Annotated in this window: 55 protein-coding genes and 1 tRNA gene (1 of these 56 running past the window's edge); 26 read left to right on the top strand and 30 right to left on the bottom strand. The window is 27.3% G+C overall.

Going from position 1 to position 57,671, the window contains the following annotated elements:
- Together BINT_RS00280 and BINT_RS00275 are read left to right on the top strand one after the other, a co-directional pair.
- A protein-coding gene (locus BINT_RS00280) for an adenylosuccinate synthase (RefSeq protein ID WP_014486545.1) crosses the window boundary here: on the top strand, positions 1–969 show its 3' portion. It extends 315 nt beyond the left edge of the window; 969 of the gene's 1,284 nt are visible here — the last part of the coding sequence; the start codon falls outside the window, past its left edge; the stop codon is at positions 967–969.
- A 581-nt stretch (positions 970–1,550) separates the two neighbouring features.
- Entirely contained in the window at positions 1,551–2,207 is a 657-nt protein-coding gene (locus BINT_RS00275) for a DNA-formamidopyrimidine glycosylase family protein (RefSeq protein ID WP_041177120.1), read from the top strand.
- An 85-nt stretch (positions 2,208–2,292) separates the two neighbouring features.
- Here BINT_RS00275 and BINT_RS00270 read toward each other — a convergent pair whose 3' ends face one another.
- Positions 2,293–3,120, bottom strand: coding sequence for an EFR1 family ferrodoxin (locus tag BINT_RS00270; protein WP_014486543.1), 828 nt, complete (start codon positions 3,118–3,120; stop codon positions 2,293–2,295).
- Between the two features lie 202 nt (positions 3,121–3,322).
- Between BINT_RS00270 and BINT_RS00265 the strand changes: the two genes are divergently transcribed.
- Positions 3,323–3,396 (top strand) — tRNA-Ile (locus tag BINT_RS00265).
- Between the two features lie 157 nt (positions 3,397–3,553).
- Here the strand turns inward: BINT_RS00265 and BINT_RS00260 are convergent.
- Both BINT_RS00260 and BINT_RS00255 read right to left on the bottom strand, forming a co-directional pair.
- Complete coding sequence (locus BINT_RS00260; RefSeq protein ID WP_014486542.1) at positions 3,554–3,871, bottom strand: hypothetical protein; 318 nt, start codon at positions 3,869–3,871, stop codon at positions 3,554–3,556.
- Between the two features lie 158 nt (positions 3,872–4,029).
- Entirely contained in the window at positions 4,030–5,643 is a 1,614-nt protein-coding gene (locus BINT_RS00255) for a peptide ABC transporter substrate-binding protein (protein WP_041177119.1), read from the bottom strand.
- 298 nt (positions 5,644–5,941) lie between these two features.
- Here BINT_RS00255 and BINT_RS00250 point away from each other — a divergent pair, with 298 nt between their 5' ends.
- The 3 genes from BINT_RS00250 to BINT_RS00240 are packed head-to-tail and all read left to right on the top strand — an operon-like array spanning position 5,942 to position 7,285.
- Positions 5,942–6,151: a hypothetical protein gene (locus BINT_RS00250; protein ID WP_041177118.1), complete on the top strand. Its 210-nt coding sequence runs from the start codon at positions 5,942–5,944 to the stop codon at positions 6,149–6,151.
- Positions 6,152–6,184: 33 nt separating this feature from the next.
- Positions 6,185–6,742: a hypothetical protein gene (locus BINT_RS00245; protein ID WP_014486539.1), complete on the top strand. Its 558-nt coding sequence runs from the start codon at positions 6,185–6,187 to the stop codon at positions 6,740–6,742.
- Between the two features lie 24 nt (positions 6,743–6,766).
- Positions 6,767–7,285, top strand: coding sequence for a hypothetical protein (locus tag BINT_RS00240; protein WP_014486538.1), 519 nt, complete (start codon positions 6,767–6,769; stop codon positions 7,283–7,285).
- Positions 7,286–7,606: 321 nt separating this feature from the next.
- Here BINT_RS00240 and BINT_RS00235 read toward each other — a convergent pair whose 3' ends face one another.
- The gene (locus tag BINT_RS00235; protein WP_014486537.1) at positions 7,607–9,586 is read right to left on the bottom strand and encodes an ATP-dependent helicase; all 1,980 of its coding nucleotides are present in this window, start codon (positions 9,584–9,586) and stop codon (positions 7,607–7,609) included.
- 150 nt (positions 9,587–9,736) lie between these two features.
- On the opposite strand from BINT_RS00235, the gene BINT_RS00230 reads away from it, so the two are divergent.
- The 9 genes from BINT_RS00230 (at position 9,737) to BINT_RS00190 (ending at position 18,656) form a co-directional block, all read left to right on the top strand.
- Positions 9,737–11,119, top strand: coding sequence for an MATE family efflux transporter (locus tag BINT_RS00230; protein WP_014486536.1), 1,383 nt, complete (start codon positions 9,737–9,739; stop codon positions 11,117–11,119).
- A 77-nt stretch (positions 11,120–11,196) separates the two neighbouring features.
- Positions 11,197–12,567 (top strand): MATE family efflux transporter, encoded by a 1,371-nt coding sequence (locus BINT_RS00225; RefSeq protein WP_014486535.1) that lies wholly within the window; start codon positions 11,197–11,199, stop codon positions 12,565–12,567.
- A gap of 694 nt (positions 12,568–13,261) precedes the next feature.
- The gene (locus BINT_RS00220; protein WP_014486534.1) at positions 13,262–14,065 is read left to right on the top strand and encodes a PTS mannose/fructose/sorbose/N-acetylgalactosamine transporter subunit IIC; all 804 of its coding nucleotides are present in this window, start codon (positions 13,262–13,264) and stop codon (positions 14,063–14,065) included.
- A gap of 31 nt (positions 14,066–14,096) precedes the next feature.
- Positions 14,097–14,924: a PTS system mannose/fructose/sorbose family transporter subunit IID gene (locus BINT_RS00215; RefSeq protein WP_014486533.1), complete on the top strand. Its 828-nt coding sequence runs from the start codon at positions 14,097–14,099 to the stop codon at positions 14,922–14,924.
- Positions 14,925–14,955: 31 nt separating this feature from the next.
- On the top strand, positions 14,956–15,432 hold the full coding sequence (locus BINT_RS00210) for a PTS system mannose/fructose/N-acetylgalactosamine-transporter subunit IIB (protein ID WP_014486532.1): 477 nt from the start codon (positions 14,956–14,958) through the stop codon (positions 15,430–15,432).
- Positions 15,433–15,447: 15 nt separating this feature from the next.
- Positions 15,448–16,305, top strand: coding sequence for a MurR/RpiR family transcriptional regulator (locus BINT_RS00205; protein WP_014486531.1), 858 nt, complete (start codon positions 15,448–15,450; stop codon positions 16,303–16,305).
- A 19-nt stretch (positions 16,306–16,324) separates the two neighbouring features.
- Entirely contained in the window at positions 16,325–17,233 is a 909-nt protein-coding gene (gene murQ, locus BINT_RS00200) for an N-acetylmuramic acid 6-phosphate etherase (protein WP_014486530.1), read from the top strand.
- Between the two features lie 31 nt (positions 17,234–17,264).
- The gene (locus tag BINT_RS00195; RefSeq protein WP_014486529.1) at positions 17,265–18,227 is read left to right on the top strand and encodes a serine hydrolase domain-containing protein; all 963 of its coding nucleotides are present in this window, start codon (positions 17,265–17,267) and stop codon (positions 18,225–18,227) included.
- Positions 18,228–18,656: a PTS sugar transporter subunit IIA gene (locus BINT_RS00190; RefSeq protein WP_014486528.1), complete on the top strand. Its 429-nt coding sequence runs from the start codon at positions 18,228–18,230 to the stop codon at positions 18,654–18,656. It begins immediately after the preceding gene.
- 83 nt (positions 18,657–18,739) lie between these two features.
- On the opposite strand, the gene BINT_RS00185 is transcribed toward BINT_RS00190, so the two are convergent.
- From BINT_RS00185 to BINT_RS00135, 11 genes are all read right to left on the bottom strand, one after another.
- The gene (locus tag BINT_RS00185; RefSeq protein WP_014486527.1) at positions 18,740–19,555 is read right to left on the bottom strand and encodes a MetQ/NlpA family ABC transporter substrate-binding protein; all 816 of its coding nucleotides are present in this window, start codon (positions 19,553–19,555) and stop codon (positions 18,740–18,742) included.
- A gap of 78 nt (positions 19,556–19,633) precedes the next feature.
- Complete coding sequence (locus BINT_RS00180; protein WP_014486526.1) at positions 19,634–20,422, bottom strand: MetQ/NlpA family ABC transporter substrate-binding protein; 789 nt, start codon at positions 20,420–20,422, stop codon at positions 19,634–19,636.
- A 24-nt stretch (positions 20,423–20,446) separates the two neighbouring features.
- Positions 20,447–21,247 (bottom strand): MetQ/NlpA family ABC transporter substrate-binding protein, encoded by an 801-nt coding sequence (locus BINT_RS00175; protein WP_014486525.1) that lies wholly within the window; start codon positions 21,245–21,247, stop codon positions 20,447–20,449.
- A gap of 15 nt (positions 21,248–21,262) precedes the next feature.
- On the bottom strand, positions 21,263–22,060 hold the full coding sequence (locus BINT_RS00170) for a MetQ/NlpA family ABC transporter substrate-binding protein (protein ID WP_014486524.1): 798 nt from the start codon (positions 22,058–22,060) through the stop codon (positions 21,263–21,265).
- A 116-nt stretch (positions 22,061–22,176) separates the two neighbouring features.
- A complete protein-coding gene (locus BINT_RS00165; protein ID WP_014486523.1) occupies positions 22,177–23,133 on the bottom strand; it encodes an L-lactate dehydrogenase in 957 nt (318 codons plus the stop codon).
- Between the two features lie 31 nt (positions 23,134–23,164).
- The gene (locus tag BINT_RS00160) at positions 23,165–23,845 is read right to left on the bottom strand and encodes a methionine ABC transporter permease (protein WP_041177117.1); all 681 of its coding nucleotides are present in this window, start codon (positions 23,843–23,845) and stop codon (positions 23,165–23,167) included.
- Complete coding sequence (locus BINT_RS00155; RefSeq protein WP_014486521.1) at positions 23,826–24,878, bottom strand: methionine ABC transporter ATP-binding protein; 1,053 nt, start codon at positions 24,876–24,878, stop codon at positions 23,826–23,828. The genes BINT_RS00160 and BINT_RS00155 overlap by 20 nt, the downstream gene beginning before the upstream one ends.
- Before the next feature lie 323 nt (positions 24,879–25,201).
- Positions 25,202–25,864, bottom strand: coding sequence for a DUF4405 domain-containing protein (locus BINT_RS00150; protein ID WP_041177116.1), 663 nt, complete (start codon positions 25,862–25,864; stop codon positions 25,202–25,204).
- A 309-nt stretch (positions 25,865–26,173) separates the two neighbouring features.
- Positions 26,174–28,450: a heavy metal translocating P-type ATPase gene (locus BINT_RS00145; RefSeq protein ID WP_014486519.1), complete on the bottom strand. Its 2,277-nt coding sequence runs from the start codon at positions 28,448–28,450 to the stop codon at positions 26,174–26,176.
- Between the two features lie 189 nt (positions 28,451–28,639).
- Entirely contained in the window at positions 28,640–29,275 is a 636-nt protein-coding gene (locus BINT_RS00140; RefSeq protein ID WP_014486518.1) for a hypothetical protein, read from the bottom strand.
- A 295-nt stretch (positions 29,276–29,570) separates the two neighbouring features.
- On the bottom strand, positions 29,571–30,509 hold the full coding sequence (locus tag BINT_RS00135) for a UDP-glucuronic acid decarboxylase family protein (protein WP_014486517.1): 939 nt from the start codon (positions 30,507–30,509) through the stop codon (positions 29,571–29,573).
- A 551-nt stretch (positions 30,510–31,060) separates the two neighbouring features.
- Here BINT_RS00135 and BINT_RS00130 point away from each other — a divergent pair.
- A complete protein-coding gene (locus BINT_RS00130; protein ID WP_014486516.1) occupies positions 31,061–31,300 on the top strand; it encodes a hypothetical protein in 240 nt (79 codons plus the stop codon).
- Positions 31,301–31,433: 133 nt separating this feature from the next.
- On the opposite strand, the gene BINT_RS00125 is transcribed toward BINT_RS00130, so the two are convergent.
- The 3 genes from BINT_RS00125 to BINT_RS00115 all read right to left on the bottom strand — a co-directional run bounded on the left by BINT_RS00125 (position 31,434) and on the right by BINT_RS00115 (position 34,657).
- Complete coding sequence (locus tag BINT_RS00125) at positions 31,434–32,768, bottom strand: NfeD family protein (RefSeq protein ID WP_041177115.1); 1,335 nt, start codon at positions 32,766–32,768, stop codon at positions 31,434–31,436.
- A gap of 549 nt (positions 32,769–33,317) precedes the next feature.
- Positions 33,318–33,755 carry an EamA family transporter gene (locus BINT_RS00120; RefSeq protein WP_014486514.1) on the bottom strand — a complete coding sequence of 146 codons (438 nt, stop codon included), beginning with the start codon at positions 33,753–33,755 and terminating at the stop codon, positions 33,318–33,320.
- Positions 33,756–33,811: 56 nt separating this feature from the next.
- Complete coding sequence (locus tag BINT_RS00115; RefSeq protein WP_014486513.1) at positions 33,812–34,657, bottom strand: bifunctional 5,10-methylenetetrahydrofolate dehydrogenase/5,10-methenyltetrahydrofolate cyclohydrolase; 846 nt, start codon at positions 34,655–34,657, stop codon at positions 33,812–33,814.
- Positions 34,658–34,763: 106 nt separating this feature from the next.
- Between BINT_RS00115 and BINT_RS00110 the strand changes: the two genes are divergently transcribed.
- Together BINT_RS00110 and BINT_RS00105 are read left to right on the top strand one after the other, a co-directional pair.
- Positions 34,764–35,975: a tetratricopeptide repeat protein gene (locus tag BINT_RS00110; protein WP_014486512.1), complete on the top strand. Its 1,212-nt coding sequence runs from the start codon at positions 34,764–34,766 to the stop codon at positions 35,973–35,975.
- A 63-nt stretch (positions 35,976–36,038) separates the two neighbouring features.
- Complete coding sequence (locus BINT_RS00105) at positions 36,039–37,451, top strand: alanine/glycine:cation symporter family protein (protein WP_014486511.1); 1,413 nt, start codon at positions 36,039–36,041, stop codon at positions 37,449–37,451.
- A gap of 262 nt (positions 37,452–37,713) precedes the next feature.
- Here BINT_RS00105 and BINT_RS00100 read toward each other — a convergent pair whose 3' ends face one another.
- The 5 genes from BINT_RS00100 to BINT_RS00080 all read right to left on the bottom strand — a co-directional run bounded on the left by BINT_RS00100 (position 37,714) and on the right by BINT_RS00080 (position 42,205).
- Entirely contained in the window at positions 37,714–38,010 is a 297-nt protein-coding gene (locus BINT_RS00100; protein WP_041177114.1) for a hypothetical protein, read from the bottom strand.
- Entirely contained in the window at positions 37,991–38,464 is a 474-nt protein-coding gene (locus BINT_RS00095; protein ID WP_014486509.1) for a hypothetical protein, read from the bottom strand. The genes BINT_RS00100 and BINT_RS00095 overlap by 20 nt, the downstream gene beginning before the upstream one ends.
- Before the next feature lie 13 nt (positions 38,465–38,477).
- A complete protein-coding gene (locus BINT_RS00090) occupies positions 38,478–38,891 on the bottom strand; it encodes a hypothetical protein (RefSeq protein ID WP_014486508.1) in 414 nt (137 codons plus the stop codon).
- Between the two features lie 217 nt (positions 38,892–39,108).
- Positions 39,109–40,278: an iron-containing alcohol dehydrogenase gene (locus BINT_RS00085; protein WP_014486507.1), complete on the bottom strand. Its 1,170-nt coding sequence runs from the start codon at positions 40,276–40,278 to the stop codon at positions 39,109–39,111.
- Positions 40,279–41,278: 1,000 nt separating this feature from the next.
- Positions 41,279–42,205: a hypothetical protein gene (locus tag BINT_RS00080; protein ID WP_014486506.1), complete on the bottom strand. Its 927-nt coding sequence runs from the start codon at positions 42,203–42,205 to the stop codon at positions 41,279–41,281.
- An 876-nt stretch (positions 42,206–43,081) separates the two neighbouring features.
- Here BINT_RS00080 and rsmI point away from each other — a divergent pair.
- Together rsmI and BINT_RS00070 are read left to right on the top strand one after the other, a co-directional pair.
- Positions 43,082–43,867: a 16S rRNA (cytidine(1402)-2'-O)-methyltransferase gene (gene rsmI / locus BINT_RS00075; protein WP_041177113.1), complete on the top strand. Its 786-nt coding sequence runs from the start codon at positions 43,082–43,084 to the stop codon at positions 43,865–43,867.
- On the top strand, positions 43,857–44,150 hold the full coding sequence (locus BINT_RS00070; RefSeq protein WP_014486503.1) for a flagellar biosynthesis anti-sigma factor FlgM: 294 nt from the start codon (positions 43,857–43,859) through the stop codon (positions 44,148–44,150). The genes rsmI and BINT_RS00070 overlap by 11 nt, the downstream gene beginning before the upstream one ends.
- Before the next feature lie 113 nt (positions 44,151–44,263).
- Here BINT_RS00070 and BINT_RS00065 read toward each other — a convergent pair whose 3' ends face one another.
- Positions 44,264–45,223: a helix-turn-helix domain-containing protein gene (locus tag BINT_RS00065; protein WP_014486502.1), complete on the bottom strand. Its 960-nt coding sequence runs from the start codon at positions 45,221–45,223 to the stop codon at positions 44,264–44,266.
- Positions 45,220–45,993 carry an ATP-binding protein gene (locus tag BINT_RS00060; RefSeq protein WP_014486501.1) on the bottom strand — a complete coding sequence of 258 codons (774 nt, stop codon included), beginning with the start codon at positions 45,991–45,993 and terminating at the stop codon, positions 45,220–45,222. The genes BINT_RS00065 and BINT_RS00060 overlap by 4 nt, the downstream gene beginning before the upstream one ends.
- A 1,035-nt stretch (positions 45,994–47,028) precedes the next feature.
- Here BINT_RS00060 and BINT_RS00055 point away from each other — a divergent pair.
- The 3 genes from BINT_RS00055 (at position 47,029) to BINT_RS00045 (ending at position 50,131) form a co-directional block, all read left to right on the top strand.
- Positions 47,029–48,618 carry an arginine--tRNA ligase gene (locus BINT_RS00055; RefSeq protein WP_014486500.1) on the top strand — a complete coding sequence of 530 codons (1,590 nt, stop codon included), beginning with the start codon at positions 47,029–47,031 and terminating at the stop codon, positions 48,616–48,618.
- A 550-nt stretch (positions 48,619–49,168) separates the two neighbouring features.
- On the top strand, positions 49,169–49,699 hold the full coding sequence (locus BINT_RS00050; RefSeq protein WP_014486499.1) for a hypothetical protein: 531 nt from the start codon (positions 49,169–49,171) through the stop codon (positions 49,697–49,699).
- Between the two features lie 12 nt (positions 49,700–49,711).
- Positions 49,712–50,131, top strand: a complete 420-nt coding sequence (locus BINT_RS00045) for a hypothetical protein (protein WP_014486498.1) — start codon at positions 49,712–49,714, stop codon at positions 50,129–50,131.
- On the opposite strand, the gene BINT_RS00040 is transcribed toward BINT_RS00045, so the two are convergent.
- Together BINT_RS00040 and BINT_RS00035 are read right to left on the bottom strand one after the other, a co-directional pair.
- Positions 50,132–51,013 (bottom strand): VIT1/CCC1 transporter family protein, encoded by an 882-nt coding sequence (locus BINT_RS00040; protein WP_041177112.1) that lies wholly within the window; start codon positions 51,011–51,013, stop codon positions 50,132–50,134. It lies immediately after the preceding gene.
- Between the two features lie 70 nt (positions 51,014–51,083).
- Positions 51,084–51,959, bottom strand: coding sequence for a DMT family transporter (locus tag BINT_RS00035; RefSeq protein WP_014486496.1), 876 nt, complete (start codon positions 51,957–51,959; stop codon positions 51,084–51,086).
- A gap of 498 nt (positions 51,960–52,457) precedes the next feature.
- Between BINT_RS00035 and BINT_RS00030 the strand changes: the two genes are divergently transcribed.
- The 3 genes from BINT_RS00030 (at position 52,458) to BINT_RS00020 (ending at position 54,797) form a co-directional block, all read left to right on the top strand.
- Positions 52,458–53,480 (top strand): GGDEF domain-containing response regulator, encoded by a 1,023-nt coding sequence (locus BINT_RS00030; RefSeq protein ID WP_014486495.1) that lies wholly within the window; start codon positions 52,458–52,460, stop codon positions 53,478–53,480.
- A gap of 16 nt (positions 53,481–53,496) precedes the next feature.
- Entirely contained in the window at positions 53,497–54,093 is a 597-nt protein-coding gene (locus tag BINT_RS00025) for an L-threonylcarbamoyladenylate synthase (protein ID WP_014486494.1), read from the top strand.
- Between the two features lie 149 nt (positions 54,094–54,242).
- Positions 54,243–54,797 carry a DUF4145 domain-containing protein gene (locus BINT_RS00020; RefSeq protein WP_041177111.1) on the top strand — a complete coding sequence of 185 codons (555 nt, stop codon included), beginning with the start codon at positions 54,243–54,245 and terminating at the stop codon, positions 54,795–54,797.
- 280 nt (positions 54,798–55,077) lie between these two features.
- On the opposite strand, the gene BINT_RS00015 is transcribed toward BINT_RS00020, so the two are convergent.
- The 3 genes from BINT_RS00015 to BINT_RS00005 form a co-directional block, all read right to left on the bottom strand.
- Positions 55,078–56,232 (bottom strand): HEAT repeat domain-containing protein, encoded by a 1,155-nt coding sequence (locus tag BINT_RS00015; RefSeq protein WP_014486492.1) that lies wholly within the window; start codon positions 56,230–56,232, stop codon positions 55,078–55,080.
- A gap of 91 nt (positions 56,233–56,323) precedes the next feature.
- Entirely contained in the window at positions 56,324–56,977 is a 654-nt protein-coding gene (locus BINT_RS00010; protein ID WP_014486491.1) for an OmpA family protein, read from the bottom strand.
- 20 nt (positions 56,978–56,997) lie between these two features.
- Positions 56,998–57,609 carry an OmpA family protein gene (locus BINT_RS00005; protein WP_014486490.1) on the bottom strand — a complete coding sequence of 204 codons (612 nt, stop codon included), beginning with the start codon at positions 57,607–57,609 and terminating at the stop codon, positions 56,998–57,000.
- Positions 57,610–57,671 lie beyond the last annotated feature (62 nt).

Here is a 57,671-nt window from a genome sequence, read left to right as displayed (position 1 = left end):
ATGCCTTATCATAAAATTTTAGATGAGCTTCAGGAAGAGGACCTCGGAGAAAATAAACTCGGCACTACTAAAAACGGTATAGGTCCTTGCTATATGGATAAATCAAGCCGTTTGGGTATAAGAATAGTTGATTTGATGAATAAAGAAACATTCGCTAAAAAATTAAAGTTTAATGTTGAGCTAAAAAATAAATTACTCAAAAAACTTTATAATCATGAAGGCGTTAATTATGATGACTTACTAAAAGAGTATTTAGAATATGCCGATAGATTAAGACCTTTTGTTGCTGACACCACTACTATATTAAATAAAGCTATAAAAGAAAAGAAAAATATATTATTTGAAGGTGCTCAGGCTACTATGCTAGACTTAGACCATGGTACTTATCCTTTTGTAACTTCATCTTATCCTGCTGCTGGCGGAGCTTGTACAGGTTCCGGAGTAGGCCCTAGAAAAATTGATAATGTTATTGGTGTAGTGAAGGCTTATTCTACAAGAGTTGGAGAAGGTCCTTTCCCTTCAGAGCTTTTTGATGATGTGGGACAGCTTATAAGAGATAGAGGCGGAGAATATGGTACTGTTACAGGAAGAGCTAGAAGATGCGGTTGGCTTGATGCTTGTGTTGTTAAATATGCTTCCTATGTTAATGGACTTGATTCTATTGCTATAACTAGACTTGATATATTAGATGAATTGGATAAATTAAAAATATGTGTTGCCTATAAATATAATGGTGAAATATTGGAAGGATATCCTGCAGATTTAGAAGTGCTTTCAAAGGCTGAACCTGTATACGAAGAGTTCGAAGGCTGGAAAACTAGCACAAGAGATATAAGAGAATATGACAAACTTCCGGAAAATGCTAAAAAATATCTCAAGAGATTAAGCGAAGTTATTGAAACAGATATATCTATTGTTTCAGTAGGTGCTGGAAGAGATGAAACTATAATAGTTAAGAAGATTTTTTAATTTATAATATAAAAATTGCTAAGCCTGTGTTTGTATTAATCAAATGCAGGCTTTTTAATTTATTCTAATTCCCCCACCCTTTTTCTTCAATATTTTACTATGAAATTTTAATTTATTTTATCTTTAATGCGTTCTTAGAAATTACAGCACCCGCCCAGTACTAGTCCCAAACGGTATTGACTTTCTTTATTCAAAGTACAATGTACTTTCGGTATATTGCATTTTAATATACAAATAATCTAGGTTCAGCAATAAATTTAAAAAAATCTTGGGTGGGATTCAAAAGAATCTAATTTAAATAATATAGAAATAAAAAATAAAAATTTCATATTTTAATAATAAATCTAAAGGGTGGGCAAATGTAATCAAAGTTTTAAAACCTTATTTACATACCCCCGTCCTTCTTGACTCAATATTTTACTATAAAATTTTAAATTTATTTTATTTTTCTGCATTATTAGAAATTACAACACTCGCCTAAATTCATAATATACCCCTATAGTTATATTATAAAATTTGATTTTTTTTCTTTCATGCTAAAATATAAAGTAAACATAATACTATTAGGAAGATTAGAAGTTATGAAAGAACTGCCAAATTTAATTACATTAATAAACTCAATAAAAGGTGAAATTTGCTATTCTTATATAAATAAAATAGTAGCCATAGATAAACAATACAAAGAAATGGAAGATATAGAAGGTCAGAAAATAATAGATGTTCTAAGATACGGCGGATACATGCATTTTCAGTTTTCTCAAGACGCTATGCTTGTAGACTTAGGCCCTAATGGATCATTCGTATTAACAGAAGATGATGATTATGAAAACAGCATATTAAAATTGGAAACCGATCATGGCAATTTCTTTGTTGTAGATGATAGTAAAGATAAAAATGAAATAACTAAAATAATACCTATTTGGAAAGATTCTACAACAATGCCTCAAATAGGATATGACCCTCTTACTAAACAATTCAATTATAATTTATTCTGTCAATTATTAGCAGATAATGATACTACAGTAGAAAAGCTCATAAAAAACCCTTTAATATTGAGCGGAATAGGTAATGTATATGGCGATATGATATTAAAGAAAGCATCTATCACTAAAAAAACTAAAACATCAGATGTAACTAAAGTAAAAGCAAGAGAAATATTTGATGCCATAAAACAAGTATTGAGAGAGGCCTCCGGAAACACAGAAGAAGATGACGGAGATTCATCAGAAGAAGAATAATTTTTTAAGTTTTAAGTTATATAAGATAAATAAAAAGCCCTGAAATTATTTCAGGGCTTATTTTTTTATTATGATTATAAATTAATTAATAGAATAATTCAGGCTCTGCTCTTCTTTTAAACTCATCTTCTAAGTCATGCTGATGGTATAAGAAACCTTCATCATCATAATATCTGCAATGCTCAGGACATTTTTTTATACAAGCACCGCATTTGATACATTTACCAACATATTGTGTAATATCATTAAAATCAATAGAAGCCAAAGGACATACATGAGCACAAGTTTTACAGTTAGTGCATTTTGAAGTATCTACTTTAGGCTTAACTTTTAATATATCTATAGCATGCTCATTTTTATCTTTAGGCATATAATAAGGACGAATAGGATCATTTCCTCTCACTTTAATAGGCTCTTTAGGAATGTCAGTCATATTTTGAATTTTTTCAACAACTTTGTCAACAAATTCTGCCGCAATAGCCATATCTTTGTCATCAGGTCTTCCAGCACCAAGCACATAAGAAAAAGCATGCTCACCAATAAAGCCTGCACCAGCTATAGTATAGAAACCATTTTCCTGCATAGTATTTCTAAGTTCTATTAAAGAGTCATCGAAATTTCTGTTTCCATATAATACAACCGGTATAGCTAAAGCACCATTAGCTTTAATGTTATTCTTGTAGTATGGAAGCATAACATTAGGTATTCTTCCAGCATAAGTAGGAGTTCCGCATATTACCAAATCATTTTCCTTGAACTCCAATACACCTTCCCTTTTCTTTGGTAAGGTAAAATTATACTTTTCAAATTCAACATTGAGTTTCTTTGCTATATTTTCGCCTATATAAGAAACTATTTTTTGAGTAGTACCAGTGGCACTATAATATATTGAATAAACTTTGTCAACCTTCATAATAAACATACTCCCTTCATGTATTTTTGCTATATATTAACTTATTATGTAAATTTATTTCTATAAGTCAATAGTAAATATACAAAAAAGCATTTAATATACTATTTATATAAAAAATAAAAAAATTATCGTTTAAGTATTGACTTTTTTTATAATTATTTTATAATACTCAAATCGAAAGAAGATTTTTCTTAAGAACTAGGGGCCAGTAGCTCAGTCGGTTAGAGCAGATGACTCATAATCATCGGGTCCGGGGTTCAAGTCCCTGCTGGCCCAATACCCTAATTAAATATCATTTACTATAGTTTGTACCTCGGTTGTTCAGTTGTTAAATAAAGCAAATAAGATTATTTATTTATAATAAAACTTTTTTCTATACAAATATATAAAAAATCAGTTCTTTTAATCTTATTTTAAAGAACTGATTTTTATTTTATACTCTATTTAAAACAACATTTCTAGTTACTATTAAACTTCCGCTAATTTTTTCAGGAAGCTCTATTTCTATAGAATTATTAGAATCAAATTTTATATGAAAAATATCCTCTCCAAATTTCATGTCATAATCATCTTTATCATAATCCGAACCAAGAGATATACTATGGCTTATCTTACCTACTATAGGTGCTATTGTAGTTACTTTTATATCTCCTTTTTCATCTACTAAAGCCTCTATGTCAATATCAAAACTAAGAAAATTTTTTATTGTTGCTTTACCTCTATAAAGTCCGTTTCTATCCTTTAATAACATAACAAAACTCCAAATACTTTTATACTAATATAATAACATTTTTTAGAAAAAAGACAAATTTATAAAAATGTCTAATATTGAAAATTACATAAATAAAGCGGATTTTTCTAAAATTTAAGAAAATCCGCCTTCAATATTGTAAAAATCAATTAATTTTATTATTTAGCCAATTTAGCATAGTAGAATTTATGAGCTCCAAGAGGATCATAAATAACATCAGATAACTTCTTACTAACCATAATAGGATCAGTATAGAAATAAAGAGGTATTAATCCCATATCTTCCATAAGTATATCTTCTGCCTCATGCATAGCTTTCATTCTTATATCCTGATCTATTGTAGACATAGCAAGTTTTAATTTATCATCATAGGCTTTATTAGAGTAACCGCCATTATTTTGTATGCTATAGCTTAAAAATACACCTAAAAAACTCATAGGATCATTATAATCAGCTATCCAACCATGACGAGCTATAACATAATTTTTCTCTTGTCTTGTAGTTTGGAAAGTAGCCCATTCTTCCTGTGCTATAGTAGAATCTATACCAAGTCCCTCTTTCCACATCTGCTGAACTGCTTCAAATATTTGTATATGCTCTCCTGAATTTGATTTGAACTCTATAACAGGGAAATTTTCTCCATTAGGATAACCAGCATCTGCTAATAGTTGTTTTGCCTCTTCCAAATTCTTTTGATAATCTTCAGGTTTTATACTGTAATAATCACCACCTACCTTTCTGAAATCTCCATCAGCTCCTTCAACATCATTTACTCCGCTAGGAACCCAAGCACTTGCAGGAAGCTGTCCGGCTCTTGTTACTTGTTCTACTAAATAATTTCTATCTATAGCCAAAGTTAAAGCCTTGCGAACTCTAGCATCTTTTAATATATCATTAGTAATATTCAAACAATAATAATATGTACCCAAATAAGGAGAAATATGCATTAAACCTTCGCTTTTTAAATTTTCAATATCCTGAAGCGGAGGATTATTAGCAAAATGTAAAGAACCTTCTTTTATTCCAGCAACTGCAGCAGTACCGTTTTGCATAAGTATAAATACTAGCTTTTCAGGTACTATATTATTAACATTCCAATAATTAGTATTTTTTTCAACTACAATTCTGTCATCTGTTCTTCTTTCTGTCATTATAAAAGGTCCATTTCCTATATATGTTTCTGGAGAAAGTGTCCAATTATCTCCATTTTCTTCTATCATATCTTTTCTAACAGGATAAAAAGTATAAAAAGCTACTAACTCTAAAAAATAAGCTGTAGGAGCATTCAATTTTACTTCCAAAGTTTTTTCATCTATAGCTTTAATACCCAATTCAGAAACCGGCTTCTTACCAGAATTAATATCCATAGCATTTAATACAGGTTCAAATTGATAGGCATATTCGCTTGCAGTAACAGGATCAACTACTCTCTGCCAAGCATAAACAAAATCATCTGCTGTAATCTTTTTACCGTCAGACCATTTAGCATTATCTCTTATATGAAATGTATAAGTTAAACCGTCTTCGCTTATATCCCAACTTTCAGCAACACCCGGTACTATTTTATTATCCTTATCTCTAGTAGCTAGCCCCTCAAAAACATGCTGAATATATATATTAGCATCTACAGTAGAATTTAAAGCAGGGTCTATAGTTTTAGGTTCAGGTCCTACATTAATATATATAGCTCCTTCCTCATTTTTCTTTCCTCCGCATGCTATAAATAATAACATCATGCTTATGGATAAAATCATAATTACAATCTTTTTCATAGCTGTTATCCTATATATTTTTTATTTAAAACTATTATATTTTATATTAACTATTAATCAATGATTTTTTTTACATTTGTACATATTTATATAAAATAATTAATATACAAATAAATTCTATTCTTTATATATAAAAAATTATTTTAAATGGTATTTAAATGTATTATTTGTATCATACATTAATTTACATTTAATTTACAATACTATATTTTTTGTAAAATTTATTTAAATTTACCTTTACAAAACTTATTTAATGTGCTATACTTTAATTATAAGGGATTAATAAGGAGGTAATAATATGAAAAAGTTAAGTTTAATGGCTTTAGTATCTGCCTTTATTATGACTGCCAATTTATACTCTTTTGATTTAATAGAAGATACTTTTGACTTTATTTTTGATGATTTGGCAAAAATAATTGGTATCGTAGTAATAATAGCAGCATGTGTATATATATTCAAAAAGTATGTAAAAAAGATAATAATTCTGATGACAGATAATAAAAGATAATAAAAAAGAAAAATTAATGGGAGAAAGTAAGTAATGAAAAAATTAGGATTAAAGGCTTTTATTTTCAATTTGATTATGGCTGCAAATCTATACTGTTTTGATTTAATAGATGATGTAGATGATTTTATTGAAGATATAATAAAGCTAATACTCATGGTTGTTGTAATACTGGCTGTGATATACTTTATAAAAAAAGTTTTGAAAGATGACAATACTTCAGGAAAGATAAGAAAGAGTAACAGAGATGATGATTACAGAAAGCCAAGCAGAAGAAGAAAAATGAGAAGAAGAGATGATTATTATTATGATGATGACTATGAAGATGATTATGATAATAGGATGAGAAGTAATAGAGATTATGACTATTATGAAGACGATTATAGAAATGAAAGAAATAATAGAAGAGAAAGAATCAAAGAAGAAGATATGCGATATGAATATGATATGAGAGATTATGACAGAAGAGAGAGAAGACTTCCAAATAATGTAAAAAGTAATATAGACAGCAGGGAAAATGATCCGAGATACGAAAAAGTTTATGAATTAAAACCTGAGTATAAATTAAAAGATGATAAAAAAAGAATAAGATAATTTATTTTTGATAAAGGAGGAATTATGAAAAATAATATAATGTCAGTAGTAAAATCAAAAAAGTTTATAATTATTTCTGCTTCGATTGTGGCAGCTGCATTACTCATAGCGGCTATAAGATTTTTAGGTTTGCAGTATTATATGTTTTATTTGATGCATGATTTTGATGAAGTTTTAGAGGCATTATTAAAAATAGCAGTATTTGCTGTAATGATAATGTTTGCTATTGTTTTATTCAAAAAAATAGATGCTAAAGATAATAAAGAATCAAAATCAAATGAAAGTGAATCTGATAATAAAAAAGATGTTATAGTTGTTAAAGAAAAAAACAGTAAATCTTCTAAAAGGCTATTTATAGTTATGGTTGTAATTGCTGTATTGGCATTGATAGCATTATTCATATTTTCTTCAAGATTCTTCGGAATGCATTATATGTTATATAATTTAGATGATATCATAGAAGGTATTTTCCAATTAGTAGTTGTTGTTGCTGTTATAGGTTTTGGAGCTGTATTTGCTAAAAAAGTCTTAGAAAAATTATAATTTAATATTATATATAATTATTAAAAAGTAAAAGCGGCAGAGTGATATACTTTACCGCTTTTTTATTTATTTTTTAAGTTTAATTTCTTATCAACTCCCCACCCTCAAGACTTATAGTTTTTATATAGAATACAAACTTTTTAATTCTTTATTATATCATTAGAATTTTTAGAAACCCACCCAAGTGGATTTTAAATTTAAAGATCGTACACCGCACGTATAGCAAAACTAAATATATAAATTAACTATAAATTATAATTTAAACTATATATAAAGTTCCGTTCACCGTGCGTTAATTTAAATTTTTAAATCATTAAAAAATCAATAATCAAAAGCATCTTCGTCTATATCCATATAGCTGCCGGAATAATAATTGGCCTTTTCTTTTATGAGCATTAATTTTTTAGGTATCTCCATTAAGAATGAAGAAGGAATCTGCTCCATTATACCAGTGCTTACCCTTCGTTTTTTTGAGTATGTAAGATAAAGTTTACGCCTTGCCCTTGTGATGCCTACATAACAAAGTCTTCTCTCTTCATCAATGCCTTTCTCTTCTTCAAGCGAAAAATAATGAGGAAAAACTCCCTGCTCCATTCCAGTCATAAATACAACATCAAATTCCAAACCCTTAGCATTATGAATAGTCATCAATGTTACATAATCTTCCTTATCATCATTGGTAGTTAAATCTCTGTATAAAGTATTTTCTTCTAAAAATGTTATAAGTGTGGCATTAGGCTCCATTGATTTATAATCGTAAAAACCTCTGAAAAGCTCTTTAATATTCTCTTCTGCAGTTATCACCCTCTCATTTCCATCACCTTTAAATATTGAAAAATAATCTATATCTTTTAAAAACTCAAAGAATAATAATTCTATATGAATACCTTCTTCGTTTATAATATCTTCTTTTATTTTCACAGCATATTCTTCTATAATACTTTTATATGCTTTTATATTTGAAATAACTTTTTTTGTAAGTGATGATTCATCAATATAATCAATAGCATTGTAAAGAGTTAATTTTCTGGTATTTGCAAAAGTTTCGAAATTACTGAAGCTCTTCTCACCTATTCCTCTAGGCGGAACATTTATAGTACGCCTTACACTGAAGTTATCACCGAAACCAGTCATAAGCCTTAAAAAAGAAATTGCATCCTTTATTTCAATACGTTCAAAGAATCCTACACCGCCCACTATTTTATAATTTATAGAATGAAGCCTTAACTCCTTTTCATAAGCTCTAGACTGACTATTTGTCCTAAATAATACCACAATATCCCTTGCCTCAAATCCGTTATCAAATAAAGATTCTATTTCATTAACTACACTTCTAGCCTCTTCTAAATCACTGTAGCAAATCCAATTTTCTATTTTAAACTCATTAGGCTTATTTGAAAACACATTCTTTTCATGACGATTAGCATTATTTTTTATTACACTCAAAGCAGCTTCTACAATATCTTTAGGACATCTGTAATTCTCTTCAAGACGAATTATCTTCGTATTAGGATAATCTTTTTCAAAATCAAGTATATTCAAAACATCTGCACCTCTGAATGCATATATACTCTGATCATCATCGCCTACAACTGTTAAATCATTATCTGCCTCCTGAGTTAATAATTTTATCAATTTATACTGCTGAGGATTAGTGTCCTGAAACTCATCTACCAAAATATATTTAAATCTGTTTCTATAATAATTTAAAACTTTATTTTCTTGTTCAAATAATTTTATAGTATTTAAAATTAAATCATCAAAGTCCATTACATTTTCATTAAGCTCATACTCTGTATATTTTTTATAAACATTTTCAAAAATATCTCTGTCGAAAACTATACCATCATCTATTCCATTTTTCACATTGGATATAAATCTAGTTATAATTTTCTGTCCTATACTCTTTGGAACTTCCTCTTCTTTCATTATTCTTTTAATAACTGATGATTTATCGCCTTCATCTAAAATAAGAAAATTAGATTTATAGCCTAGGAAATGTGCATTCTCTTTTAATATCCTTAAACATGCAGAGTGAAAAGTTCTAATAAATAATCTGCTTGGCTTAATATCCGGAAGTAAATCGCATACTCTCTCTTTCATCTCATGTGCCGCTTTATTTGTAAAAGTTACAGCCATTATATTTTCAGGAGCTATTTCAAGCTCATTTATAAGATAAGCTATTTTTCTAGTAATAACTAAAGTCTTACCACTTCCTGCTCCTGCTAAAAGAAGTAAAGGAGTTCCTGTATGCAGTATTCCTTCTCTTTGAACTTCGCTCACATTCTCAAGTATATTCATATTATGCACCTTAAAATCAAAATAGATTTCCTATTATATTGTATATTATTTAATATTCAAGTTATTATTATAGTAATCTTTTCTTATTGAAAAAACGATAAAAAAATAATATACTTAATAGAATTATTTTTTATATAACGGATTTTATTTATGAATAATGATGTAGTTTCTAATCCTTTATACTATGAAAAACCATATAAACTTCTATTTAAATACGCTACTCCAAGTATCATATCAATGCTTGTAGGTTCTTTATACAATATAGTAGATCAAATATTTATAGGTCAGGGAATAGGTATTAATGGCAATGCTGCTACAAATGTTGCTTTTCCTCTTACAATAATTTGTATGTCTATAGCATTGTTTCATGGATTCGGCAGTGCTTCAATGTACAGCATATTGTTAGGACAGGGAAATAATAAAAGAGCTGCTACATTTATAGGAAATGCCGTAGTATCTGCACTTGTATTAGGTTTTATATTTACTGTGATAGTAAAACTTTTTAATAAAAATTTCATGACAATGTTTGGCTCTACAAAAGAGGTTTTGCCTTATGCAATTGAATATACAAATATAACAGCATTTGGATTTATACCATTTATATTTTCTACGATGATGAGCCATATAATAAGAGCAGACGGAAGCCCTAAATATTCTATGATGTCAGTTCTTAGCGGTGCCATTGTGAATACTATATTAGATCCTATTTTTATATTTAAATTTGATATGGGTATGTCAGGTGCAGCACTTGCAACAATAATAGGACAGTTCATTTCATTTGCTATAGTTTTCAGATATTTATTCAGATTCAAGCATATAACTTTTGAAAGAGATAATTTTAAAGTTGATCCTAAAAACATATTGAAAATATTTTCTTTAGGTTCATCATCAGGTTTTAATCAATTAGCAATGATGGCCGTTCAAATCACTATGAATAATGTACTTAGCTATTATGGTACTAATTCCATATACGGAGGAAATATTCCTTTGGCTGTAGCAGGCATCATATCAAAAGTCAATATGCTTGTAATGGCTTTTATAATAGGTACATCTCAAGGAAGCCAGCCTATAATAGGTTTTAATTATGGAGCTCAAAATTATGACAGAGTTATAAAGACATATAAACTTACTATAACAATAACAACTATAATGGCATTTACAGCTTTTCTTTTATTTCAATTATTCCCAAGACAGATTGTAGGAATATTTGGGGACGGAAGCGAATTGTATTTTCATTTTGCTGAAGAATACATGAGAATATATATGGCATTAATGGTGATAAATGGTATTCAGCCTGTAACTGGTACATTCTTCACTTCTTTAGGAAAAGCATTCAAAGGGGCATTTATATCTATGACAAGACAAATCATATTTTTACTTCCTCTTATAATAATACTTCCTAGAATATTAGGCATAGACGGAGTAATGTATGCCGGACCTGTTGCTGACGGAGCGGCTTTGATAGTTACTGTTATATTGGTAAGCAAAGAAATAAAAAAATTAAAAATACTTGAAAAGAATAAAAGTAATTGAAAAAAGTTGCAAATGTAAGAAAAATAAATATACTTTATAAATAATGAATTTATTTAATATGTTTATTGGATTTATGTATGTCAGTTTCATCAAACCCTTTGTATTATGAAAAGATACATAGGCTTCTATTTAAATATGGAACTCCAAGTATTATATCAATGCTTGTGGGCTCTCTTTATAATATAGTAGATCAAATATTTATAGGACAGGGTGTGGGAATTAATGGGAATGCCGCAACTAATGTGGCCTTCCCTCTCACTATAATATGCATATTTATATCATTGTTTCTAGGTGTTGGAGGAGCTTCGCTTTACAGCATACTATTAGGAAAAGGCGAAAATAAACATGCATCTATTATCATAGGAAACAGCATTACTTTATCTTTTGTATTTGGTATTATATTATCAATAGTTGTAAAGATATTTAATACAAAATTAATGATAGCATTCGGATCAACAAAAGAAGTTTTAGATTATGCAGTAATATACACCGATATAACTTCTTTTGGATTTACAGCTTATATATTTTCTATGGTTATGAGTTATACTATAAGGGCAGACGGTAGTCCCAAATATTCTATGGCTTCAGTTTTAAGCGGTGCTATTGTTAATACTATTTTAGATCCTTTATTTATATTCGTATTTAAAATGGGTATTGCCGGTGCTGCACTTGCCACAGTTATAGGACAGTATGTATCTTTCTTTATAGCTTTCGCATACATATTTAAATTCAAAAATATTCAATTTGAAAAACAAAGCTTTATACCTGAATTCAAATCAATATTAAAAATATTTGCATTAGGTGCTTCTGCAGGATTCAGCAACTTATCTATGATGATTCTTCAAATTGTTATGAATAATGTACTTAGCTACTATGGAAGCAACTCTATATATGGAGGTAATATACCTTTAGCAGTTTCCGGAATAGTAGCAAAAGTTAATATGCTAGTAATGTCTTTTGTAATAGGAGCTTCTCAAGGAAGTCAGCCTATAATAGGTTTTAATTATGGGGCAAAAAATTACGGAAGAGTTATTGAAACATATAAATATACTATCATAATAACAAGCATCATAACATTCATTGCATTTTTATTATTTCAATTCTTCCCTAGACAAATTGTTTCTATATTCGGGGACGGAAGCGAGCTTTATTTTCAATTCTCTGAAAAGTACATGCGAATATTTATGATGCTTATGATAATCAATGCTGCTCAGCCTGTAACTGGAACATTCTTTAGTTCTTTAGGTAAAGCATTTAAGGGGGCATTTCTTGCTGTAACTAGGCAGACTTTATTTCTTCTTCCTCTTATAATAATACTTCCTAGAATATTCGGTATAGATGGCGTAATGTATGCCGGTCCTATTGCTGACGGAGCTGCTTTAATAGTTACTATTATAATGGTAACTATAGAAATAAAGCATTTAAAAAGTATGCAGAGTAATATATAATTTATTTTTTACTTTGAATTTTAAATACCGCACGGAGAGCAAAGTCAAAAATATATATTCATTTTTTAATTATAATTTAATTATATTATTTAAGTTTTTCTAACCGTGCGTTGAGTAGACTTTAAATTTAAAAAATGCTTGGGCGGGTGCTTTATTTCTAATGAGGCTTTAAATATAATTGATGTTTATATTTAAAGTATAGCAATAAATTTTAAAGGGCGGGGTATGTAAATTAAGTTTTAAAATTTAATTACATTTGCCCACCCTATAGGCTTTTTAATTTATCTTGCAATTTTAATTTTTCTTTTTTCTATTGTTTAATTTAGAAATTATAGCACCCACCCAAACGGTTATTAGGTTAAAAATATATTTAACGCATGGTGAACAAAATTAAGAATATAATAAAATTTGAATTATAAATTAATCTATATTTTAGTTTTATTTATTGTGCGTTCAATACCAATTAACAATATAATTCTATATATAATTTCATACTATAAAATTTACTTTATTATATTAAAATTCATCTGATTTTTCATAAAAAATTATGATAATTTCTAGTTTTTTTGAATAAATAACTTGCAATAGATATTTTTTTATATATACTATTAAAATGTAATGAAATTACATTTTAATTTGATAAAATGTTAATAAATGTAATATAATTACAAGAATATTTATAGGAGTATGTTTTATGCAAGAATTATCTGCTATAGTAATTCTAATACTATGTATATATACTGTCATAGGCGTATTAGATCAAATTTCTATACAAATAGGCGTATATACACCATTATTTGCTGCTGCTTTCACAGGTTTTTTATTGGGGGATTTAAAGTCTGGTCTATTTATAGGTGCTACTTTGCAATTAGCCACATTAGGTGTAGCAACTTATGGAGGAGCCACTGTTCCTGATTATTTATCCGGAGCTATAATAGGCACTTCTTATGCTATAATTTCGCAAAAAGGTGCTGAATATGGAATAGCTATAGCGGTTCCTATAGGACTTTTATTGACTCAGTTGGATATTTTAGGAAGAATGACTAACTTAATATTTCAACATAAAGCAGATAGATACGCTGATGAAGGCAATTACAGAGGCGTTGAGATGTGTAATGTATTGGGTATTTTACCATGGGTATTATCAAGAGTAATACCTGTATTTATAGGATTATTTTTCGGAGAAACAGTAATACAAACTATAAATAATTTCATACCGGGCTGGTTTATGAACGGATTAAAGGCTGCCGGAGCTTTACTTCCTGCAATGGGTATTGCGATACTTATGAGATATTTGCCTCTTAAAAAATATTTCTATTATTTCATAATAGGTTTTGTAGCAATAGCATTCAGCGGAGGAAACATGAGTGTATTGGCTGTGGCTTTATTAGGATTTGCTTTTGCTGCTCTTAATTATCACAGAACAATGGAAAAAGGAGCTATAAAAGAAACTGCTGGAGCGGCTTCTGATGATGATGAAATAGAAATAGACGGATAAGAATTTATATTAATTATATAGGAGTTAATAAATGGAAAATAATAAATTAACTAAAAGTGATATTAATAAAGTATATGTTAGAAATTTATTCGGATTTCAATGGGGTTGGAATTATGAGAAAATGCAAGGATTAGGATATGCTTGGGTAATAATGCCTGCCTTAAAAAGAATATATAAAAATAATCCTGAAGGAATGAAAAAAGCTTTAAAAATGCAATTAGGTTATTTCAATACTACTCCTGCAATGTCTCACCTTATCATAGGTGCTGATATGGCTTTGGAAGAGAGTTTAGGAGAAAAATCTGAAGAGGCTGTATCTAGTTTAAAAACAGGATTAATGGGGCCTTTCGCGGGTGTTGGAGATACTTTATTCCTTGCTATATACAGAGCAATAGTATTCTCCATTGCTTCTTATATAGCTTTAGACGGTAATGCTATAGGATTAATAGTTCCTGTATTTGCATGTTTAGCTGTACTTTTTTTAAGATATAAATTTACTTATATAGGTTATAATCAAAGTAAAAAATTAGCTGTAGGTTTTGCCAATTCTATAGCACCTATAACAGAAGGAGCTGCAATTTTAGGATTAACAGTTGTAGGCGGATTAATAGCATCTGTTATAACTTATAAACTTAATCTTACATTCACTTTAGGTGAAGTTTCTTTGGATATACAGTCAATGCTTGATAAGATAATGCCTTCTTTAATACCGCTTCTTGTAGTATTATTCTCTTATTGGCTTTTGGGTAAGAAGAAATTTAATTCTACTCATTTGATTGTTGTAATAATAGCAATAGGAATGGTATTGGGTAATTCTCAAGGAATGCTTGATTTTGTTATTGGTTTATTCAGTAAATAATTTTTTTAATATATAAAAAGGAGAAATAATTATGAGTATAGTAAATGCTAGAGTAGATGAAAGATTGATACATGGACAAGTTGCTATGGTATGGACAAATACTGTAGGAGCTACAAGAATAGCTGTAGTTAATGATCAGGCTGTAAAAGATGAAACTATAATAGCCGCTTTAAAAATATCAAAACCTGCCGGAGTTAAATTATCAATATTATCAAAAGCAAAAGCTGCAGAAAAATTTAAAGAAGGAGTATATGACGAAGATAAAATATTCCTAATAACAAAAAATATAGAGGATATGAATGAAATAATAAAAAACGGCGTACCTATAAAAACTGTTAATATTGGTAATGTAGCCAAAAAAGAAGGCTCTGTACAAATAAAAAAATCTGTAAATCTCACAGAAGATGATATAGCTTTAATAAAAAGTATGATAGCTGATGGTATAAATGTAACTGCTCAAATGCTTCCAAATGAATCCGATCAATCTATAGAAGCATATTTAAAATAAGAGTGGTAAAATAAAATGAATGCATATTTAATAATAAGAGATAAATACGAAGATTTTAGTAAAGCATACAAGAAAATATCTAATTATATTTTGTCAAATCCTAAAGAAGTTATTAAATTAACAGCTTTGGATATTTCAAAAAACTGCGGGGTTTCATCTGCTTCTGTGGTGAGATTTGCTAAAGATCTTGGATTCAAGGGATTAGATGAACTTAAAATATCTATAGCAAGTAAAAATGGTGATGATGATAATAAATACAATATCAATACTATAATATCAGCTGATGATAATGTAGAAGAATTATGCGATAAAATTATGCTCTTAATAAAATCATCTAATGAAGATTTTTTCTATCAATTAGATAAAAATGCATTGGAGAAAGCTTTTAAACTTATAAGAAATGCAAGAAATATATATATGCTTGGTATAGGAGCTTCATCTCTATCGGCTTATGATTTATTTCATAAACTTAAAAGAGCAAATTTCAATGCTTTCTTCTATGAAGATGCACATTTGAATGCTGAGTTTTTTAATTATCTTACAGAAGAAGATGTAGTTATAGCCTTTTCATATAGCGGCAGAACTAATGAAGTTATTTATCCTGTGAAAATAGCTTCTGCAAAAAAAGCATCTATAATAGCCGTAACAAGGAAGAAGACAAATAATCTTTCTAAAATGGCTGATGTTTTGATCACTGTTCCTAACAATGAAGAGCTTACTAGAATGGGTGCTATTACTTCAAAATATTCATCTCTTATTGTGAGCGATCTTTTATACTTTGGTGCTATACAGAAAGACTTTGAAAATATAAAAGATAATCTCATAAATACAAGCATTCTAACTAGAGAATTAAAATTAGATGATGAAGAATAAGTATATGGAGTTATAAAATATGGAAAATTTGGATAATCTTGTAACAGAATCTGTAAATGAAAATTCTAAAAATATAGATGCTTTAAGTACTATAGAAATGGTTAAAATAATAAATTCTGAAGATGTTAAAGTTGCTGAAGCAGTAGGAAAAGAAAGTGAAAATATTGCAAAAGCTATAGATGAAATAGCAAAAAGATATATAAAAGGTGGGAGATTAATATATATAGGTGCTGGTTCATCTGGAAGAATGGGTACTTTAGATGCTGTAGAGCTTACTCCTACATACAATGTTTCACCTGAAAGAGCTTTCGGACTCATAGCAGGCGGAAAGGAAGCTATGTACAGAGCCGTTGAAGGAGCTGAAGATTCCAGAGAATTAGGAAAAGAAGATTTAGTAAATTGCAAACTTACTAATTTAGATTGCGTTGTGGGAATAGCAGCAAGCGGAAGAACTCCTTATGTATTAGGTGGATTGGATTATGCCAAAGAAGTAGGAGCATTAACTGTGATGATATCATCAAACAGAAATGAAAATGTTGAGAAATCTGCAGATATAGTTATTACTCCTATAGTGGGTGCTGAAGTAATATCCGGTTCTACTAGAATGAAATCAGGAACTGCCGCTAAAATGGTTGTAAATAGTATTTCAACTGGTGTAATGATAAAATCAGGAATGGTTTATGGAAACTACATGGTTAATGTGCTTCCTACAAATAAAAAGTTGGAAACTAGAGCTATAAGAATGATATCTTCAATAACAGGTCTTGATATAGAAAAGTCTTCTAAATTATTTGAAGAATCAGGAAAATCTGTTGCCGTTTCAATAATAATGAATAAGGCTTCTATAGATAAAGATAAAGCTCAGAAACTTTTAAAAGAATCTAATAACATGGTGAGAATAGCTATAGAAAAAGCTAAAAATGCTTAAAAATATTTTTAGTTTATAAAAGGAAATTACTGTGAATAAATTTGACACTATATCATCTATGTTAAATGAGGCTTTAGAAAAAAATATAATATATAATGTCTCATATAGTTTTATAAAAAATGATGATATTAAAAATAATTATATAGGTATATACGGAACTAATAATTCTAATAAAGTTGATCATAATTGCATTTATGATTTGGCTTCTCTTACAAAAGTTATAGGTACTGCCTCAATGATGCTTAAATTATTAGATTTGGGCAAAATAAATTTAGATGATAAAGCTGTCAAATTCTGCAGTAATTTCAAAGATAATAATACCACTATAGAAGAATTGCTGCTTCATAATTCCGGACTTAAAGCAGATTTAGATGATAAAACCAATATAGATAGAAATAAAATATTTGAAAACACTATTATAAATAAAGAAAACTATCATAAAACAATATACTCTGATATAGGCTTTATTATATTAGGCTTTATAATAGAAAATATTACAAATCTCAATTTGGATAAAGCATTTAAAGATTATATTTTTAATTCAGCCAATATGAATAATACTTCATACTACCCTTCTAATAAAGACTACTGCATTCCAACTGAAATTACAGATAAAAGAGGAATAATTTGCTCAGAAGCTCATGACTCTAAAGCTCATGCTTTGGGAGAGATAGGAAGTGCTGGATTATTTTCTACACTTGAAGATTTAAATATTTTTGCCCGCTCTATATTAAATGATGATGAAAAAGTCTTATCTCATAAATCAATAAAAAAACTAATAGACATTAATATCGGAGAAAGAACTTTAGGCTGGGATAAGAGATACGGAAAATATACTTTATATCATACCGGTTTTACAGGAACTTCTATATTGATAAATTTAAACTCTAAAGAAGCTATGATAATTCTCACAAACAGAATTCACCCAAACAGAAATAATAATGCATATTTAGAATTAAGAGAAGAATTAAATAAAATATTTATGGAGGAATAAATGAAACCTAGTTTAATACTTATGAGTCATGGAAATTTTGCACATGAAATAATGGAATCCGCTAAAATGATATTAGGAGAAGTTGCAGGATATCATACTGTATGTATGGCTGCTGAAGACGGATTTGAAGGAACTTCTAGAAAATTACAAAGCTGTCTTAATGAAATTGAAGATGCAAAAGATATTATAATATTGGCTGATTTATATGGCGGAACTCCTTTTAATATAGGAAATATATTTTCAAAAAAAGAAAAAAATAAATTCAATATAAGATTAATAGCTGGAATGAATTTCGCTATGATATTAGAATATTTTTCATCTGATAAAGAAGATATTAATGAATTAGTTAATGATATAATCAGCACAGGTAAAGATGCTATATTAGAGCCTTCATTAAGTGAAGAAGATGATGATATAGATTTAGATTGATTAACTTAGTATAAGATAAAAAAGCATGAGATTTTTTTATTATCTCATGCTTTTATTTTTATAATTCAAATATTATTCAATTATTATTTCCAAGTAGGAAGATAAGAACCTAAGAAATTCTCATTATAAACTTTTTCTACTATTTCAGATTGATAAGTTGCTACAACTTTTTTGTATAATTCATTATCTTTATCTTTAGTTCTTGCAGCTATTAAATTAACAAAAGATTTTCCGCTGTAAATAGAAGGGTCATCTTTGAATATATAATCAGAACCAGGATTCAAACCGAAGTCTATAGCATAGTTTCCATTGATAACAGCACAAGCAACATCAGGTAAAACACCATAAATAGCACCAGCATCCATTTCTACTATTTCAACATTTAAAGGATTTTCTATTATATCGCTTACGCTAGGAGTATCTCCTGCCTCAGGTTTTACTTTAATGATTCCAGCAGCCTGAAGAACTTTTAAAGCTCTTCCACCATTAGAAGGGTCATTAGGTATAGCTATTTTATCGCCGTTTTTTAATTGTTTTACATCTGTAATATTAGTAGAATAAATATTCATAGCAGATATATAAGTATCAGCGATAGCAGTTAAATCATATCCTTTATTTGATACTTCATCATTAAAGTATGCATAGTGTTGGAAAGCGTTCAAATCAATCTCTCCATCATTTAAAGCCTGATTAGGTATAGTATAATCAGAGAAAGATACTAACTCTACTTTTATTCCTTCCTCAGCTAATTTTTCTACTATAGGATTCCAAATTTGATAATCAGACTCTCCTGCAAAACCAACTTTAACTATTTTTTGATCACCAGAAGAAGTATTTCCGCATGATAATATCATCAATGATAATATAGCTGATGATATCAATAATAAAATTTTTCTCATTGTCGCTCCTTTATAAAATTTTAATTAAATTAGTTTATCTAGATTATATTATTTTTTGAATAATTTCAATAAAAACTATTAATAATTGATGATAATTCCCTTTAATTTTCCTGATTCAACAACCTCTTTTATTCTTTTTTTATAAGCTTCTGCTATTTTTTTATAAACACCATTATCCTCATCTTCCAATCTTGCCACTATAAGATTAATATACATATCTGATTCATATTTACTAGGATCATCATAATATAAAATATTTGAATCTTTAAAATCAAAATTAAGATTGAGATTAACAAAAGCCCCATCAACAAAAGACATAACAGAATAAACATCATCAGCCTCTACAGCTACAAACTCTAATTGTAAATAATTTTCTCTTACATCATTTGTAGTAAAATTGTAATTAACATTATTCTTCTTAGTTAATCTTAATAATCCTATAGATTCCAATATTTTTAATGATCTTGATAAATTTACTTCATCTTTTGGTACTGCTATCTTTGAATGTAATTTTAACTGAGATAAATTAGTTAAATTTTCTGAATACATATTCATAGCCGCTATAAAAGTTTTATCTATAATACTCAAATAATAATCATTTTTATTTGTAGCATTAACAAAATAAGCGTAATGCTGAAAATGATTCAAATCTATATGACCACTATTTAAAGCTTTGTTTATTATAGAATAGTCTGAAAACTGTATCAATTCTAATAAAATATTCTGCTCTTTCATTTCATTAGACACATATTCCCATATACTCATATCAAGTTCGCCTATATATCCTATTTTTACCACTTCCTCTTTTTTACAATTACAAGAAATAATAAATAGTAATAAAAATAAAATAAATAATAATTTTTTCATTATATGAATCCCTATATATAATTATTAGTCAATCGCAATAAGACCATCTAATATATTTTTATCTATATTTTTCTTCATCTTCTGTCTATAGCTTTCTGTTATAAACTTATAAAGATTAGAATTTCTATCTTTTTCTCGGCATACAATCAAATTAGCATAGGACATCAAACCAGCATGCGAATATTTTGATATATCATCATAAAATATAATCTTATAATTTATATAGTCTGAAATAAATCCATAATTTATAACTGCCGCATCAACCTTATCCATATTAAAGTAAATTATACTTGCATCCATAGGTATAAACTGAATATTCAAATTATTTTCTATAATATTAGTTATACTATAAAAATTATTATCAAACCTTTCAAGCTTTATAATATTAGCCACTTCTAATACTTGCAATGCCCTTGATAAATTTACTTCATCATCTGGAATAGCTATTTTAGCATTTGACGATATCTGATTTATATTCGTAATAAATTTTGAATATATATTCATAGGTGCAACAAAAGTTTTGCCTAGAATATGAAGATCATAATTATACTTATTAGTTTCATTCACAAAGTAAATATAGTTTTGAAAAGAATTCAAATCTATCTCTCCATCATCTAATGCCTTATTTAAAAGCTCATAATCCTGAAAATACACAAGTTCTAACTTAGTATTTTCGATTCTAAGCTCCTCGTCTATCTGCCTCCATATATCATAATCAAATTCTCCTATATGCCCTACAGTTACAACTTCAGGCTCAGGAGTTTCACAAGAAATAATATTGATTAATAAAAAAATTTTAATAAATATTTCATAGTTTCCCCCCAACTAAAAACTATAAAATTACCAAACTGCTATATATACTCCTTTAAAATTTTTATCATATATATCCTTAACTTCATCAGATTGGTATGCTTTTATTATTTTTTTATATATTTCATTATCTTTTTCTTCTGTTCTAACTGCTATAATATTTATATAATTTTTATCAGTATAATTACTTGGATTATCCTTAAATATAGAATCTCTATAAGGATCAAGTCCAAAGTTTAAAGCAAAATTACTATTAATAACTGCACATGCTATATTTGGAAGCAAACCATATATAGTTCCAGCATCAACTTCAATTATATCTAAATTTAATTTATTTTCTTTTATATCATTAATAGTAGGATTTTGTTTATATATATTTTTTAATTTTATCAACCCAGCAGCTGCTAATACTTTTAAAGCTCTGCCTCTATTAGAATCATCATTAGGTATAGCAACTTTATCATTCTCTTTAATCTGATTAATATTTGTTATATTATCAGAATATATATTCATAGCTGCTAAACATGTATCTGCTATAGCAGTTAATTCATATCCTTTATCTTCCAACTCCTTATTAAAAAATGCATAATGCTGAAAATTATTTAAATCTATCTCCCCATCATTAAGAGCCTTATTAGGAGAAGAATAATTAATGTATGATACCAATTCTATTTCTATATTATCATTAGAAACTTTTTTCATCACCTCTTGCCAAATAATTTTATCCGATTCTCCTATATATCCCACTCTCACTATATGAACATTTTTATCTGCATTAGAGCATGAAACAGAAAATATAAAAATAAAAAATAAAATTATTCTTCTCATAGCATTATCATTTTTATATAATACAATTCTCTTTAATAAATTTTATAATTGAGAATTTGTTTTAATATATTAAGTATATAATATTTATGAATACATATAATACTATAAAAATATTATTACATATTCAAAGCTAATTCATAATTCTTTTTCATCACACTGCAAGATTCATTAAATAATTTTTTCTCTTCATCATTCATATTTAATTCAATTATCTCTTCAACTCCATTTCTTCCAAGCACAGCAGGAACAGAAGCATAAACATCATTTTGTCCGTATTCTCCATTTAGATACACTGAAACAGGAAGAACCCTATGCTCATCACAAAGTATAGCACGTGCAACTTCAGCTAAAGCAGTACCTATTCCGAACTCTGTAGAGCCTTTACCTTCTAAAATATCCCATCCTCCTCTTCTTCCTTTATAAGCCAATTCATTTAAATCGAGTTTTGAGTATTTATCTTTTTCTTTCATAAGCTCAAATAAAGGCTTTCCTGCTATAGTAACTGCTGACCATGCCACCATCTGACTTTCTCCATGTTCGCCTAAAGCATAAGCATATATTGATTTCTGATCAACATTAATTGCCTCTGATATGGCTCTTCTTAATCTTGCAGAATCTAATGTGGTGCTTGTGGATATTATTCTCTTAGGATCATAATTCAATTTGTTTTGTAAATAATGAGTTATAACATCAGCAGGATTAGAAATATTAATTATGATTCCTGAAAACTTTGTATTTTTTATTTTAGATGTTATATCTTTCATAACCTCTATTGTAGCACCTAAAGTATCCATTCTAGTTTGATTCATATTAGGCAAAGGTCCGGCACATACCACCATTATATCAGCATCATCTATATCTTTATAACTTCCAGCTTTTACTTCCACTCTATGAGGTAAATAAACTGTAGAGTCAAATATATCTAAAGCCTGAGCGAATGCCTTCTTCTCGTCTATATCTATATAAATTATTTCTTCAACTAAACCTTGAGCCGCCAATGCATACCCAACATGCGAACCTACATGTCCTGCCCCTATCAATACAGCTTTTCTTCTTTTTAATAAAGTTTCCATGAACAATTCAATTCCTATATATTATTTTTTATCAATGCGTAGATTTTTTTACTATAAAATTTCCAATAGCCTGTATAATTCCAACAAGTATTACAAGAAGTATTACAGATACATATATAATATCTAATTTATTTCTATAATATCCTGATTGTATAGCATAAGTTCCAAGTCCGCCTGCACCTACAGCTCCAGCCATAGCAGTGAGTCCTATTAAACTAATTATTGTTATAGTAGTTCCTCTTGCTATAGGAGCAATACTTTCTTTTAAATATACTCTAAAAATAATAGCTATAGGAGATGATCCCATAGACTGTGCAGCCTCTACCAATCCCGGATTAACTTCGGATAATGCACTTTCTATCTGTCTTGCAAAGAAAGGAACAGTTCCGAATATTAATGGTATAATAGCTCCTTTTACCCCTATTGCAGTACCCATTATAAATCTTGTAAGAGGTACTAACATAGCAAGAAGTATTATAAATGGTATTGCTCTGAAAAAGTTAATTACTTTACTTAGCACTTCATATAACAATATATTTTCCATTATTCCAAATTTTTTAGTAACTATTAAAAGTACTCCTAAAAATCCGCCTATGAAAAATGATATTATTCCAGAATAAAAAAGCATTACAAAAGTTTGTATTATACTTTGATAAAGTCTAGGTAAATCAGCCATAACATTAGGCATTAAATTATTCATCATATCTAGCATCTTTTATTACCTCTACATCTACATTTTGTTCATTAAGAAACTCTATGCTTTTTGTTATACCATGTTTTTCTTTTTCATGAAGTATAACAACAAGTCCCCCTAAAAGGCTTTCATCTATAAGCTCAACATTTCCAAATATTATATTGACATCAACATTAAACTTTCTTGAAATATGAGATATTAAAGCCTCTCCTACAGAATCTTTTTTATATTTTAATCTTACTATACATTCACCTTGTTTTAATTCTGTTATATTATGTTTTTCTTCTATAAGTGTGTATATCTTAGATACATTTGAAGTAGTATCTATAAAATCCTGAGTGATTTGATTTTGAGGATGAGAGAATACTTCAAATATATTACCTTCTTCTATTAAACAGCCTTTATTCATAACTGCCACTCTATGACATAATTCTTTTACAACACCCATCTCATGAGTTATTACAACTATAGTTATTCCAAGTTCTTCATTTAATTTTTTTAATAACTTCAATATAGATGATGTTGTTTGCGGGTCTAAAGCACTGGTAGCTTCATCGCATAAAAGTATTTGCGGATCATTAGCTAAAGCTCTAGCTATTGCAACTCTTTGTTTTTGTCCGCCGCTTAATTGCGAAGGATAAACATATGCCTTTTCTTTTATATCTACAAGTTCAAGTAAAGACATAACTTTTTTTTCTATTTCTTCTTTTGAAAGTCCTCTGTATCTTAATGGGTATGCAACATTTTTAAATACTGTTCTTGAACCGAATAAGTTAAACTGCTGAAATATCATGCCTATTTTTTTTCTTTTTTCTCTAAGCTCTCTAGGTTTTAAAGATGTTAATTCCTCTCCGCCTACATAAACTTTTCCTGATGTAGGTCTTTCTAATAAGTTTATACATCTTACTAAAGTTGATTTTCCCGCCCCAGAAAAACCTATTATGCCGTATATCTCGCCTTTGTTTATTTTTAAAGATACATTATTAACTGCATTGAGCTGTTTATTCTTAGCAGTTTTAAATACTTTACTGACATTTTCTAAAACTATCATCTATTATCCTGAAAATTAGATTATAAAATTTATTGAAAATAAAACCCATTTTTTCAATTATATATTTTTAAATATATCTGTCAATACTGATAAAATGTTTAATTAAAAAATACTTATTAATAAATAATTATAAGATTAAATGCGGTTAAATAAATTGCTAATATAATAAAAACTTGGGCGGGTGCTGTAATTTATAATAAAAACAGAAAGATAAATTAAAGTAAAAATTACATATTAAATAATAAAGAATAAAGGGCGGGGTATGTAAATAAGTTTTAAAACTTAATTACATCTATGCCCGCACTTTGAAAATTATAAACTGATTATTGTTGTTGTATACTCATCTTATTTAATTTATTGCTTAATCTATGTAAGTAATAAGTAATGAATATAAAAACCCCCATTACAGCAACATGATCCATAAAGAAAAATATTGCAGCTTCTTCAGCTTTAGGAACTTTGGCAATTACAAACATATTAATATAAAAACCTCTTTTTATAAAAGAAATTACTCCATATACTGCTATTATCAAACCTATCAATATATATATTTGTTTTTTTATATTTATAATTTTTTTGCTCATGTTTATAAATATTCCCCAATGCATTCCCAAATGTACAGACATCAATATAAATCCCCAATAACTGCAAACTATATGCATTTTTTTATTAAATACTTTGATACTGCTAAGATTAAGAAACTCTACTAAATCTCTATTAAATAATATACCGCTTATAACTAATCCAAACATACATATAAAAAGCATAACATTTATAAATGTATTAAGCGATCTATTTAAATTATATTTTCCTTTAGGCAGATTTTTATACCAATTAATATTCATTACATTATGAAGTATAAAAAATACAAAAATTAAAAAGCCTAAATATTCATGTATAGTTCGTCCTGTAAAATGATATCCCATCAAAACGAAATAAAGAACTGTCATTATTATATCTATAATTATTTTAATCCTATTTCTCATCTATAATTTTCCCCCTATTTACAAAATTAGTCAATCATCTCAATTATTAAAATAATATAGCATGCTATTTACTTTATTAGACGAATTAATTTGTTAAAAGTTTCCTATAATTTATTTTTTGTAAAAAAATTTATATATTTTTTTATTATTTATTATTGTTATGATATAATTTTTTAAAGCGAGATTTTTTATATATAATAAAGTCATTGCTAGCAATAATAAGAAATCCATAGAAATTAGGAATATAATTTCTATGGACTCTAGAGTAAATATGATTGAAAAAACTTAGTATATAAATAAAAATGAAAATTATTTGCTTGGTTTGAAAAAGTTTAATCTCAAAGCATTAGTAACAACAGAAACAGAACTTAAACTCATAGCAAGAGCAGCAAATATAGGATTCAAAAGTAAATCCTTACCCATAATAGCAGTTAAAAAACCTCCTATGGAAGAAGCTATTAAAGGCTCTCTGAATACATGCAAAACTCCTGCCGCTATTGGTATGCCTATAACATTGTAGCAAAAAGCCCAGAATAAATTTTGTTTTATATCTCTCATAGTTGCCTTGCTTAATTCTATGGCAGTTACAACATCATTTGTATTTGATTTTACTAATACTATATCAGCACTTTCAATAGCAACATCAGTGCCGCTTCCAATGGCAATACCAACATTAGCCTGAGTCAAAGCAGGTGCATCATTTATACCATCGCCTACCATAGCAACAGTTAAACCTTGATCCTGAAGTTTTTTTACTTCATTAGATTTTTCTTCAGGTAATACTTCTGCAAATACAATATCAATACCAGCTTCTTTAGCAACTGAATTAGCTGTGTTTTTGTTATCTCCTGTAATCATTGCGGTTTTTATTCCAAGTTTGTGAAGTCTGTTTATTGCCTCAATGCTTTCTTTTTTTAATTTATCAGCAACTGCTATTATTCCTAAAAGTTTATTGTCGTAGGCAACATACATAGGAGTCTTACCTTCTTTTGAAAGTTTATCCATATATGAATTATAATTTTCTGTGTTGATATTTTCTTTATTCATGAGTTTGTCATTGCCCATTAAAACTTTTTTGTTATCAATAAATACTTCTATACCAAAACCAGCTATGGCTTTAAAATTTTCTATATTAAGAAGTTTAATATTTTTTTCTTTGGCCTCTCTTACTATTGCCTCGCCTAAAGGGTGTTCACTCCCATTTTCAGCACTTGCCGCTATTAAAAGAAGTTTATCTTTATCATCAGAAATAATATCTGTAACATAAGGCTTTCCCTCTGTAAGAGTACCTGTCTTATCGAACATAACAGCATTTATTTTTTCAGAAACTTCTAAGGCTTCAGCATTTTTAAAAAGTATTCCTAGTTCAGCACCTTTTCCAGTACCAACCATTATAGCTGTAGGTGTAGCAAGTCCTAAAGCACAAGGACAAGCTATAACAAGTACAGATACAAATACTGTTAAAGAAAATACAAAATTATGAAGAGCTATAAACCAAATTATACCAGATATCAAAGCTATAGTTATTACAGCAGGAACAAAGTATGAAGAAACAACATCAGCAATATGTGCTATTGGAGCTTTTGAACCTTGTGCATCTTCTACAAGTTTTATAATCTGTGCTAATGCTGTGTCAGCTCCTACTTTTTGAGCTTTGAATTTGAAACTTCCTGTTTTATTTATAGAAGCACCAACTACTTTATCCCCTACACTCTTTTCAACTGGTATGCTCTCCCCTGTAAGCATGGATTCATCAACACTGCTGTATCCTTCTATTATTTCCCCATCAACAGGAATCTTCTCTCCCGGACGAACTAATACTATATCATCAACTTTTACGTCTGCAATCTTTATCTCTTTTTCTTCTCCGTCTTTTATTATAGTAGCAGTTTTAGGCTGAAGTCCCATAAGTTTTTTTATTGCCTCGCCTGTCTTTCCTTTGCTTCTAGCCTCTAAATATTTTCCAAACTGTACTAATGTTATTATAACAGCAGCTGACTCATAATAAAGATTTTCACCATGAGGATTGAGTCCCATAAATGCCAAAACAGTAGAATAAATACTATAACTGAATGCCGCAGTTGTTCCTATTGCCACAAGCGAGTCCATATTAGGTGAACCTCTGAAAAGCGCAGGAAAACCTAATGTATAAAATTTATATCCTGATATCATAACAGGTACGCATAAAAATATTGCTACTATAGAAAAAACTTGAGGATTAATATGATGCACCAAAAAACTAGGTATTGGAAATTTAACGAAACTTACCATAGGTGCCATTGATATATAAAATAAAGGTATGGAAAATATTGCTGATACTATAAGTCTTATTTTCTGCTCTTTTATCTCTCTTGCTTTTACGATTGCCGGATCTTCTTCTTTAGCTAAAACCTGATATCCTGCCTTTACTACAACATTCACTATATCATCATACTTAAGCTTTTTTTCATCGTAATTGAATACAGCTTTTTCAGTAGCTATATTAACATTGGCATCTTCAATACCTTCTGTTTTTTTCAAAGCTCTTTCTACTGCCCTTGAACATGCAGCACAATGCATGCCTCCTATTTTTAAAGTCATTTTCATATATAAACCCCTGTATAAAAACATATTTCATTTTACTATTTTTCACAAAATGTTACAACAATCTAACAATATAATTATAATAAATTTTTAATAAAATTCAAGTAGGGTGTATGGGTATATATAAAAAATAAATAAAAAATAGGCTATATATCAATATAAAGCCTATTTTTAACTTATTTCATAATATAATTAATTTCTTCTAATTTTTTCCAATTTTTCAGCTGTGATGTAATATCTGTAATTCTCACCTTTAAATAATATTATAATATTAAAGTCTGTTATAGAATCATCTCCAACTTTCATTGTCAATGTATAATCACCTCTATCATCAATTGTATAATATGTATGTTTCTCATTATCCAACTGAATATTATCAAAATGGAAAATATTTCTAATATGTACTGAAGCTATTTTTTCTTCTTGATAAATATCAACATATATCTGTATATCTTCAGGACCTGTAAGAGGAACTCCATCTAAACCTTTAGTAGTTAATTGAGCTTTTCCGCCGTATTCTACAATACCATCTAATATTCCAATAGGCGGCTCATTAGGTTTAGAATCTATATTATTATCTCCTCCTACAGTTTCATTATCATTGCTATTACCATGATTATTTGGTTCAGTAGACTCATTTTCACCGCTATTACCATTATTATCAGAAGAAGTATTATCTAAATTATTGTCTGTACTTCCTGAATTAGAGTTATCTTCTGTATTTTTTGTTACATTATTAGTGTTTTGAACAGGATTTGCAGGGTTATTCTTTGCACATGATACAGCAAATAAAATTATCATTATAATTAAAAATATTTTTGATTTCATTTTTTATTTCCTTATATTTTCTATATACTAAATATAATATTTATATATAAAAAGTAAAAATTTATTTCATAATATATTTATTATAAAATATCAAACTAAATTTACATTAATAAGGATAAAACTAATAAATTTAAGAATTTTGTTGAAAATTATCATATAATAGTAATGTATTTTTACTAAATGATAAAATTATATATATCACTGTAAAAATACATAAAATATAAAGAAAAATAAAAAACGAAATTATTTATACTAATCAAATAATTTATAATACAAATTATACTTTTATATTAAATCATTTATTTTTTAAATAATTATCAAAATATTCTATAGTCTTTTTCAAACCATCTTCCAATTTATATTCTGGCTTCCAATTAAGTTTTTCTTTAGCCAATGTGATATTAGGCTGTCTTTTTATAGGATCATCTTTAGGAAGATCTTTGAAAACTATTTCTGATTTTGAATTAGTCATTTCTATTATTTTCTGAGCAAATTCTAACACTGTCATTTCAGCTGGATTTCCCAAATTTACAGGGCCTATAAAGTTATCTGCATTCATCATTTTTACAGCACCATCTATCAAATCATCGCAGTAACAAAAACTTCTAGTTTGGCTTCCATCTCCATAAACTGTAATAGGAATATTTTGAAGCGCCTGTATAACAAAATTTGAAACTACCCTACCATCATGTTCATTCATTCTAGGTCCATAGGTATTAAATATTCTAATTATCTTTATATCCGTTTTATACTCCCTGTAATAATCCATCATCAGAGTTTCAGCACTTCTTTTACCCTCATCATAACAGCTTCTTATGCCATTAGGATTAACATGTCCCCAATAGCTTTCATTTTGAGGGTGTTCTAAAGGATCTCCATATACCTCACTAGTTGAAGCCTGAAGTATTCTAGCATTACAATCCCTTGCTAAATTAAGCATATTAAGTATACCGAAAACGCTTGTTTTAAAAGTATGAACTGGATTTCTTTGATAATGTATAGGAGAAGCAGGACAAGCAAAATTATAAATTTCATCGCATTCTATATGTATTGGCTCTGTTATATCATGTCTTATACTTTCAAAATTTTTATTATCCAATAAATGTTCTATATTTTCTCTACTGCCTGTGAAGAAATTATCTATGGATATTACATAATTTCCTTCTTTTAATAATCTTTCACATAAATGAGAGCCCAAAAAACCGGCTCCGCCTGTTACAATAATTCTTTTCATTATAAATATCCTCATATATTCATTATAGCCATAGTATTATAACATATAATTAAATATTTCAAAACCTTATTCTAATTCCCACCCTTTATATTTTCTATATCAATTTAAAATTAAAAATCTATTTATATTTAATGATTCAATTATAAAAGCATGCCCACCCTAGTATTAATTAGATTTACAACTAGCTTCACGCACGGTAAACAAATTCTCAAATATAAATAATATTTGAATTATTAATTGATTTATATTTTTTGCTTAACTTAGCGTGCGTTGTTTAAGCTATAATTTTAAAAACCACTCGGGTGGGTGTTAACATTTCTTAATAAACATAAAAGAAAGAAAAAGTGCGATTTCAAAACAAATACCTAAAAGCATAAAGGGTGGGGTATGTAAATAAAATTTTTAATTATAACATATATTAATGACAAAAATTGTCACTTTTATAAAAAATTACAAAATAAATAACTTTAAATGCATTAAATAAATTCCTTAAGGTTTTTTTATATTACCGTTAATATGAGCAGTTAATTACTAAAAAAGGAGTTATTAGTATGACTATAAATAGAATAAATAACAATGTACAGCAAACAGCACAAGTTCAAATGCCTGCTCCTAAAGAAAATATTGCAGCTCAAAATCCTACTAATATACAAAAGATAAGCCAGCAAGGAAGCGGTATGTCTCCTCTTTCAAGCAGATACACTTATGCAATAGGACGCGATGGTAAAAGATACGTTTTACAGCTTAGAATAGATATATCTTCTGTAAGAGCTTTTAGTTCATTAGCTTAAAATATATTTTTTGTATTATTTTTATATTATGTAAACATTTATACATTAGAAATATTTTTTGTAAGGATAGTTCTATGTTGAATATTAGTATATAAAAGCTGGAATTTAAACTTCCAGCTTAATAATATTTTATTTAACTAGATTTCTTTACTACTATTCTGTTGCCTTCTACAAGAATAACTTTTAAACTGCTGCCTTTATTTATGAATTCGCCTTCACTAACAGCATCATACTTCTTTCCATCTATGACTATATATCCTGAAGGTCTGAAAAAAGTATCGGCCACTCCCTCTTTGCCAATTAAATCATCATAAGAAACACTTGAATGATATCCAGAAGTATCACTATCTAATGTAATTTTATCTTTAAAATCTTTTGATTTAGTCATAAACCTTGCAATCAATATTATAAGTATGATATCTATTAATAAAGAAATAAATATCACAAAAGAAGCTACAGCTATATTATGTATTCCGAAAGAAATAAACACTCCGGCTACAATTCCAATTATTCCAAGTATTCCTGTAATTCCAAAACCCGGTATAAGAAATAGCTCAACACAAAGAAGAATAGCACCAAGTACAAATATAGCAGGTGCCAAAAATGTGCTGCTTCCTGAAAAAAATTGAATAAAGAAAAATACAGCAAAAGCTATTATAGCTGTCACACCTCCGACACCAAACCCAGGAGTTTTTATTTCAATATATATACCAGCTACTCCTATAGCCATTAATATACTTAAAACTAAAGGATTCAAAAGAAATTTCAATACTGAATCATAACCTTCTTCTTCTATATTCACTATTTCAGCATTACTCATATTTTTTAATTCTAGTATCTCATTTATAGAATTAGCTTTTTTATCAGCTATATTTATGGAGACTGCCTCATCAGCACTTAATGTAAGTAAAGTTTTATCATCTAAATCTATACCATCACTTTTCTTAGTTAAAACTATAGTTTCATCAACCATAGATTCAGCAGCTTTAGCATTCTTTTTTGTAGTTTCTGCAGATGATCTCATTGCAGCACGCATGGCACTAACCTCTTTTTCTCCTGCCTTTTTAGGTTCATTGCCATTTAAATATACAGGAGTTGCCGCACCTATAACACTTCCATCAGACATATAAATTTCTTTTGCACTCAATGATATCAAAGCCCCAGCAGATAATGCATTCTTATTAATATAAACCACTACAGGTACATTGCTTTCCATAATATAATTTTTTATAGATAAAGCTGAAGAAAGAAGTCCTCCCGGTGTATCAAGTTCTAATATAATCAAATCTGCTTTTTTATCATTTGCTTCATCTATGGCTTTCTTTAAATATCCGGCATACCATCTATTTATCTCTTGAAATTCCTGTTTTTTTATAACATAAACTTTACCATCTTTAGAATATAAATAATTAGAAAAAATAAAAATGCCCAAAAAAAGCATTATCAATATATTATTAAATTTTTTCATAAATCCCACTCTCTCATTAAATATATTATTATTTTAGTATAACTTATATTTTTTTCAAGCATAATTATAATATATAAGACTTTATTCTAATTCCCGCCCTTTTTTCTATAAAATACAATTTAGAAATTTCTGCTTAATCATTCTTATATGCCAATACTGAAATTATAACGCCCGCCCAAACTTTATTCAAATTTATAGTCTTTTCAACGCCGTTTAGTAAGACTATAATTTATTGATTAAATTATAATTAAAAAACAGCATATATTTTAAGCGTATTAAACCGGCGGTGAGAAAGTAACAAATTTAAAAAAATCTTGGGTGGGATGCTAATGAATTCTAATTGAGTCATTAAGAAAATTAAAAGTTTGAATTCAGATTTAAATTATAAATATAAAGGGTGGGGAGTGAAAATAAAGCTTTAAAACTTAATTATATACCCCGCCCTTTTTTCTATAAAATACAATTTAGAAATTTCTGCTTAATTATTCTTATATGCCAATACTGAAATTATAACGCCCGCCCAAGTTTTATTTATACTGTAGAATTTTTTCATGACTGAAGACTTATTATCAATGTACCTGCCACTATAAAAAGCACACCTATAATGATTTTTATATTCAAAGCCTCTTTTAAAAATATTGCTGCTAATATTATGGTAAAAACTATAGAAAGTTTATCTATAACTATTACCTTGTTAACATTTCCAATCTGTAAAGCCTTGAAATAAAAAAGCCATGATAAACCTGTCGCTATGCCTGATAATACTATAAATATAATAGTCTTTGTATTGAGATTTTTTATAGTCTCTATTGTGTTTATAGAGTTCACAGAATTTGTATAAAAAACTATAACCCAAGACATTATTAATATTATAATAGTTCTTATGGCAGTTGCTAAATTTGAATTAATTCCAGCTAAACCTATCTTTATAAGTATAGCAGTGAGAGATGCAAATATTGATGATAATAATGCAAAAATAATATCCATAGAAAAGCCTTTAATTTTTAATATAGTGTTTTTAGTATTATGTTTTTGATAATGAATTATTTTTTGTTCATAATATTTTTATGAAGATAAAGCACATTATCTAAAAGCATAGAAACAGTAACGCTTCCAACACCATTAGGCACAGGAGTAATATAAGAAGCTAACTTTGAAGCCTCCTCAAAATTAACATCTCCTTTTAAAGAACCGTCCTCTAATACATTTATACCTATATCTATAACAACAGCTCCTTCCTTTATATATTCTCCTGTGATGAATTCTGCCTTTCCTATAGATACGCATAATATATCAGCATTCTTACAAAGCTCTTTTAAATTCTTAGTCTTTGAATGTGCTATTGTTACAGTAGCTGACTTTTGTAAAAGTAAATGAGCTAAAGGCTTACCAACTATCTCACTCCTTCCTATAACAACAGCATTAGCACCTTCTATATTTATTCCAGACTTCTCTATTAAAGCCATAGCACTCTTTGCAGTACATGGAGCTAAATTGCTATCCCCTATAAATATCCTTCCCAAATTAACATGAGATATTGCATCCGCATCCTTTTCTATTGAAATAGTTTCATAAACTTTTTTCTTGCATATATGTTTAGGAAGCGGCATTTGAATCATTATTCCGCTTGTTTCTTTTTCTTTATTTAAATATTCTATCAATGTTAAAAAATCTTTCTCTGTTGTAGTTACAGGAAGATTATGCAAAGAACCTATCATTCCCACACTTTCAGCCTGCTTCTTTGCTCTTGTAAAATAAACCTCTGTAGATTTATCATCTTCAAAATATAGAAAATCTATTCTTGGTTTCTTTTCAAAAAGTTCTGTTTCCTTCCTTATTCTCTCTTTTATCTCTTTTGCTAATTCTCTTCCATCTAAAATATCAGACATATAAACTCCTAATAAAATTATATTGTTGCTTTTTATAATAATATAATGCCGTAAAATAAAATACAAGTATAGATTTTTTAATATTTATATTGTATATTATTTAACTATGATAAAAAAAATATTCATTATCTTTTTTACTGCCATAACTATAAGCAGCATGTCATTTGCTCAGAAAAAAATAATAATATTTGAAACAGACTATAGTAATAATTATAACTCTTATGCTGTTAAAGATATTATAATAAAAAACTTATTCGTTAATTCTGATTTTCGTATAATACCTTATATGCCTTATAAAAAAAATAATTATAAAGAAATAAAATCTAAAATTAAAGAACTCACATTAAATAATAATGCAGATTTATCAATAACCTATGATCTATTTAAATATAAAAACGGACTTGTACTTAACTATGTAATATTTAACAGAGAAAAACCTAATGAATGGAAAGAAAAAAATATATATTCCAAAGAAGAAAATTTCTTTGAATCTATTAATAAAGTATTAGAAGATATATGTTCCTATTCCCAAAAAAATAATAATCTTATAACAGAAAATGAATATATTCCTCTTATAGGGTATTATACTCAAATAGTCAATAGTAATGAAAATAATAATGATGAGAAAAAAATTTATGAAATGTTTTTTAATTTCTACAAAGACAATATTTATTTTAATATGGATTATTTAGAATACCTCACAGAAAAAGGAAATAGAAATTCTTTTAATGATATGAATATAATAGTAGAAAACATGGAAAAATCTTTGGATAAAAATAATCATTATTATTTATCTGCTTTAGGAGATTTATACTACAGTAAATATAAAATCAATGTTGAAAATGAAGATATAGAAACAGCCATAGAAAATTATACAAAAGCAGTAAATGCTAAAAATTATAATTACATATATTATAAAAAACTTGCTAATGCTTATATACTCAAAAATGATTATGATAATGCTTCAAAGTCTTATAATGAAGCTATAAAAATTTATGATAAAGACACTGCTTTAATAAAAGATGCTGTTTATTTACTTAAAAGAGATATGAATAAAAATGGAAATTTAGTAATAGAATATTTAAAGAAGATTATTGATATAAATAAAAATGATGATGAGGCTTTAGAAGAATTAGCAGGTATATACGAAAATCTTGGTGATAAATATAATGCACAAATCTATTACAATAAACTTCTTGAGGCTATTAATTATAATCTTTATATAATCAATAATGAAAAGCCTAATCCAGTACTGTACGATAAATACATAAAAAAACGAAATGATATAACAAAAAAACTTGATAAATTGAAAATATAATTATTATGTATACAAAAAACATATTTATTGTATAATCGAGAAAATACTATAAAGGAATAAAAAATGAAAATTATTAATAGTATAATAACAAATACCAATAATGTAATGTATGGTTATTTATTATTGGCGGTATTCTTTGTTATTTCTGTTTTCTTTACTATAAGATTGAAGGGAATACAAATTTCGCATTCTATACATGCATTAAAACTTCTATTTTCTAAACATGAAAAAGGAGATGGCGTTTCAGGATTTGTAAGTTTTTGTATAAGTACAGCTTCAAGAGTTGGTACAGGAAACATTACAGGAGTTATGGGGGCTGTTTCAGCAGGCGGACCTGGTGCTTTATTTTGGATGTGGATAATGGCTCTTTTAGGCGGAAGTTTAGCTTTTTCAGAAAGTACATTAGCACAGCTTTATAAAGAAAAAGATTCTCAAGGAAAGTTTATAGGAGGAGCTTCCTTCTATATAAAAAGCAGATTAAAAAAACCAATACTAGCAATATTATTTGCTTTATGTATGATATTCACATATACAACTTTTAATGGAGTTCAGGCCAATACAATATCAAATGCTTTATCAAAATATAATGTATCTGTTTATATCACAGCCATAATTTTAACAATCATCACAGGAATAATATTATTCAGTAAAAAGAGAGATACTATAACTCATGCATGTGTATTTATAGTACCTGTTATGGCAATACCTTATATATTGATAGGACTTTTTATATTTTTCAGCAATTTGCCTTCAGTACCTTTGGCATTTCAAAATATATTTGTGCAGGCATTCAAACCTAGTGCAGTTTTTGGCGGTGCTGTAGGAATTACAATTTCAAACGGATTAAAAAGAGGCTTATTCTCAAATGAGGCTGGTATGGGAGGTGCTCCTCATGCTGCTGCTGCTGCTCATACTTCTCACCCTTGCAAACAGGGTTTAATACAGATGTTCTCAGTATTTACTGATACTATATTAATATGTTCTATTTCTGGATTCATACTTCTATTATCTCCAGAAGCTATGAATGAAGTTAAAAATATGGAAGGTATTAATTTATTCCAATATGCTATGGAATCACATTTGGGAAGTTTTGGTTCTATATTTATTACAGTATGTATACTATTCTTCTCTTACAGTTCTATATTAGGAAATTTCTTCTATATAAAAACTGGTGCTGCTGCTGTAAAAGATAATTTTATAGCCTATATAATAGTAGGACTTATGACTATAGTAATGGTGTTTGCCGGATCATTGGCTGAGTTCAAAACTATATGGGGAGCAGGCGATATGTTTATGGGATTTATGGCTTTATTAAACATCATAGTTATGGTAATACTTAATAAGCCTGTGTACTTGCTTACTAAACATTATGTAAGTCAATTAAAAGAACATAAAGAGCCTACATTCCATAAAAACCTTATAGAAGAATTAAAAACAGATGATGCTATCACTCAATGGGATGATAAAAACAATTAAACAAAATTAATCTAATAAAAATGACAAGGGCTTACACTTGATTAAAAGTGAAGCCCTTTATTTTATCAAAACTTAAATAATAAAAAGTATTATATAATAACACTTCTGAAACTAGTATATCAATAATATTACTCTTCCTCTATACTATTAGGATCAATATCACTAAAATTTAAAATAGGCAAATCTATAGGAGGAAGTTTAGCCATAACTGAAATTTGAGCAGCTATAGGTCTTAAATAAGAATAAAGTATAGATATTAAATTTATAAATAATTTTTATCTATTCCATTTTTAAAAGAAAAAATACCAGCTAAACGAAACTGCATAATTCCTAAATCTATTTTATTTTTGTTGTCATCTTCCTGAAAAAGTTTTAATTGAATACCTAAATTAAACTGTATTGTATTATTATCATCTAATATACTATAAGAGGCATTGAATCCCAAACCAATACCTATAGTTTCCATGTTAATTGGATTATCTTTTTGTATAAAATTTAATTGAGTGAGTTTTACAGATTTAACAGACACTGAGGATTTTTTAGGCTGCTGTAGCTCCATTTATTTCTCCTAATTCATTAATATACATAATATTAGAATTCTCTATATCATTATAAATATCAAAATTTGGTATATAATTATCAAATTTATTAGTTTCTAATAATTTATATTTAACAATTTCTATCTTTTTATAATTATAATTAATTTCATTAAATATAAACGAATCTGTAATATCTCTTATATTTTCTTTCTTTAAAAGATCTTCAAAATCTTTTATATCCTTATACCAATCATAAAAATACTGACATTGTATTGTTTTATATATTTTAAATTTATTATGTACTTCATAAGAAATTTTATTTATAATTTTTCTTATATTTAAATCTCTTTTTATAAAAATATAAATTACATAGTAGTCTTCTTTATCAACTATTTTCAATTCACCTAAACCATTCTCTTTTAATTTATTTACATAATGATTTATAGCATCGTATTCATCTTGTATAAACATCATAATATCTCCATATTTAAAATGTATTTAAAATTTCGTAAATTTCATTAAATATTCTTCTAGCGTTATCAAAATCTGTGTCATTGCATAAATTACCAGAATATTCATAATATTCTCTTAATTCAGCAAGTTTTTCGCCTTGTATTAAATCGCTATGAAAATTTCCATTATTAGTATTTGCTATCCTATGCCAAATACTAAATATATGTTTGTCCTCATTTGTTTTATGATGAAAATTTTTTTTATCATCAGTACATATTAAATTGTTTATTAAATAATTTTTGGCTATTAGATAAACTCCATAATACCATCTTGATATTATTATATGTCTTAAATCATAAGAAGTTATATTAATATCAACTGTATCTGGAATAAATTTATTATCTAAATAATCAGCCACAACTATATTTACTTCGCCTCTTCTTTTCATAAAAAGATACCCTATAATAGTGATAATCGGCAAAACAATATATACAAATATAAAAAATATAAGTACATATAAGTTATAGTATATATATATTGATAAAATTGTCAAGGAACTAAAAGAGTACTTTTATGCAAAAAAGTATTAATTAAAGTATAAACAATAAAAACCCCAAGCATTATATAATAACGCTTGGGGAAAAACTATGATTAGAATATATTAATTAAAAGTTGACATCATTTCCATAGTAAGCTGCTTCTAATACTTTTTTCATATTAGAAACGTCAGTCTCTCTTGGGTTAGAGCCTGTACAAGGATCAGCAACGGCATTTTTAGCTATATCATCACATTTTTCTTTGAAGTGATCTTCAGTTACGCCGTTATCTTTATAAGTTTGTTTAATTCCTAATTTACTATTCAATTCTTTAACTTTATTTACTAAAGAAGCTGTAAGCTCTTCATTAGTATTTCCAGAAAGTTTAAGCATTCTAGCTATATCAGCAAATCTGTCAGCACAAACTTTTGAATTATATTGAATAACATAAGGAAGAAGTATAGCATTGCATCTTCCATGAGTAATATGGAATTCAGCACCTGTTTTATGAGCCAAACTATGTACTATACCAAGTAAAGCATTTGAGAAAGCCATACCAGCTAAACATTGAGCAACATGAAGTTTTGCTCTGCCTTCTTTATCACCTTTCACTGCTTTTTCTATATTATGAACAATCATATCAATTGCTTTCATAGCTAAAGCATCTGTTATATCAGTTCTAAGTCCTGCAACATAAGCCTCTATAGAGTGAGTAAGTGCATCCATACCAGTATCAGCAGAAACTGTTTCAGGCATTGTCATAGGTATTGAATAATCAAGTATAGCAATGTCCGGAGTAATCTCAAAATCTGCTAATGGATATTTGATGTTAGTAGAGTAATCAGTTATAACTGAGAAAGCAGTAACCTCTGAAGCTGTACCGCTTGTAGAAGGTATAGCTGCAAATATTGCTTTCTTTCTAAGTTTAGGCATAGTGAAAGGAGTTTTAATATCATCGAATTTTTTCTCAGGATATTCATAGAACACCCACATAGCCTTAGCAGCATCAAGAGCAGAACCTCCGCCCAATGCAACTATTACATCAGGATTAAATTCTCTCATAGCTTCAGCACCTCTGTAAACTGTTTCTATAGAAGGATCTGGTTCAACTCCGTCAAATATTTTAACTTCCAAACCAGTATCTTTTAATATTTTTTCGCATTTATCAAGGAAGCCTCCTCTTTTCATAGAAGAACCACCTGTAACAATTATAGCTTTTTTGTAACCTTTTAAGTTCTTTAATTCCTCCATAGCATTATCGCCGTAGTATAAATCTCTTGGAATTGTAAATCTTGACATTATTTAATCTCCTGCAATATCTCTTTATTGTTCTTTATTATAACATTTATAGAATTTTTGTCAATTATATTATCATAAATTATTTAAATTTTATGATAAAAAAGTATAATAAAAGATTATTCTATCTCATAACTTATATTTACATTCACTTTTCTACTTATTTTCTGTATATATACGAACAATAAAGATATAATCATTTTATTAAGCATCATAGTTTTTAAGTTCATGTATAACTGAAGATACAAAGTATAATCACTAATATGTTTTCTAAATTGCAATTAATGTCATAATACCACAATTATAAACTGAATACTAGAAGTTGAATCACATAAGCTATTATCAAACATGATATATATAATAGTTTTTAGTTTTATTATTTTTAAAATATTTCAACTGTGTTATAAGAATGAATAAAGTATATAGGCTTACTTTACTATTATTAATAAATTTGATTTATATGAAGTTTCTAACTAAATCTCTCACTGCATTACAAAAAGAATAATATAAATGAATTTTTATTTGTAAGCATATTCACAGACTAATATATTAATATTACAACATTTATAATAAATCTATCCAGTATTTTTTATAGTAAAATTATTGCATTTTTTCTATTCTATAAAACTATTATAACAACTATACATAATTAAAGAATATATAAATATTTCAAACTATATATTTATATAATACATTAACATTAATTTAAATCTAAGTATTTAGAAACAAGCATATATTTATAACATTTCATTAGTACATATATTGTAAGTCATAACAACAAAATTACTGCAACTGAATTATATTTAAAGTAGTATTAACAAGTAATAAATTTATCGTAAAATAATAATTATATAGAAAAGACAAATGATAAAAATTATGATTTTAAAAATTTAAATAATACATTATAAAGAATTATAAAAAATGTACAGAAGATAAAATATATGCTTTTCATGAAGTAATAGAATGCTATATAGATATATTAAATATAAAATAATTTTATATATTATTCTCTGCTAAAATTCTGATATATAAATTTGAATGGTATATAAATCTTACCATTCTCAGCATAATCATCCCATAAACCCTGTGGAGGTGGTTTTAATTTCTTAGCATACTCAATAGCCTTTGAGCATGAATTATCCAAACTAGTTTGACCATTTATAGATGTTTTCAAGAATTTTTCAAACTCTATATTTCCTTCCTCATCTATAGAAAGCAGTACCTCAACTTCATCTGTCCTTATAAGCCCTAAATAATGAGCCTGATTAGGAATAGTAAGATACCAAGAATCTCTTATAGAGCCAACTAATGCATAGAAATACCAAAAATATTCCTGAGCCTTAGTACCAAGCTGCATGCTTCCTGTTTCACTTGAAAAAACAACTGCTCTGTCAGCACCTTCCTCAAATGAGGCTGGTATTTTAGTATCACCTTTTATTCCCGGATTTTTAGGTTTATAAGTTTCTACTTTATCTCTTGATATTTCGTTCCCTAATTCTTTTTTTTCTTTAGGCTGAATTTGATTATTATTAGGCTTTATATTTTCAGTAGGTCTTCTTTCTATTATGGGACTATTCGCTCCATCTCCTAAGAAAGAAAAAACAGAAGTATCAGAAAATACTTTTGAAGGCTTAACATCTGTTTGACCTTTCGATCTCAATGTTTTATCAGATGCAAAAGGAGTATCTTCTTTACTTTCTTCCTCCTCTACTTCAGGAGTTTCCACCAAAAACATATAATTATCTTTTTTATATCTTTCTTCTGCTTCTTTTTTAGCTTTCTCATAAGCAAAAACTTCCTGCATTATAGAAGTATTTATAAAGCTGAATAAAAATATATGTAGTATAAAAGATACTATAACAGAAAATAGTATATCTTTTCTTTTTATTAATTTCTTTTTTATATTAGAAATCTTTTCTTTTATATCCATAAGATTAATTTTATATTTAATTAATATATTTTACAAGTTTTAAAACATATTAAAAGCTTTAAAATAAAATATTATTTTTAAAATTATTAGATGCTAAATATCGTAATTGATAAGAATTTATTTAAATTTAAAAAATGTTTCACATGAAACATTTTATTTATTGAAGTATTAATTATTAATATAGACTATTTAGCTTTTAGATATAATTTTATTAATTAAATAAATTTTATTAAGCCCGCCCTCCCACCCCAAATATAACGCACGATTTATTTAATTTAAATTTAAGGCAAATATATAAAAAGCAGATTCAATATATTATTAACTTACTAACCGTGCGATAAAATATTTTACATGAAGCTTTTTATTCTATAATAATATAGCCATTTAAAAAATTAATATAATAATGAGGAAATATCTAATAAACAAAATATACTATTCAAAAATTGGCTAATTATAGCTGATTGTTATAATAGTACATTTTTTTGGCGGGAAAAAGAACAAAAGTTTTGTAATGATTTTAATAAAAACTAATAAAGTTATATTTGAATATATTAGTTTTGAAACAAGTCTAATATTTTTAAGTTTCACGTGAAAACATTAGTATTTTAATGACTTATTTAAGATAGTAGAAAAATATTAAATAATTTTAGTATTTATCAAAACTCATAACTTTACAAATATATATTGTATACATTTAATAGCCATTGAATATACTAGTTTAAAAATGTTTCATGTGAAACATTTTTGATCCATGATTATTGTATTAATGAAAAGTTTAATATATAATAAAAATAAATCTAATACTGGAGAATCACTATTAAAAAGAATAATAAAGAAATCATCAATAATAATGATTTTAAAACCGATGAAGAATTTATAGAAGAAATAACAAGTAATGATAATAATAAAAATGCTGTTGAAAATGGCGTTATATATGTAGTTGCTACTCCTATAGGAAATATGGAAGATATAACTATAAGAGCTTTGAAAATTCTTAGAAATGTAGATTTTATATTGGCTGAAGATACTAGAGTGGCTTTGAAACTTCTAAACTTTTATAATATTAAAAATAAACTATTTTCTTATCATAGCCATTCATCTGAATATAGAATCAATGAATATATAAATGAAATATTAGATGGAAACTCCGCTGCTATAGTAAGTGATGCAGGCACACCTTGTATAAGCGACCCCGGTGTAAGCATTATAAAATTAGCAATAGAGAAAAATATAAAAATAGTACCTGTAGGCGGAATATCTGCATTTACTTCACTACTCTCTGTTTCTGGAATTTCAGGAAATACTTTGTTCGTGGGATTTCTTTCTAATAAATCTGGTAAGAGAAGAAATCAATTAAAAGACTTGTATAATAATCAAAAAACAATAATAGTAATATATGAATCTGTATACAGAGTAAAAGAATGCATAGAAGATATTGTTAACATATTTGGAGAAAAAACGGATATTGTTATCGGAAGAGAAATAACTAAACAGTTCGAGCAAATAATAAGATCAGAGGCTAAAAATATCCTTGATTTTTTTACAGATGGTAGTATACTAACTAAAGGTGAATTTTGTATTATAATTGATAATAGAAAATCTAAAGTATGCGGGGCTAATGCCGAAAATAATTCATGTAAGGAGTCAGACTATGACAATTGATAAAATAGGCGGCACATCAAATATACAACAGAAATCTAACATTAAATATAATGAAAAAGTTTCTAAAATGGGTTCAGATAGAATAGAAATTTCTAATGAATCAAGATTAGCTTTGCAAAATGAAAAATTAGTAAACATTATCAAAGAAGCTCCTGATGTAAGAGAAGAAAAGATAGCCGAAGCTAAAAAAAGATTAGAATTATATATGCAAGATGGTGCCCTAAGAGAAGAGGTTCTAAACTCTTTGGCTAACTCTATAATAGATTCTATGCCTATAGAATAATAAGACTCTTTTATAATTTAATTATTTCAAAATTCTAATCTTAAAAATAGTAAGAATAAAAAACTTACTATTTTTAAAAACTAGTTATCATAAGCAAGTAATTATATACATAATCAATTCTTAGAAAACTTATTAACCAATTCTACCCTATTTTTCACGCCGGACTTTTCATATATATTAGCCACATGATTATTTACCGTATTAAGCGATATACTTAATATTAATGATACTTCCTTATTAGTTTTACCGTCAAGAAGATATGATAATATTTCTTTTTCTCTTCTAGTTAAATTTATTTCTATTTCTTTTGAGGATTCATTTTCTGTTTTAATATCATCTTTTATAGTCTTTTCATTTTTCATATTATTGGAATTAGCCATTTTATTATTAACTATATTAATGAAATACCATGATAAATAACCAAGCATAACTAAATTCCACCATATATAAAATAATACCAATGTTATATCCATAGAACCTATATCAGCTGCTTCTACTCTATAAATTATAAGCTGATATATAAGAACCGGATATATTATTATAGTTATAAGTCCTAATATCTTCACTATCAACTTCATAGTTTTATCTTCTATATTTTTATAGTTCACAGCCCCTATTATAAATATTACTATTATAGAAATATAGAAAATAATACTGCTTATTATATACATATCAAATTTTATCAATATTCCCAATATGCCTAAAATAAAATGAATTATAGATATTGTAATATAGGCTATATTTTGTTTAAAAGTCCACTTTATATTAAGAAATCTATATAAAAATGCTGGTATAAAATAAAGCATCAATGACATTGCTATAGAGAAGCTAAAGAAATATAAAGTATTAAAAATATTATTGGACATAAAATACGGGACTGTTAAGAAACTTAAAAGTTTTATAGCCCTTATTAAAAGAAGAAAAGCAAATGTAAATAAAAATATTATATAATATTTAAGCCATGCAACTCTCTCTATTATATAATAGATAATAGAAAAAAGTATTGTAGAAAAACCTATTATAAAAGCAAATAAATAGGCAATTAAAAGAATATATCCTAATACATAATTCATAACTTATTCTTAGCTGGAAATATTATATTAATCCTTTGTTCGTTTTTTAAAGATTCAAGCCATATATTACCATAATGTTCTCTTATTATCCTATAGGCTGTATATAAATATAGATTGTTAAAATTGAAATTATCATAAGATATTAAAGGCGTTTTAAATAGCATTCTTTTTATATCATCAGGTATATTATCGCATTCAAAAGTTATAGATATATCTATACATTCCTCATTTAAATCAAGTATCTTCTCATCTTTCTCACTTATATTATCAACGCCGTTCATTAATAAAAACTCTTTATCTTCACCATAATTTATCAAACTATAAGATATATTCATAGATGTATTTACTTTTATTAAACTATATATAAAAGAAAATATATTAAGAATACTTCTCTTTATTTTATCCCTGTCCATTAAAACTATGCATTCTGTTAGTATTTTATCATCCAGCTTTATTTTAGTCCTTTTAGATTTAAATAAATCAAATACGCTGTCTAAAGCTTCATTTATAATAACTGATATATTTTCAAAATTCATATTAAGTTTAAAAGAGTCAGAATTTATATCATTAAAGTCGCTTAAAGATTCCATAGTTCTATTTATTAGAAAAGATTGTCTTACTATTGTGGCTCTTGATTCACTGCAGTAATTATTGGCACATCTTTCTAAGTCTATATATTTAGTTATTATACTATTGTAATTTTGTACATCATAAATTATGTTTGAAATTAAATCTTTTAACTTACTATTAATATAAAAATTCTGTTTCATAGTACTATCCAGAATAAACATAATATTTTAGATTATTATAACATATAATTATTAAAAATGCTAATTATAGAATATGAATTCAAAATTTGAATTCATAATCAAAATTCATATACTAAATTTTATATTGAAATTTATACAGTATTTTTTATTCAAATTTATCAACATTATCAACAAGTTATTAACATTACTAAAATAATTGAATTCATTATATTTTATATATTAAAATTCAAATTTTGAAGTATCTTTTAAATTTGTATTATATAATAATATTATATATTTAAATTTTTAAATAAATTTTTTATTATTATTAAGCTGTTGATATGTTGATAACTTTTTGCATATAAGAAGAAATTAAAAAAATGGTATAAATATGATGTTGATAACTATGTTGATATTAACGAATATAGAAATATTCAAAAATAATAAATTTTACTTTGAAATTCAAATTTTTCATAAAATATGAATTTGTTTGCAATGTTAATATTTTTTCATCATTTATTAACATCTTATCAACTAATTTTATTTTAACTCCCCTACTCTTCTGTATGATAGTAAAATTTTTCCAAAAGACTATTAAATATATATGCTTATACTATAGATCAATTTAGTTTATACTAAAAATTTTTAAGTTTGTCATTTTTTAGTCAACTTTTTCCCGCCGCAAAAAGTTGCAAAAAGTGCAAGTATAAAATTATTACTAAATAATACTAAAATTGTCTTACAAGTAAAATAATTTATTACATTTAAGTTCAAATATAGCCTTTCCGTACGATATTGCAAATCATTATGGATAGCCAACTATATATGCGGCTGATTACTTATTATTGTACAAGTATATAGCTTTATATTATTTATAAGTTATAATTTTTATCATATAGAATTATTTTAAAAACAATGCTTTAAAACATAATGTTTATGCCGTTAATAATGGTGATCAAAATAATTTGTAAATACCTTTGAAATTGTACTTGCAGAAGTTATAATCTTTGATATACTTTATATCTAAAAAATATTTTTAATTTTTACGGAGAGCATATGCTTAAAAAAATTATCTCAAATATCCTAAAAGAAGCTTTAAAAGAATATTTAAAAGATACTGATGTAAAAGATATAGAATCTTATATAGAAATAGGATATGCAGTAGATGATAAGTTCGGCGATTATGCTTGTCCTGTTGCTATGAGGCTTGCTAAAGTTTTAAAGAAAAACCCGCTTGAAATAGCAAACTCTATAACAGAGAAAATAGATAAAAAATATTTTGACAAGATAGAAGTTGCAAAACCCGGATTCATCAATTTAACATTATCATATAATTATATAAATGAATGTATAAATGATCTTATAAGCAATGATGATTATGGTAAAAACACAGTTGAAGATAAAAAGAAAATATTAGTAGAATATGTTAGTGCGAATCCTACAGGACCTCTTCATATAGGGCATGGAAGATGGGCTGCTATTGGAAGTGCATTATCTAATATACTTAAATATGCAGGGCATGAAGTTTATCAAGAGTTTTATGTTAATGATGCAGGAGAACAGATAACTAAATTAAACGAAAGCGTTAAGGCTGTTAAAGAAGGCAGAGAGATTCCTGAAGATGGTTATCATGGCGAATATATAAAAGATGTTGCCAAACAAGACGGAGTACCTAAAGATATTATACTAGAAAGTCAGAAAAAACTATTAGAAAGATTCGGCACTCATATGGACAATTATGCTTCCGAATTAAAGATACGTGAGGGCGGAGAGTTAGAAAAAACTATGGACTTTCTTGATAAGGAAGGACTTTTATTTGAAGAGGATAATGCTGTTTGGTTTAAAAGTACTAAATACGGCGATGATAAAGACAGAGTTGTCAAAAAAAGCAATGGTACATATACCTACTTCGCTCCGGACATTACATATCATAAAAATAAAATCGACAGGGGATATCATTATTTAATAGATATATTAGGTGCTGATCATCATGGTTATGTACCTAGAATCACTGCTGCTGTTAGGGCTGTTAGTAAAGATACAGCTTCTTTGAAGGTTATACTTGGTCAGTTAGTTCGTCTTTATAGGGGAAATGAACTTGTAAGAATGAGCAAAAGAACTGGGGATATGATTAGTCTTGAAGATGTTATTGATGAAATAGGCGTTGATCCTACAAGATACTTCTTACTTATGCGTTCATATTCTAGTTCATTAGATTTTGATTTAGAGCTTGCTAAGAAAAAAGACAATGATAATCCTGTTTATTATGTTCAATATGCTTATGCTAGAATTTGTAATATATTCTTCAAGCTGGAAGAAAAAAATATGTCTTATGATGATAATAAGGCTTTTGATATTTCAAAAATTGCTAATGAAAGTTCTTTAAAACTAGCTAAAATAATATTAAGATTCCCTGATGAAATATATGAGGCTGCTAAATCTTTAGAAGTTTATACTCTAATTAATTATACTTATGAGATAGCTGGTGCATTGCATAGATTCTATTATGATAATATTGTACTAGAAGAAAATGCAGAGATAAGGCAGGAAAGACTAACTCTTATTAAAGCGGTTAAAAAAATACTTGGTTTATGCTTCGACATAATAGGAATATCTAAAGTAGAGAGAATGTGGTCTGAAGAATAATTTTAATTTAAAATTATTTTTCCTAACGCACGGTTAGTAAAACTATTATTTATAGTTTAAATTATAATTCTAAATTTTATTCTACGTGCGTGTATATTCGCTTTAAATATAAAAAATACCTGGGTGGGCAGCTAATAAATTCTAATTAGATTATTAAGATAAATTAAAGTTAATATTAATAATAGAACTATAAGTATAAAGGGCGGGCAAATGTAATTAAGTTTTAAAACTTTATTATCACTACCCCACCCTTTATGCTTTTTAATTTTTTAAGTTATTTTTATGATATTTTTCTTTAAAAACTTTTTCAGTCATTATAACACCCACCCAAGTTTTATTTAAATTTATTGTTTATATACCGCACGATTAATGCTATTATAATTGTTATTTGATTTATGATTAAAGTAAAATTAAATGTTACAGTCTTTACACCGTGCGTTTATTATAATATTTTTTAATAAATAAAAGTAAATAATTTTATACAATTCCTTGATTTTTTAACTAAAATATTATAGCCTATTATTATGAATAAAATATAGGGGTGATCGCTATGGGTAAAAAACTTCCTCTAATCATTTTAAGCAGTACAATAATCACAGTATCAGCAGCTTTAATAGTATTAAAAAGAAGAAACGGCAAAGGCGAATTTTTTATCAAAAGTTATGACGGAAAATTTGCTTTGATATTTAATAATGAATGGAAATTATCTAAAGTAAAAAATGAGCTGAATGAGAATTCTAATTTAGAAGCTATAAATAATAAAAACGGTGTATGTTTTATAATGTTCTCTAAATCTAAAGAAGACTTAAATAATATTAGTTTAGAAGAATATAATACAAATATTCTGCATAGCATAAATGGAGAAAATATTATATATTCTAATAAAATTAAAGTTAATAACAAAGAAATGTATATAACAGAATTTGATTCATATTATGAAAATACATTAGTTCATTATCTTTTATATACATTGGAAACAGAGAATTATTATCATCAAGTTATGGTTGCTTTAATAAAAAATGATAATAAAAAACAATTTAAACAGATTAATAATATTTTATCTACAATAAGAGAGTTATAATATAAACTTTAAATGAAAAAGATAATATTAATTTTTTTCCTAAGTATTTATACAATAGCTGTAGCCGAACAGAAAATATTTGTATCTACCAAATTAAAAGGTAATGATTTAAGAAAAGAGATTCTTAAATGGGTAAAAAATGAAGCCAGAAATAATAAATTCAGCAGCTATGATAATGGACTTGTTTATTTATTCTTTGTATCTAATAATGTAATAAATAATAATTCATTATGCTTTGATATAAATTTTCATTTGGAATATGATAAATTTATCGTTAACTTTTCTAATACTAAACTTATAAATAATAGTACCGGAGATACTAAAGATTTAAAATTCAGCACTTGGGATACTCTTACCAATAGCGGCTGGTTCAAAGAATATAATGAAATAATATCAAATATTATAGATGAACTAGAAAGTATAGTAAGCTGATTAAATATCTATACCTAAAAACTGCTTAACTAAAAGCCCTATTAAAAAACTTATTCCTGCAACTGTTAAACTAATTCCAGCCATCTCAATAAATCTTTTTTTGAAAGGTAAACTCTTAGCAACAGATATATAATAAGTGAAGAAAAATATTATTAATACAACTATACAAAGCATAGTAATTAAAGCATATAGATAATGATTGCTTGGAAAAATAAGATAAGGCAATATTAAGAGTGTTACAGTTATTAAATACATTATCCCTGTGTATGAACATGATTTAAAAGCATTTTTATCACCTTCGGCTTTAGCAGATAAATATTCAGAAGAAGCCATAGATAATGTAGCTGATATTCCTGTTATGATTCCTGATAATGCAACTAATTTATTATTTTGTAATGCGAAACTTAAACCTGCCAATGTACCGCTTATCTCAACTAAAGCATCACTCAATCCCAAAACCATAGAACCTGCATATTTAAGCCTGTCTTCATCCAATATGGATATAAGTTTGTTTTCATGCTCATCTTCATCAAAAGCTATCTTTTTGGCATCAGGAACTTCGGACACTATTTTTGAGTATATATTCTCTGCGTTCTTCTCCCCTCCTTCCATTATCTTTATTACAAATGTATATCCTAATATAAAACTCAATATAAAATATTTTAATACTTTTAATCTTTGAGGCTTTAATTTTTTATTTGTGTATTTTTCTAATATTTTTGAATGAGCATATTCTTCTTTTGCAATGTTTTCCAATACTTTTCTATCATCTTCTTTTTTTACAAACTTAACAAGATTTAAATAAACAGCATGTTCAGTAACCTCATTTTGCTGCATTTCTAATAAAAGTTTCATAGTGCTTTTAGAAATATTATTATCCATTTTCATTTCCAATAAAATATTTTATTATTATATTATAATATATAATAAAAATATAGTATATAGTAATAAATTAATTTTTAATATAAATCTTATTTTTATAAAAGTAAACTAATAATGCAGCGAATATTGTAAGCAGCATTCCTATTACAGAATAAATATCTACTCTTTCTTTAAATAAAAATACACTGAAAATATATGAGAATATTACACCAGTATAATTATATATGCTTACAGCAGAAACAGGGGCTTTTTTATATGCTATAGTTAAAAAGAATTGTCCAAATCCTGCAAATATTCCTATAAGCAAAAGTAATAACACTTCAAACAAATTAGGTACTACAAAACTTTTCACAAAGAATAATGAGAATATACATGAAAATAAAGAAAAATAAAATATTATTAATGAGTTGCTTTCTTTTCCTTTTAGAGAGCCTATTATAGCATAAGAAATACCTGCAAACATAGCAGCAGATAAAGCGATAACAGCTGGAAAAACATTTGAGTTCATAGTAGGCTTTATTATAAATATAGATCCTATTGCAGCAATAATCATTCCAAGCCATTGCATTTTTAAAACCTTTTCTTTGATCAAAATAAAAGCAAAAAAACTAGACCAGAAAGGGGAGGTTTTTTGAAGTACTGAAGCATCAGCAAGCACCATATTATTAGTAGCATAAAAATAGCATATAATACCTAAATATCCTGAAACACTTCTGCATACTATTGATAAAATATTGCTTTTATTTGGAAAAGGTCTTTCTTTATCTTTAATCATAACAAAGGCACTTATAAATAATGTTATAAAGTTACGGGCAAAAACCTGTTCCATTACTGGTATATTAGAGCCTGAAATTTTTACCGCTATTTCCATTATACTAAATGAAAGTGCAGAAAATATTATAAATAAAGAACCTAATTTTATATTATTATTTGAATCGTTAATCATAGCATTTAATATTATATTAAAATAGTCTAAAAATCAATGATTATATATCAGTAGTTTTATGAGATTTTTTTTTCAAAGCTAAATTAAATATAAAAGGGTAGGGTAGTTGAATAAGATTTTAAAATTTAATTACATATGCCCGCCCCCAATACTTTTAAACATCAATCTGCAATTTTAATTTTTAATTTTTTATTACTTAATTAGAATTTATAGCACCCGCCCAAGATTTATTTATTTTTTGATTAACTTACCGCACGCATAGTTGTATTTTTGATTATATAAAAATTAAAAAATAATAGTGTAGTTAATAATATAAATTCTGCTTACCGTGCGTTGTATTAATTTGAAATTGGCATAAAACTATATAAAATAACAGTATTTATTCTTTTAATAACTCTAATTTATATTATTAATATGACTCTATTTTTTATTTAATAAATTTTGTAAATTTACGATACTCTAATATAAGAATCATATACTTTGAAGACGTAATTAATTATGAATGAGAATATTTTAGTAGTAGAGCATAGAGCAGACCTTTTGGATAGGTTTGTCGATATATTAAGAGAAAGACATTATAATCCTATAGCAACTAAATCCAGAGCACAGGCAGTTAATATTTCCAATGAAAGTACATTAGATTTGATACTTTTGGATGCTGATATTGGGGACTCTCAAGGTTTACAGCTTCTTGATACTTTCAAAAATCAGGAATCAACCAAAGGAACTCCTGTAATTCTTTTAAGTACTCCTTATAGAAAAATGGAATTTATAGAGGAAGCTATAAATTTGGGAATTGATGGGCTTATATTTATACCTTTTGATGAGATGGAGCTTGTTGTAAGGGTTAATAGCTGTTTAAAGTATAGAAAATTATATGTAGAACATCAGAAGCTAATTAAACAGGCAGATTATCTTCAGAATTCTTTAGCTGATATGACAGAAGTTTCTAATAGAAATTATCAGTCGTATAAAGATGCACAGAAAAAATATGATGATATATTGAATGTAGATTTGGAAACAGGTCTTTGGAATAAAAAAGAGTTTTATGAACAGTTTTCAAGGCTTCTTTATGAAACAGTAAGGCATGAAGAAACCATAGTGCTTGCATGCTTTTCTATAGACGGACTTGATAGTATTATAAGCGAGTATGGAATAATTGCAGCCGAAGAAATAATGCTTAAATTCACAGAGGTTCTTAGAAGGACAACTAGAAGGGAAGACATTTTAGCTAGATTTGATAATAATGAGTTTATGGTTGCCTTCAATAGAATGAATATAAGATTATATGATAAAAAGTTAGAAGAGATAAGAAGCTTTGTTGATAAGAATGAACTTGAATATAACGGTATTATAATTAAGTATACAATATCAGCCGGAATATCGTATACAGCATATAAAAAGAATTATCATATAGAAGGTATGGAGAAAGAAATAGCACCTGTATTATTAGCTCTTCATAATGCTAAAAGACGTGGATTTGCTAGTTTATTTGTACATCCTACTTTGATAAAGAAATAATATTTAAAGGCATTATATGATAATCAATCTCGATAAAAATAATTCTGAAAGTATAGAGTATGCAGCTAATGAGGTTATAAAAGTTATTAATGGTGGCGGAATAGTTGTATCCCCAACAGATACGGTTTATGGAATGCTTGCCGATGCTTTCAATACTGATGCTATAAATAGAATATATACTATAAAAGATAGAGAGAAGAATAAGCCTCTTTTAATATTATCAAAAGATTTAGAAAGCGTAAAAAAATTTTCTAATAAAGAAGTTCCTGATATAATAAAAAAGAATATACCTGGAGAATTAACTTTCATTGTTCCTCTTTTAGAAGAGTTAAAAAATAGATTCACATATTTAAAAGACACTGTAGCCTTAAGAATACCGAATGATAAATATATGCAGCTTATATTAAAAGGCACTAATCCTTTGGTAGCTCCTTCAGCTAATCCGAGCGGTTACGGTGTTATACTTGATGGCAATGAATTAGCAGAGCTTTACAAAGACAAAGCCGATTTAATAGTTAATGCCGGAGTATTAGAAAATAAAATGCCTTCCACACTTTATGACTGCTTAGAAAATAAAGTACTTCGTCAGGGCTCTGTTCATTTGGATATATGATTCAATATATATAAATTAAGTCTAGCATTTTTTAATTATCAATTTTCTTATAAACCACATCAATATTTATTTTAATCTAATAACGATAGTTGAAAATAATAAAATATGTTATATCATAATTTAATAAAATATAAATGGAAATAAATATTATGAGAAATTTTGATTTTTGGCATTCAACATATAAAATAGTATCTAAAGGATTTGTATGTTGGAATTGTGAAAATAATGTTGCTTCTGAAAGGGGGATTTCATCTGATAACGGACATTCTTCTGTTTTAATATGTCCATATTGTAATGCTCCAAATATAATACTTCCTAATGGATATAATTTAGTAAAACCGCTTTATGGTAGAGATATAAAAAAATTACCAGCAGGTATAAAAAATATTTATGATGAAGCTAGAAAAAGCATGCAAGTAGAAGCATATACAGGTGCTGTTATGCTTTTAAGAAAAATTTTAATGAATATATCTGTGGATAATGGAGCTGAAAATGGAGAAACTTTTAAATATTATATTAATTTTTTATATAACGAAAATCTTATACATAAAAAGCAAAAATCACTAATAGATAAAATTCGTATTGTTGGAAATGAAGCCAATCACCAAATAGAATCTATTACAAAAGAAACAGCGGAGAATGTTTTTAAATTGACAGAACATTTATTGTTAAATAATTATGAATTTACAGATGATGATATTTAACTATCAATTTTCTTATAAACCTCATCAATACTGCTTTGAATCTAAATAGTCATCATTAAATTTTTTGTTTTAATTTACGCACGGTGAATGCCTCTTATATAATAAATTTAAATCATAATTGTAAATTAAACTATATTATAAATTTTGTTCTGCGTGCGGGGTATAGTATAAATATTTTAAATGAAGTTAGGGGAGGGTGGGCGGGCAGAGTAAATTTTTAAAATAAAAAAGGCTTACTATTATAATATAACAGCAAGCCTAATAAAAATATATATAACTTTTAATTAGCAGCAGAATCGTTTTTTATACCTGTTAGAGATTCTTCTATGGTTGTATCTGAAGATGTTCCTTCTTCTCCTATAACAGATTTTGCAAGATTCTTTATTTTATCGCTGGCAGATGAAGTGGCTAATGTTTTTATAGCTTCATACATATTTCCTGTAGGTGCTGATTCTTTATATAAATTAAGTATTTCCATAGTGATCGCTTCTGAATTATCATTTTTAAGTCTGTAAATTAGAAGCTCTTCTATTTCAGGTTCAGATTTATAATTTGATAAAGCCTTAATAGCATAAATACGTACAGAATCACTATCATTTTTAGCAGCCTCTATTACATCCTTTTTTACATCTCCATAAGCACTATACTCTGGGAGTACATAAATAACCCTTGCTGTAATTTCAGGTAAATCTTCAGCAAGAAGTTTTTGAAGTATCTCATAGTTTTCAGCACTAGGATAAGCACCCAATGCAACAACACCCATATATCTAACTAAAGCAGGTTCTCCAGCATTTTGAGCCGCATTCTGACAAATCTTTTCACCTTTAGTGTTTTTAGTTATACTGAAATATCTTAATATCTCAACTTTAGTACTTGATCCAACAGTATTATTTGTATATATCTCTAATAAATAATCTGCCGCCATCTCTGATTTTATAGCACCCAAAGCATTTACCATACTGTCTAATACAAGCCCTGAAGCATTTGTAATTTCTGACATTATAGGAACTTCATATTGAATGTCAGGATAAATAGAACATAGATAATAAGCATCTTTTCTTACACTGTCATTTTCATCTTTAATGGCATATTCTATTATAGATTTTGCATTATCATTTTTATTTTGTTTAAAGAAATTGATAATCTCGCTTTTTACTCTGTTATTTTTTTCTTCAGGATAATGACTTGCAAGCATTGCAATATCAGCTTCATTTTTTGTTCTTTTTATTTTGGCAATAGTGGCTATTTTTTGAGTAGGAGTTCCAAATTTAAAAGCCTTTTCATATTCAGCATTGATAAGTCCGGATGATTCTGTAGTTGAAGTATTTGTTGAAACAGTAGGAGCTGTAGGAGCTTCATTAGTAGGACTTTCTGGAAAGGCTTTAAAATTAATTAGAATAGTTAATAATAAAGTGCAAACAATAATATTTCTCATAAAATAAAAATTTTCCTTAAAGTTTATAATAAAACCTCCCTTAAAATATAAATAATAAAGGAGGTTTGTTTTTTGCTATTTTATAATACAATCAATTTCCCTGATATGTACTTTCGCTTCTTACATCCAAATTAGAAATGTAAGTATTATATTTTACTAAGTCTTGATCATTGGCTATTATAACAAACTCATATCTTCTAAGTTCATTTTGAGTAGGATATTCAGGAAGAGCTTCACCAAGGGGACTTTCTATAACTCTTTCAGAAGGTATTCCTTTAGCCAATAAGTATGCCTTACCGTTTTTAGCTCTTACAACAGAAAGATTATAATTATAAGGATAAGCCTTTCCTCTGTTGCTAGTATGAGCTTCCAAAACTATATTCACATTAGGGTTCTTTTCTAAAAACTCTACAACCTGATTGAATGACATTTCAACATATGGAGGCATATTAGTTTCTACGAATTTGAATATTACCTTTGGAGTAGTTTCTAATATTCTTCCTCTTTCAGTATCTCTTATAGAAGTATCCATAGGAAGATAAAGCTCTTCAGAACCAGATGCCAATGTTTCTGTGTCTGATTGTGTATTTGTGTCAGCTACTACTTCTTCAGGCTTAGGTTTTTCTTCTTCTACAGCTTGAGGCTCATCTGCTATTACTACATCTTCAGGTGTTGTATTTGTAGGCGTACTTTTACATGCTATGACAAAGATCAATAAACTAAAAATCAATAAAACTTTTTTCATTATTTGCTTAAACCTCGACATTAATTTGTTTCTTTATTAATGTCGACAGTTTTAGCAAAATCGTTATACTTTTTCAAATCATCTTCAGTCATTATTATTATAAATTCGCTTCTTCTATTTTCTTTTAGAGTAGGATATTCAGGCAAAGCCTCTCCGAAAGCATTTTTTAATAATTTGCTGTTTTCTACACCTAATTTTATTATATAGTTGAAGCTTTTATCAGATCTTCTTTGAGATAGAGTATAATTATAAGGAGCAGGACCTTCTTTACTAGAATTTCCTTCTACCATTATTCTTACACCAGGATTATTATTTATTATTTGATAAACTAAATTATAAGCCTCTTTATAAGTTCCTATTTCTATAGTGTTATCAAAACCAAATTTTACATCATAAGTAGAACCAGGCTTACCAACATCAGCTTTAGATTTAGGATCATGAAGTACTAATACTTTTCCTCTTGGAGTTTCTCTTACGCTAGCTCCATCAGGAAGGTTAAGGCCTTTAGCATTTTGATTATTTGCTTCAGTTGTTTTGAATCCGCTATTATCTTCTGGACCAGTAGCAACAGGGGCACTTTTACATGCAGCTGCTAGGATAACTACTGACATAAGTAAAAATATTTTTTTCATAATTATATTTCCTTGAATATCATATTTGTATACTATTACATTAAAAAATAATTAACATAATA

Source organism: Brachyspira intermedia PWS/A (assembly GCF_000223215.1).
Classification (GTDB): Bacteria; Spirochaetota; Brachyspiria; order Brachyspirales; family Brachyspiraceae; genus Brachyspira; species Brachyspira intermedia.
The sequence above is the reverse complement of the archived record's forward strand: the minus strand, read 5'-3'. Positions and strand labels throughout refer to the sequence as shown.

Bases quoted from the DNA above. Each gene is read 5' to 3' on its own strand.
- BINT_RS00275 (WP_041177120.1), top strand. From the start codon at position 1,551: ATGAAAGAACTGCCAAATTTAATTACATTAATAAACTCAATAAAAGGT.
- BINT_RS00270 (WP_014486543.1), bottom strand. From the start codon at position 3,120: ATGAAGGTTGACAAAGTTTATTCAATATATTATAGTGCCACTGGTACT.
- BINT_RS00260 (WP_014486542.1), bottom strand. From the start codon at position 3,871: ATGTTATTAAAGGATAGAAACGGACTTTATAGAGGTAAAGCAACAATA.
- BINT_RS00255 (WP_041177119.1), bottom strand. From the start codon at position 5,643: ATGAAAAAGATTGTAATTATGATTTTATCCATAAGCATGATGTTATTA.
- BINT_RS00250 (WP_041177118.1), top strand. From the start codon at position 5,942: ATGAAAAAGTTAAGTTTAATGGCTTTAGTATCTGCCTTTATTATGACT.
- BINT_RS00245 (WP_014486539.1), top strand. From the start codon at position 6,185: ATGAAAAAATTAGGATTAAAGGCTTTTATTTTCAATTTGATTATGGCT.
- BINT_RS00240 (WP_014486538.1), top strand. From the start codon at position 6,767: ATGAAAAATAATATAATGTCAGTAGTAAAATCAAAAAAGTTTATAATT.
- BINT_RS00235 (WP_014486537.1), bottom strand. From the start codon at position 9,586: ATGAATATACTTGAGAATGTGAGCGAAGTTCAAAGAGAAGGAATACTG.
- BINT_RS00230 (WP_014486536.1), top strand. From the start codon at position 9,737: ATGAATAATGATGTAGTTTCTAATCCTTTATACTATGAAAAACCATAT.
- BINT_RS00225 (WP_014486535.1), top strand. From the start codon at position 11,197: ATGTCAGTTTCATCAAACCCTTTGTATTATGAAAAGATACATAGGCTT.
- BINT_RS00220 (WP_014486534.1), top strand. From the start codon at position 13,262: ATGCAAGAATTATCTGCTATAGTAATTCTAATACTATGTATATATACT.
- BINT_RS00215 (WP_014486533.1), top strand. From the start codon at position 14,097: ATGGAAAATAATAAATTAACTAAAAGTGATATTAATAAAGTATATGTT.
- BINT_RS00210 (WP_014486532.1), top strand. From the start codon at position 14,956: ATGAGTATAGTAAATGCTAGAGTAGATGAAAGATTGATACATGGACAA.
- BINT_RS00205 (WP_014486531.1), top strand. From the start codon at position 15,448: ATGAATGCATATTTAATAATAAGAGATAAATACGAAGATTTTAGTAAA.
- murQ (WP_014486530.1), top strand. From the start codon at position 16,325: ATGGAAAATTTGGATAATCTTGTAACAGAATCTGTAAATGAAAATTCT.
- BINT_RS00190 (WP_014486528.1), top strand. From the start codon at position 18,228: ATGAAACCTAGTTTAATACTTATGAGTCATGGAAATTTTGCACATGAA.
- BINT_RS00185 (WP_014486527.1), bottom strand. From the start codon at position 19,555: ATGAGAAAAATTTTATTATTGATATCATCAGCTATATTATCATTGATG.
- BINT_RS00180 (WP_014486526.1), bottom strand. From the start codon at position 20,422: ATGAAAAAATTATTATTTATTTTATTTTTATTACTATTTATTATTTCT.
- BINT_RS00170 (WP_014486524.1), bottom strand. From the start codon at position 22,060: ATGAGAAGAATAATTTTATTTTTTATTTTTATATTTTCTGTTTCATGC.
- BINT_RS00165 (WP_014486523.1), bottom strand. From the start codon at position 23,133: ATGGAAACTTTATTAAAAAGAAGAAAAGCTGTATTGATAGGGGCAGGA.
- BINT_RS00160 (WP_041177117.1), bottom strand. From the start codon at position 23,845: ATGCTAGATATGATGAATAATTTAATGCCTAATGTTATGGCTGATTTA.
- BINT_RS00155 (WP_014486521.1), bottom strand. From the start codon at position 24,878: ATGATAGTTTTAGAAAATGTCAGTAAAGTATTTAAAACTGCTAAGAAT.
- BINT_RS00150 (WP_041177116.1), bottom strand. From the start codon at position 25,864: ATGAGAAATAGGATTAAAATAATTATAGATATAATAATGACAGTTCTT.
- BINT_RS00145 (WP_014486519.1), bottom strand. From the start codon at position 28,450: ATGAAAATGACTTTAAAAATAGGAGGCATGCATTGTGCTGCATGTTCA.
- BINT_RS00140 (WP_014486518.1), bottom strand. From the start codon at position 29,275: ATGAAATCAAAAATATTTTTAATTATAATGATAATTTTATTTGCTGTA.
- BINT_RS00135 (WP_014486517.1), bottom strand. From the start codon at position 30,509: ATGAAAAGAATTATTGTAACAGGCGGAGCCGGTTTTTTGGGCTCTCAT.
- BINT_RS00130 (WP_014486516.1), top strand. From the start codon at position 31,061: ATGACTATAAATAGAATAAATAACAATGTACAGCAAACAGCACAAGTT.
- BINT_RS00125 (WP_041177115.1), bottom strand. From the start codon at position 32,768: ATGAAAAAATTTAATAATATATTGATAATGCTTTTTTTGGGCATTTTT.
- BINT_RS00120 (WP_014486514.1), bottom strand. From the start codon at position 33,755: ATGGATATTATTTTTGCATTATTATCATCAATATTTGCATCTCTCACT.
- BINT_RS00115 (WP_014486513.1), bottom strand. From the start codon at position 34,657: ATGTCTGATATTTTAGATGGAAGAGAATTAGCAAAAGAGATAAAAGAG.
- BINT_RS00110 (WP_014486512.1), top strand. From the start codon at position 34,764: ATGATAAAAAAAATATTCATTATCTTTTTTACTGCCATAACTATAAGC.
- BINT_RS00105 (WP_014486511.1), top strand. From the start codon at position 36,039: ATGAAAATTATTAATAGTATAATAACAAATACCAATAATGTAATGTAT.
- BINT_RS00100 (WP_041177114.1), bottom strand. From the start codon at position 38,010: ATGGAGCTACAGCAGCCTAAAAAATCCTCAGTGTCTGTTAAATCTGTA.
- BINT_RS00095 (WP_014486509.1), bottom strand. From the start codon at position 38,464: ATGATGTTTATACAAGATGAATACGATGCTATAAATCATTATGTAAAT.
- BINT_RS00090 (WP_014486508.1), bottom strand. From the start codon at position 38,891: ATGAAAAGAAGAGGCGAAGTAAATATAGTTGTGGCTGATTATTTAGAT.
- BINT_RS00085 (WP_014486507.1), bottom strand. From the start codon at position 40,278: ATGTCAAGATTTACAATTCCAAGAGATTTATACTACGGCGATAATGCT.
- BINT_RS00080 (WP_014486506.1), bottom strand. From the start codon at position 42,205: ATGGATATAAAAGAAAAGATTTCTAATATAAAAAAGAAATTAATAAAA.
- BINT_RS00070 (WP_014486503.1), top strand. From the start codon at position 43,857: ATGACAATTGATAAAATAGGCGGCACATCAAATATACAACAGAAATCT.
- BINT_RS00065 (WP_014486502.1), bottom strand. From the start codon at position 45,223: ATGAATTATGTATTAGGATATATTCTTTTAATTGCCTATTTATTTGCT.
- BINT_RS00060 (WP_014486501.1), bottom strand. From the start codon at position 45,993: ATGAAACAGAATTTTTATATTAATAGTAAGTTAAAAGATTTAATTTCA.
- BINT_RS00055 (WP_014486500.1), top strand. From the start codon at position 47,029: ATGCTTAAAAAAATTATCTCAAATATCCTAAAAGAAGCTTTAAAAGAA.
- BINT_RS00050 (WP_014486499.1), top strand. From the start codon at position 49,169: ATGGGTAAAAAACTTCCTCTAATCATTTTAAGCAGTACAATAATCACA.
- BINT_RS00045 (WP_014486498.1), top strand. From the start codon at position 49,712: ATGAAAAAGATAATATTAATTTTTTTCCTAAGTATTTATACAATAGCT.
- BINT_RS00040 (WP_041177112.1), bottom strand. From the start codon at position 51,013: ATGGATAATAATATTTCTAAAAGCACTATGAAACTTTTATTAGAAATG.
- BINT_RS00035 (WP_014486496.1), bottom strand. From the start codon at position 51,959: ATGATTAACGATTCAAATAATAATATAAAATTAGGTTCTTTATTTATA.
- BINT_RS00030 (WP_014486495.1), top strand. From the start codon at position 52,458: ATGAATGAGAATATTTTAGTAGTAGAGCATAGAGCAGACCTTTTGGAT.
- BINT_RS00025 (WP_014486494.1), top strand. From the start codon at position 53,497: ATGATAATCAATCTCGATAAAAATAATTCTGAAAGTATAGAGTATGCA.
- BINT_RS00020 (WP_041177111.1), top strand. From the start codon at position 54,243: ATGAGAAATTTTGATTTTTGGCATTCAACATATAAAATAGTATCTAAA.
- BINT_RS00015 (WP_014486492.1), bottom strand. From the start codon at position 56,232: ATGAGAAATATTATTGTTTGCACTTTATTATTAACTATTCTAATTAAT.
- BINT_RS00010 (WP_014486491.1), bottom strand. From the start codon at position 56,977: ATGAAAAAAGTTTTATTGATTTTTAGTTTATTGATCTTTGTCATAGCA.
- BINT_RS00005 (WP_014486490.1), bottom strand. From the start codon at position 57,609: ATGAAAAAAATATTTTTACTTATGTCAGTAGTTATCCTAGCAGCTGCA.